The 42,046-nt window shown below is 58.6% G+C and carries 38 protein-coding genes and 1 pseudogene; 20 read left to right on the top strand and 19 right to left on the bottom strand.

What is annotated here, in order from left to right; translation table 11 throughout:
* Positions 1 to 276: 276 nt before the first annotated feature.
* The 6 genes from ABLV04_RS06980 to hutI all read right to left on the bottom strand — a co-directional run bounded on the left by ABLV04_RS06980 (position 277) and on the right by hutI (position 8,116).
* Positions 277 to 1,659, bottom strand: a complete 1,383-nt coding sequence (locus tag ABLV04_RS06980; protein ID WP_023288910.1) for an amino acid permease — start codon at positions 1,657 to 1,659, stop codon at positions 277 to 279.
* 98 nt (positions 1,660 to 1,757) lie between these two features.
* Positions 1,758 to 3,293 (bottom strand): histidine ammonia-lyase, encoded by a 1,536-nt coding sequence (gene hutH, locus ABLV04_RS06975; RefSeq protein WP_023288909.1) that lies wholly within the window; start codon positions 3,291 to 3,293, stop codon positions 1,758 to 1,760.
* Positions 3,290 to 4,978, bottom strand: a complete 1,689-nt coding sequence (gene hutU, locus ABLV04_RS06970) for a urocanate hydratase (protein WP_023288908.1) — start codon at positions 4,976 to 4,978, stop codon at positions 3,290 to 3,292. The genes hutH and hutU overlap by 4 nt, the downstream gene beginning before the upstream one ends.
* A gap of 142 nt (positions 4,979 to 5,120) precedes the next feature.
* Positions 5,121 to 5,846: a histidine utilization repressor gene (locus tag ABLV04_RS06965; protein WP_087826904.1), complete on the bottom strand. Its 726-nt coding sequence runs from the start codon at positions 5,844 to 5,846 to the stop codon at positions 5,121 to 5,123.
* Positions 5,847 to 5,903: 57 nt separating this feature from the next.
* Positions 5,904 to 6,860 carry a formimidoylglutamase gene (hutG, locus tag ABLV04_RS06960; protein WP_048334463.1) on the bottom strand — a complete coding sequence of 319 codons (957 nt, stop codon included), beginning with the start codon at positions 6,858 to 6,860 and terminating at the stop codon, positions 5,904 to 5,906.
* Positions 6,857 to 8,116, bottom strand: a complete 1,260-nt coding sequence (gene hutI, locus ABLV04_RS06955) for an imidazolonepropionase (protein WP_074423100.1) — start codon at positions 8,114 to 8,116, stop codon at positions 6,857 to 6,859. Before hutI ends, hutG begins: the two co-directional genes overlap by 4 nt.
* A gap of 214 nt (positions 8,117 to 8,330) precedes the next feature.
* Here hutI and ABLV04_RS06950 point away from each other — a divergent pair, with 214 nt between their 5' ends.
* Complete coding sequence (locus tag ABLV04_RS06950) at positions 8,331 to 9,614, top strand: putative acyl-CoA thioester hydrolase (protein WP_048334461.1); 1,284 nt, start codon at positions 8,331 to 8,333, stop codon at positions 9,612 to 9,614.
* Positions 9,615 to 9,691: 77 nt separating this feature from the next.
* Here the strand turns inward: ABLV04_RS06950 and ABLV04_RS06945 are convergent, their stop codons facing one another.
* Both ABLV04_RS06945 and ABLV04_RS06940 read right to left on the bottom strand, forming a co-directional pair.
* The gene (locus tag ABLV04_RS06945; protein ID WP_180266177.1) at positions 9,692 to 12,379 is read right to left on the bottom strand and encodes a cation-transporting P-type ATPase; all 2,688 of its coding nucleotides are present in this window, start codon (positions 12,377 to 12,379) and stop codon (positions 9,692 to 9,694) included.
* 51 nt (positions 12,380 to 12,430) lie between these two features.
* The gene (locus ABLV04_RS06940) at positions 12,431 to 12,862 is read right to left on the bottom strand and encodes a universal stress protein (RefSeq protein WP_023288902.1); all 432 of its coding nucleotides are present in this window, start codon (positions 12,860 to 12,862) and stop codon (positions 12,431 to 12,433) included.
* A gap of 534 nt (positions 12,863 to 13,396) precedes the next feature.
* Here ABLV04_RS06940 and ABLV04_RS06935 point away from each other — a divergent pair.
* Genes ABLV04_RS06935 through ABLV04_RS06925 form a run of 3 tightly spaced genes read left to right on the top strand, consistent with a single transcriptional unit; the run spans position 13,397 to position 18,510 of the window.
* Positions 13,397 to 14,482, top strand: a complete 1,086-nt coding sequence (locus tag ABLV04_RS06935) for an efflux RND transporter periplasmic adaptor subunit (protein WP_180266176.1) — start codon at positions 13,397 to 13,399, stop codon at positions 14,480 to 14,482.
* Positions 14,483 to 17,548: an efflux RND transporter permease subunit gene (locus ABLV04_RS06930; RefSeq protein WP_348815527.1), complete on the top strand. Its 3,066-nt coding sequence runs from the start codon at positions 14,483 to 14,485 to the stop codon at positions 17,546 to 17,548.
* Positions 17,549 to 17,586: 38 nt separating this feature from the next.
* A complete protein-coding gene (locus ABLV04_RS06925) occupies positions 17,587 to 18,510 on the top strand; it encodes an acyltransferase family protein (protein WP_072199205.1) in 924 nt (307 codons plus the stop codon).
* Positions 18,511 to 18,526: 16 nt separating this feature from the next.
* Here the strand turns inward: ABLV04_RS06925 and ABLV04_RS06920 are convergent, their stop codons facing one another.
* Positions 18,527 to 19,033, bottom strand: a complete 507-nt coding sequence (locus tag ABLV04_RS06920; protein WP_348815526.1) for a hypothetical protein — start codon at positions 19,031 to 19,033, stop codon at positions 18,527 to 18,529.
* 732 nt (positions 19,034 to 19,765) lie between these two features.
* Between ABLV04_RS06920 and ABLV04_RS06915 the strand changes: the two genes are divergently transcribed.
* A complete protein-coding gene (locus tag ABLV04_RS06915) occupies positions 19,766 to 19,978 on the top strand; it encodes a biofilm development regulator YmgB/AriR family protein (protein WP_023288897.1) in 213 nt (70 codons plus the stop codon).
* Between the two features lie 82 nt (positions 19,979 to 20,060).
* Entirely contained in the window at positions 20,061 to 20,615 is a 555-nt protein-coding gene (locus ABLV04_RS06910) for a helix-turn-helix transcriptional regulator (RefSeq protein ID WP_017899620.1), read from the top strand.
* A 41-nt stretch (positions 20,616 to 20,656) separates the two neighbouring features.
* Here the strand turns inward: ABLV04_RS06910 and ABLV04_RS06905 are convergent, their stop codons facing one another.
* Both ABLV04_RS06905 and ABLV04_RS06900 read right to left on the bottom strand, forming a co-directional pair.
* Entirely contained in the window at positions 20,657 to 21,391 is a 735-nt protein-coding gene (locus ABLV04_RS06905; protein ID WP_023288896.1) for a MerR family transcriptional regulator, read from the bottom strand.
* A 154-nt stretch (positions 21,392 to 21,545) separates the two neighbouring features.
* Positions 21,546 to 22,757 (bottom strand): diguanylate phosphodiesterase, encoded by a 1,212-nt coding sequence (locus ABLV04_RS06900; RefSeq protein ID WP_023288895.1) that lies wholly within the window; start codon positions 22,755 to 22,757, stop codon positions 21,546 to 21,548.
* A gap of 327 nt (positions 22,758 to 23,084) precedes the next feature.
* Here ABLV04_RS06900 and ycgZ point away from each other — a divergent pair, with 327 nt between their 5' ends.
* The 3 genes from ycgZ (at position 23,085) to ABLV04_RS06885 (ending at position 24,078) form a co-directional block, all read left to right on the top strand.
* Positions 23,085 to 23,330, top strand: coding sequence for a regulatory protein YcgZ (gene ycgZ / locus ABLV04_RS06895; RefSeq protein WP_023288894.1), 246 nt, complete (start codon positions 23,085 to 23,087; stop codon positions 23,328 to 23,330).
* A 124-nt stretch (positions 23,331 to 23,454) separates the two neighbouring features.
* The gene (locus tag ABLV04_RS06890; protein WP_023288893.1) at positions 23,455 to 23,760 is read left to right on the top strand and encodes a hypothetical protein; all 306 of its coding nucleotides are present in this window, start codon (positions 23,455 to 23,457) and stop codon (positions 23,758 to 23,760) included.
* Positions 23,761 to 23,811: 51 nt separating this feature from the next.
* Positions 23,812 to 24,078, top strand: coding sequence for a biofilm development regulator YmgB/AriR family protein (locus tag ABLV04_RS06885; protein ID WP_004886050.1), 267 nt, complete (start codon positions 23,812 to 23,814; stop codon positions 24,076 to 24,078).
* Positions 24,079 to 24,186: 108 nt separating this feature from the next.
* Here the strand turns inward: ABLV04_RS06885 and pgl are convergent, their stop codons facing one another.
* Entirely contained in the window at positions 24,187 to 25,182 is a 996-nt protein-coding gene (pgl, locus tag ABLV04_RS06880) for a 6-phosphogluconolactonase (protein WP_348815525.1), read from the bottom strand.
* A gap of 228 nt (positions 25,183 to 25,410) precedes the next feature.
* Between pgl and ABLV04_RS06875 the strand changes: the two genes are divergently transcribed.
* A complete protein-coding gene (locus ABLV04_RS06875; RefSeq protein ID WP_180266174.1) occupies positions 25,411 to 26,229 on the top strand; it encodes a pyridoxal phosphatase in 819 nt (272 codons plus the stop codon).
* Here ABLV04_RS06875 and modC read toward each other — a convergent pair whose 3' ends face one another.
* The 4 genes from modC to ABLV04_RS06855 form a co-directional block, all read right to left on the bottom strand.
* The gene (modC, locus tag ABLV04_RS06870) at positions 26,230 to 27,288 is read right to left on the bottom strand and encodes a molybdenum ABC transporter ATP-binding protein ModC (protein ID WP_348815529.1); all 1,059 of its coding nucleotides are present in this window, start codon (positions 27,286 to 27,288) and stop codon (positions 26,230 to 26,232) included. It lies immediately after the preceding gene.
* Positions 27,288 to 27,980 (bottom strand): molybdate ABC transporter permease subunit, encoded by a 693-nt coding sequence (gene modB, locus ABLV04_RS06865; protein ID WP_023288889.1) that lies wholly within the window; start codon positions 27,978 to 27,980, stop codon positions 27,288 to 27,290. Before modB ends, modC begins: the two co-directional genes overlap by 1 nt.
* Positions 27,980 to 28,753: a molybdate ABC transporter substrate-binding protein gene (gene modA, locus ABLV04_RS06860; RefSeq protein ID WP_348815523.1), complete on the bottom strand. Its 774-nt coding sequence runs from the start codon at positions 28,751 to 28,753 to the stop codon at positions 27,980 to 27,982. Before modA ends, modB begins: the two co-directional genes overlap by 1 nt.
* Before the next feature lie 142 nt (positions 28,754 to 28,895).
* Positions 28,896 to 29,045: an AcrZ family multidrug efflux pump-associated protein gene (locus ABLV04_RS06855; RefSeq protein ID WP_002895156.1), complete on the bottom strand. Its 150-nt coding sequence runs from the start codon at positions 29,043 to 29,045 to the stop codon at positions 28,896 to 28,898.
* Between the two features lie 152 nt (positions 29,046 to 29,197).
* Between ABLV04_RS06855 and modE the strand changes: the two genes are divergently transcribed.
* The 7 genes from modE to gpmA all read left to right on the top strand — a co-directional run bounded on the left by modE (position 29,198) and on the right by gpmA (position 37,040).
* A complete protein-coding gene (gene modE, locus ABLV04_RS06850) occupies positions 29,198 to 29,986 on the top strand; it encodes a molybdenum-dependent transcriptional regulator (protein WP_004886029.1) in 789 nt (262 codons plus the stop codon).
* A 67-nt stretch (positions 29,987 to 30,053) separates the two neighbouring features.
* Positions 30,054 to 31,526 carry a molybdate ABC transporter ATP-binding protein ModF gene (modF, locus tag ABLV04_RS06845; protein ID WP_044521688.1) on the top strand — a complete coding sequence of 491 codons (1,473 nt, stop codon included), beginning with the start codon at positions 30,054 to 30,056 and terminating at the stop codon, positions 31,524 to 31,526.
* 209 nt (positions 31,527 to 31,735) lie between these two features.
* A complete protein-coding gene (galE, locus tag ABLV04_RS06840) occupies positions 31,736 to 32,752 on the top strand; it encodes a UDP-glucose 4-epimerase GalE (RefSeq protein WP_023288886.1) in 1,017 nt (338 codons plus the stop codon).
* 9 nt (positions 32,753 to 32,761) lie between these two features.
* A complete protein-coding gene (gene galT, locus ABLV04_RS06835) occupies positions 32,762 to 33,808 on the top strand; it encodes a galactose-1-phosphate uridylyltransferase (protein WP_044521687.1) in 1,047 nt (348 codons plus the stop codon).
* Positions 33,809 to 33,810: 2 nt separating this feature from the next.
* Positions 33,811 to 34,959, top strand: a complete 1,149-nt coding sequence (gene galK, locus ABLV04_RS06830; RefSeq protein WP_032455171.1) for a galactokinase — start codon at positions 33,811 to 33,813, stop codon at positions 34,957 to 34,959.
* On the top strand, positions 34,953 to 35,996 hold the full coding sequence (galM, locus tag ABLV04_RS06825; protein WP_049013646.1) for a galactose-1-epimerase: 1,044 nt from the start codon (positions 34,953 to 34,955) through the stop codon (positions 35,994 to 35,996). The genes galK and galM overlap by 7 nt, the downstream gene beginning before the upstream one ends.
* Before the next feature lie 291 nt (positions 35,997 to 36,287).
* On the top strand, positions 36,288 to 37,040 hold the full coding sequence (gpmA, locus tag ABLV04_RS06820) for a 2,3-diphosphoglycerate-dependent phosphoglycerate mutase (protein ID WP_002895089.1): 753 nt from the start codon (positions 36,288 to 36,290) through the stop codon (positions 37,038 to 37,040).
* Positions 37,041 to 37,113: 73 nt separating this feature from the next.
* On the opposite strand, the gene aroG is transcribed toward gpmA, so the two are convergent.
* Complete coding sequence (gene aroG / locus ABLV04_RS06815) at positions 37,114 to 38,166, bottom strand: 3-deoxy-7-phosphoheptulonate synthase AroG (RefSeq protein WP_023288882.1); 1,053 nt, start codon at positions 38,164 to 38,166, stop codon at positions 37,114 to 37,116.
* A gap of 315 nt (positions 38,167 to 38,481) precedes the next feature.
* Between aroG and ABLV04_RS06810 the strand changes: the two genes are divergently transcribed.
* Together ABLV04_RS06810 and zitB are read left to right on the top strand one after the other, a co-directional pair.
* Positions 38,482 to 38,865, top strand: a complete 384-nt coding sequence (locus ABLV04_RS06810) for a YbgS-like family protein (RefSeq protein WP_048297075.1) — start codon at positions 38,482 to 38,484, stop codon at positions 38,863 to 38,865.
* 118 nt (positions 38,866 to 38,983) lie between these two features.
* On the top strand, positions 38,984 to 39,928 hold the full coding sequence (zitB, locus tag ABLV04_RS06805) for a CDF family zinc transporter ZitB (protein ID WP_032455168.1): 945 nt from the start codon (positions 38,984 to 38,986) through the stop codon (positions 39,926 to 39,928).
* On the opposite strand, the gene pnuC is transcribed toward zitB, so the two are convergent.
* Together pnuC and nadA are read right to left on the bottom strand one after the other, a co-directional pair.
* Positions 39,925 to 40,644, bottom strand: a complete 720-nt coding sequence (pnuC, locus tag ABLV04_RS06800; protein WP_004151689.1) for a nicotinamide riboside transporter PnuC — start codon at positions 40,642 to 40,644, stop codon at positions 39,925 to 39,927. The genes zitB and pnuC overlap by 4 nt on opposite strands.
* A 35-nt stretch (positions 40,645 to 40,679) precedes the next feature.
* Positions 40,680 to 41,723, bottom strand: a complete 1,044-nt coding sequence (gene nadA / locus ABLV04_RS06795) for a quinolinate synthase NadA (RefSeq protein WP_180266180.1) — start codon at positions 41,721 to 41,723, stop codon at positions 40,680 to 40,682.
* 69 nt (positions 41,724 to 41,792) lie between these two features.
* Here nadA and ABLV04_RS06790 point away from each other — a divergent pair.
* Positions 41,793 to 41,939 (top strand): annotated as a pseudogene (locus tag ABLV04_RS06790) (hypothetical protein); the annotation flags it as partial.
* Positions 41,940 to 42,046: the final 107 nt, after the last annotated feature.

Below are 42,046 nucleotides of genomic sequence, written 5' to 3'. Positions count from 1 at the left end.
CTCGTAGGCCCGGTAAGCGCAGCGCCACCGGGCGATGACAGCAGGCACAGAGCCGTTTTTATGCCGGGTGGCGGCTGCGCCTTACCCGGCCTACGGGGTCCTCTCACTGGCTCATACCTCGTAGGCCCGGTAAGCGCCTCGCCACCGGGCGATGACAGCAGGCACAGAGCCGATTTTGTGCCGGGTGGCGGCTACGCCTGACCCGGCCTACAGGGTCCTCTCACAGGCCAACACCTCGTCGCCCCGGCAAGCGCCGCGCCGCCGGGGAGATCTGATTTACTGCTCAGTGACAACCTGCAGCGCGGTTTTACGCACCCGCGCGTACCACACCACCGTCAGCAGCCCGAGCCAGACCAGGCCGGCGATCAGCGCCATCCGCGTCTCGGCAAACATCCCCAGCACAGCGATGACCAGCCCCATAAACAGCAGCGTTAACAGCGGCGCCACCGGCCAGAACGGAACGGGGAAGGCAATCTGGCTGCGCTCTTCGGCAGACAAACTACGGCGCATGGCGAAATGGGACAGCAGGATCATCAGCCATACCCACACCGTGGCGAATGCCGCCAGCGAAGCAATCAGCACAAATACCTGCTCGGGGATCAGATAGTTCAGCACCACCGCCGCCAGCAGCGCGCCGCCCATGACCACCACCGTCATCCAGGGTACGCCGTTGCTGGCGATGCGCTGGAAGCTTTTCGGCGCCAGCCCCTCCTTCGACATGCCGTACATCATGCGTCCGGCGCCGAAGATATCGCTGTTAATCGCCGAGATGCTGGCGCTGATCACGATGATGTTAAGGATTGTCGCCGCCGCCGGGATCCCCAGACCGTCGAAAATCAGCACAAACGGACTCCCCTGCTCGCCAAAGCTGTTCCACGGGAAAATCGCCATCAGCACCGCCAGGGTGCAGACGTAGAACAGGATAATGCGCAGCGGAATGGTATTGATGGCCTGCGGGATGACCTTCTTCGGATCCTTCGCTTCCGCGGCGGTGACGCCGATAATCTCCACCCCGCCGAAGGCGAACATCACGATGCCAAGCGAAGCGATAACGCCCTGCCAGCCGTTAGGGGCAAAGCCGCCGTGGCTCCAGAGATTTTCCAGCCCGGTGGCCGGGAAGCTATGGCCGAAGCCAAAGAAGATGATCCCCGCCCCCGCCAGCATCATGGCGATAATCGCCACCACCTTCACCAGCGACAGCCAGAACTCCATCTCGCCGAACACCCGCACGTTGCACAGGTTCATGGCGCCGATAAAGAAGATGATGCTGAGGATCCAGATCCAGCGCGGGACATCGGGATACCACAATCCCATATAGATGCCGAAGGCGGTCACGTCGGCCAGGGCGACGATTACCATTTCAAAAGTGTAGGTCCAGCCGGTAATAAACCCGGCCAGCGGGCCGAGATACTGGCGGGCATAGCTGCCGAAGGAGCCGGAAACCGGGTTGCGCACCGCCATCTCGCCCAGCGCGCGCATGACGATAAACACCGCCGCGCCGCCAATCAAATAGGCCAGCAGCACCGCCGGGCCCGCCGCCTTGATGGCGGAAGCCGAGCCATAGAACAGCCCGGTGCCGATCGCGGAGCCGAGCGCAATAAATCGAATGTGTCGGGCATTGAGCCCGCGCAGCAGATGTGGCTTGTGTTGTTGTTGCATATACAGGTGTCCTGGTTTTTTTATTTGACGACAAATATGCGATGTAGGGCGGTCGGGGGAATGATTTCCCCCGACGCGGGTACAGAGAACAACGGTGATTAGTGCAGGCCTGGCAGTACGGCAGGCAGCAGACGCGTCAGGTGACGGGCCGCCAGAAGCGCAATGGCATTATCGATATCCGGGGCGAAGTAGCGATCCTGCGTATAGTGAGGGACGCGTTCGCGCAGCAGATGGCGCGCCTCTTCCAGCAGCGGGCTGGTGGTCAGCCCTTCGCGCATATCCAGCCCCTGCGCCGCCGCCAGCCACTCGACGGCCAGTACGCCGCGGGTATTCTCGGCCATCGCCCACAGGCGGCGACCGGCCGCCGGCGCCATCGAGACGTGATCTTCCTGGTTGGCGGAGGTCGGCAGGCTGTCGACGCTGTGCGGGTGCGACAGCGCTTTGTTTTCACTGGCCAGCGCCGCCGCCGTGACCTGGGCAATCATAAACCCGGAGTTCACCCCGCCGTTTTTGACGAGGAACGGCGGCAGCTGCGACATATGGCTGTCCATCATCAACGCGATGCGACGCTCGGAGAGCGAGCCGATTTCGGCAATCGCCAGCGCGATATTATCCGCCGCCATCGCCACCGGCTCGGCGTGGAAGTTACCGCCGGAGATCACGTCATTCTCGGCGGCGAAGACCAGCGGGTTATCGGACACCGCGTTGGCTTCGGCCAGCAGCACCTCAGCCGCCTGGCGGATCTGGGTCAGGCAGGCGCCCATCACCTGCGGCTGACAGCGCAGGGAATACGGGTCCTGCACCTTGCTGCAGTTATGGTGCGACAGCGAGATCGCGCTGTCGTCGGTCAGCAGATGGCGATACAGCGCCGCCGCGTCAATCTGCCCGCGCTGGCCGCGCACTTCATGGATGCGCGCATCAAACGGACGACGGGAGCCCAGCGCCGCTTCGGTGGTTAACGCCCCGCAGACGACCGCGGAGGCGAACAAATCTTCGGCTTCGAACAGACCGCGCAGGGCAAAAGCGGTCGACGCCTGGGTGCCGTTGAGCAGCGCCAGCCCCTCTTTCGCCGCCAGGGTAATCGGCTCCAGCCCCGCCTGACGCAGCGCTTCGGTGGCCGGCAGCCAGTCGCCGCCGCGTACCCGCGCTTTACCTTCGCCAAGCAGGGTCAGCGACATATGGGCCAGCGGCGCGAGGTCGCCGGAGGCGCCGACGGAGCCTTTCGCCGGGATCCACGGCGTCACGCCGGCATTCACCAGGCCAATCAGCGCCTGGATCACGCTCAGACGGATCCCGGAGAATCCGCGGGACAGACTGTTAATCTTCAGCACCATAATCAGGCGCGCCAGGTCATCGTCCAGCGGCTCGCCTACGCCCGCCGCATGGGACAGCACCAGCGAACGCTGCAGGTTCTCCAGATCTTCCGTCGAGATACGGGTCTGCGCCAGCAGGCCAAAACCGGTGTTGATGCCGTAGGCGGTCCGCCCTTCGGCAAGGATAGCGTTGACGCAGGCCACGCTCTCGTCAATGGCGGCAAACGCGCCGCTGTCGAGGGTAATATTCACCGGGTGGCTGTAGATGTCGCGGAGCTGCGACAGGCTGAGTTGACCCGGGATCAGAGTTAAAGATTTCATTTCGCGTTCCCCTGCGTTGCCGCCACCATCGGAAGATTCAGACCCTGTTCTGCCGCGCATTCAATGGCAATCTCGTACCCCGCGTCGGCATGACGCATCACGCCGGTGGCCGGGTCGTTGTGCAGGACGCGGGCGATACGCGCTGCCGCTTCATCGGTGCCATCGCAGACGATAACCATCCCGGAGTGTTGCGAGAAGCCCATGCCTACCCCGCCGCCGTGGTGCAGCGACACCCAGGTCGCGCCGCTGGCGGTGTTGAGCAGCGCATTCAGCAGCGGCCAGTCAGAGACCGCGTCAGAGCCGTCGCGCATCGCTTCGGTTTCGCGGTTCGGGCTGGCGACGGAGCCGGAGTCAAGATGATCGCGGCCAATCACGATCGGCGCGGAGACTTCGCCACTGCGCACCATTTCGTTAAACGCCAGGCCCAGCTTCTGCCGCCATTCCAGACCGACCCAGCAGATACGCGCCGGCAGTCCCTGGAAGCTGATGCGCTCGCGCGCCATATCCAGCCAATGGTGCAGATGCTTATCATCCTTGATGATCTCTTTCACTTTCGCGTCAGTCTTGTAGATATCCTGCGGATCGCCGGAGAGCGCCACCCAGCGGAACGGACCGATACCGCGGCAGAACAGCGGGCGGATATAGGCCGGCACGAAGCCCGGGAAATCGAAGGCGTTGCTGACGCCCACTTCCTGAGCCATCTGGCGAATGTTGTTACCGTAGTCGAAAGTCGGCACCCCCATCTCATGGAAGGCCAGCATCGCCTGCACGTGGTCGGCCATCGAGCGTTTCGCCGCCAGAATGGTGCCCTGCGGATCGGATTCAGCTTTCTGCTGATACGCTTCCCAGCTCCAGCCTTTCGGCAGATAGCCGTGCAGCGGGTCGTGGGCGCTGGTCTGGTCGGTGACCATATCCGGGCGCACGCCGCGTTTCACCAGCTCCGGCACGATCTCCGCGGCGTTGCCGCACAGCGCGATGGAGATAGCCCGGCCTTCGGCGGTGTATTTCTTGATACGCGCCAGGGCGTCATCCAGAGAAGTGGCCTGTTCGTCCACGTAGCGGGTGCGCAGACGGAAATCGATGCGGCTCTGCTGGCATTCAATATTCAGCGAGCAGGCGCCGGCCAGCGTCGCGGCCAGCGGCTGCGCGCCGCCCATGCCGCCCAGCCCGGCGGTTAGCACCCAGCGGCCTTTCAGGCTGCCCTGATAGTGCTGGCGACCGGCTTCGACGAAGGTTTCGTAAGTGCCCTGGACGATGCCCTGGCTGCCAATGTAGATCCAGCTGCCGGCGGTCATCTGGCCGTACATCGCCAGCCCTTTGGCATCCAGCTCGTTAAAGTGTTCCCAGGTCGCCCAGTGCGGAACCAGGTTGGAGTTAGCGATCAGCACGCGCGGCGAGTGTTCATGGGTTTTGAAAACGCCCACTGGCTTGCCGGACTGGACCAGCAGGGTCTCGTCGCTTTCCAGGTTCTTCAGCGCCTTCACGATAGCGTCATAGCATTCCCAGTTGCGCGCTGCGCGACCAATACCGCCATAGACCACCAGTTCGTGCGGGTTTTCGGCGACATCGGGATCGAGGTTATTCATTAACATACGCAGCGGGGCTTCGGTCAACCAGCTCTTCGCGGTCAGCGTCGTGCCTCTTGGCGCACGGACGTCCAGCTGGCGATATTTGCTTTGCGACATCGGGGTTTCTCCTGACAATGAACGTTGTTTACGTAGATACATATACTTGTCTATACAAGCATGCGCAAGCCAGGATTTAACAGAAATGATACAATTTTGTTATATTGCGTCAGCAATCACGTTTTGCTGACGCCAGCGTGGATCAGGAGCCAAAGCGGCCCTGCAGACGATAGCGGCTACCGGGGAACAGCAGGCGCGCGTGGGAGACGATGTGGGTTGTCGACCAGGTGCGGCGGCGAATCAGCAGGCAGGGATCGTGGGCGTGAATATGCAGCAGCGCGCACTCTTCCGCCGTGGCCTGCACCGCTTCAACAATATGTTCACCTTCTGTTAACGGGGCGATCAGCGACAGATAATCATGGGGCGTGGTGGCGGTATAATCCTGCTGGAGATAGTCCGGCACCACCGCGGCATTGACGCAGCGATCTTCGATTTGCACCGGCACCTCGTTTTCGTAATGCACCATCAGCGAGTGAAAGATGCGGGTGCCTTCCGCTACGCTGAGCGCCGCCGCCTGAATATGATCCGCCCGGGTCTCCTCCAGCAGCAGCACCTCGCAGCGGTGCTGATGGTGACGGGCAATAATTTCTTCGGCAATGCTGCGCACCTCAAACAGCGCCGACTGCCCTTTCGGCTCGGCGACAAAGGTCCCCACCCCTTGCAACCTGACCAGCAGGCCTTCATCCGTTAGCTCGCGCAGCGCGCGGTTGATGGTCATCCGGCTGAAGCCGAACTGGGCCACCAGCTCCGCTTCGGAAGGGATACGGTCATGCGGTCGCCAGACGCCGCTGTGAATTTTTTCACCGATAGCCTGCTTCACCTTCTCATAAAAAGGCGCGGGCGCGGAACGGGATTGCTGTGAAAACATAGCCTGGCTTTCCTTTTGCAAAATGGGCGGCGAAACACCCAGAATATACCGGAATGGCTACTGCCACCAATGGACGATTTGCCATGCCAGACGGGCGGCCGCGCGGGCGCCCTGACCGTCAATGTCAAACTGCGGGTTGAACTCCACCAGATCCACCGCCTGCAGCTTACCGCTGCGGCACAGCGGCTCAACGATGCGCAGCAGGGTCGCCAGCGGCACACCCAGCGCCGCCGGGGCCGACACCGCCGGCATTTCCCGCGCCGGGAGCACGTCGAGATCGATGGTCAGATACAGACGATCGTACTGCGCGATGTTGCGCTCAAGCTCCGCCAGCACCCGGGTTTCGAAGGCCTCCAGCACCTGGAGATCCTCCACGATAGCCACCTCGCGTCGCGCCGCTTCCTCCCAGAGCGCCTGGGTGTTGGCCGCCCGACTGACGCCGATGCAGGTATAGTGAAAAGCGCGCTGCTGCGCGTCACACTCCAGCGCCAGCTGGCGGAACGGCGTCCCGGAGCTGGCGCGCTCGGCAACGCGCAGATCCAGATGCGCATCGAGGTTAATAATGCCCACTTTTTCGCCGGGGAAGGCATCCAGTACCCCCGCGCCATGACCGAAGGCGGTCTCGTGGCCGCCGCCCAGAACCAGCGTGCGTTTCCCGGCGCGCTGGCAGGCGGTCACCGCCTCGCGCAGCGCCTGATGCGCGGCTTCCAGCTGTTCGCCATCGACGCTAATCGTGCCCATATCCACGCAGCGGTCGTGGCCCTGATGGCTGGCCATATTGGCCAGCGCCCGGCGTAGGGTCGCCGGGCCGTCAGCCGCTCCGGTACGCCCTTTGTTGCGCCGGACGCCTTCGTCACAGGCGAAGCCAAGCAGCGCGATATCGCCGGGCAGCGCCTGCGGCGCGAAGCGTTCCGCGCGGGGGATGGTCTGAAACAGGCGCAGCGCATTCGGCGCTTCCGCACTATCATCGCGCCCCTGCCAAAGGTTGGCGGGCGTAGCTTGCCACAGCATCATTGCCATTCTCCTTGTACCACGCGTCCCCAGAGCGGACTGCGCCCCGGCTCATACACCATCTCGACCGGATGCTCGGCATCCCAGATGGCAAAGTTCGCTACAAAGCCCGCCGCCAGCTGACCGTGGCTGTTCTGCCGCCCCAGCGCCCGCGCGGCATGGCGCGTCACGCCGGCCCACGCCTCTTCCGGTGTTAAACCAAACTTGACGCAGGCCATATTCATCGCCAGATGCAGGCTGGCGAAGGGGCTGGTGCCGGGGTTGAAATCGGTCGCCACCGCCATCGGCACCTGGTACTTGCGCAGCAGTTCCACCGGCGGTTTGCGGGTTTCATTGAGGAAGTAAAACGCGCCGGGCAGCAGGGCCGCCACGGTGCCGCTTTCGCGCATCGCCGCCACTCCCTCTTCCGTCAGATATTCAATATGGTCGGCGGACAGTCCGTGATAACGGCTCACCAGCTGGGCGCCGCCCAGCGAGGAGAGCTGCTCAACGTGACCTTTAACCGGAATGCCCAACGCCTGCGCCGCCTGAAACACCCGCTCGGTTTGCTGCGGGCTGAAGCCGACGTTTTCGCAGAAGACGTCAACGCTTTCAAACAGTCCCTCCCGCCACAGCGTCGGCAGGATAGTGTCGCAGACCAGCGTAATATAGCCGTCGGCGTCGCCTTGATATTCCGGCGGCGTGGCGTGGGCGGAGAGCAGCGTCGCCGAGAGTTCCACCGCGTTATCGCGCGCCAGCTGGCGGGCGACCCGCAGCATTTTGCGTTCGTTTTGCAGATCGAGACCGTAGCCGGATTTGATCTCCAGGGTGGTCACCCCTTCACGCAGCAGGCGGGCCAGACGCGGCTGCGCCAGCGCCAGTAATTCAGCTTCGCTGCTGTCGCGGGTGGCGCGCACGGTGGCATTAATCCCCCCGCCGCTGGCGCTGATGGTCTGATAGGAGACGCCGTTCAGCCGCTGCTCCCACTCCTGCGCCCGGCTGCCGCCGAAGATCAGGTGGGTATGGCAGTCGATTAATCCCGGCGTGACCAGCCGGCCTTCGAGATCGATCCTGCGCCCGCTGGGGAGGTCATCTTCGGGGACGATTGCCGCAATGCGACCGTCGCGAACCAGTAGCGCGTGGCGCTCCAGCAGACCGTACGGTTGTGAAGCATCAGGGTTCAGGGTAGCGAGACGGGCGTTTCGCCAGATAACGCGTTCGGAGGTGGCTTCAGTCATAGCGTTCAACTTGTCATGGGTTGTATAGACATTTATTTTCATAACGCCGGGAATGTCAACAAAAGCGCGAGTAAATGTTATTTATTTGTGACTGGAGACCGTCCGGCGACGCGGCGTATTGCGTAAAGAAGGTAAGTTTTTCAGCCCACGTCTTCCCGTTTCGTTCAAGTTAGTATAAAACAGCAGGTTTTAAAGGACTTATACCCTGGCGTCTCAGCCGGGGTATTTCACTACGCTTAATTTTGCCCGGAGCAACATGAACACATATTCCGTTTCCCGTCTGGCGCTGGCGCTGGCCTTCGGCGTGACGCTGTCCGCCTGTAGCTCGACGCCTGCCGATCAACAGCCCTCAACGCAGACTGCACCGGGCACCACCGCGCGTCCCATTCTGAACGCCGATGAAGCGAAAAACTTTACCCCGGCGGCCTATTTCCAGTCGCTGACCCCCAATGCCGCGGCCTGGACGCCGTCCGCCATCAGCCTGCCGGCGCAGCCTGACTTTATCGTCGGCCCGGCGGGAACCCAGGGCGTGACGCATACCACCGTCCAGGCGGCGGTGGATGCGGCGATTGCCCGCCACTCTAACCGTCGTCTGTTTATCGCCATCATGCCGGGCGAATACCCGGGCACCGTCTACGTTCCGGCGGCGCCGGGCGCCCTGACCCTGTATGGTACCGGCGATAAACCGATCGACGTGAAGATCAGCGAAGCCATTGATTCCGAAATGGATCGCAACACCTGGCGTCGTCTGGTCAATCCGGGTGGCAAATACATGCCGGGCAAACCAGCGTGGTATATGTTCGACAGCTGCCAGAGCAAATCCACCGCCACCGTCGGCGTGATGTGCTCCGCGGTCTTCTGGTCGCAGAATAACGGCCTGCAGCTGCAGAACCTGACCATCGCCAACAACCTGGGCGACAGCGTCGATGCCGGCACCCACCAGGCCGTTGCCCTGCGCAGCGATGGTGACCAGGTGCAGATCGATAAAGTGAACATTCTTGGTCGCCAGAACACCTTCTTCGTGACCAACAGCGGCGTGCAGAACCGTCTGCAGGACAACCGTCAGACCCGCACCCTGGTGACGAACAGCTATATTGAAGGCGACGTGGATATCGTTTCTGGCCGCGGCGCCGTGGTGTTTGATAACACCGACTTCCGCGTGGTGAACTCGCGTACTCAGAAAGAAGCCTACGTCTTCGCGCCGGCCACCCTGAAGAGCGTGACCTACGGCTTCCTGGCGACCAACAGCCGCTTCACCGCCTCCGGGGATAACGTCGCGCAGCTCGGCCGCGCGCTGGACGTTGACGGCAACAGCAACGGCCAGGTCGTGATCCGCGACAGCGCCATCAATGAAGGCTTTAACATCGCCCAGCCGTGGGCGGCGGCGGTAGGCTCCGGCCGTCCGTTCAGCGGCAACACCGGCAGCGCGGATGACAAAGGCAATCTGCAGCGCAACCTCAACGACAACGGCTTCAACCGTATGTGGGAATATAACAACCGCGGCGTGGGAAGCAGCGTGGTCGCCGAGCCGAAACAATAAACCGCGATACCGGCACAGCACAATAAAAAGAGGGGGCGATGCCCCCTCTTTCCTTTTTCGTTCAATGCTTCACGCCGTCAGGCGGTCCGCCATTTGCGGGTCAGCGGTTTTTCCAGCTCCACAATCAGGAACATGGCAAAGCCGATGATAAAGGTGATCACCCAGTAGCGGAACGGCAGCCCGGTGGTGCCGAACAGCATCTGCATAAACGGCGCATAGATAATCAGCAGCTGCAGCACCAGCAGCACGCCGCTGACGATCCAGATCCCTTTGTTAGCCAGCAGACCTTTGGTCAACGAGAAACCATCCGACACGCGGCAGTTCAGCATATAGAACCACTGGGCGGTGACCAGAGTCTGCAACAGCACGGTACGGATAAACTCCGGCGAATAGCCGCGCGGCTGCAGCCAGGCTTCGAGAATAAAAGCGCTGACCGCAATCATCGACCCCACAAACGCCACGCGCCAGATGGCAAAGCCGTCCATCACGTGCAGTTTCGGGTCGCGCGGCGGCCGCCGCATAATATTTTTCTCACCGGCTTCAAACGCCAGACCAAACGACAGCGTGGCGGAGGTGGCCATGTTCATCCACAGGATCAGCACCGGCGTCAGCGGCAGTACGTTGCCCGCCAGCAGCGCGATCACGATCAGTAACCCCTGCGCAAGGTTGGTCGGCATGACAAAAAGAATGGTTTTTTTCAGGTTGTCATACACCCGGCGCCCCTCGCGGACCGCGCTGGCGATGGTGGCGAAATTGTCATCGGTCAGCACCATATCGGCGGCTTCCTTGGTCACCTCGGTCCCCTTGATCCCCATCGCCACGCCGACGTCAGCCTGCTTCAGCGCCGGGGCATCGTTCACCCCGTCTCCGGTCATGCCGACAATCTCTTTCTTGCTCTGCAGAGCCTGCACCAGACGGAACTTATCTTCCGGGCTGGTGCGGGCGAAGATATCGAACTGCTGCGCGGCCACGCTCAGCTGCGCGTCGTCCATCACCTCCAGCTCGCGCCCGGTAATGGCGTTCCCCGCATTGCCAATCCCCAGCATTTTGCCGATGCTCATCGCCGTTTGCGGGTGGTCGCCGGTGATCATCTTCACGCGGATCCCGGCCTGCAGGCAGTCGGCAATCGCCGTGATCGCTTCCGGACGCGGCGGATCCATCATCCCGGCAACCCCTAATAAAATGACCCCCTGCTGTAGATCCTGATGGGTCAGCTCGGTCTGGCCTGCGGCAGCCGGCTTCCAGGCCGCGGCCACCATTCGCAGCCCCTCCCGGGCGTACTCTTCAATTTTGCTTTCCCAGTACGGGAGATCCAGCGGCTGCAACCCGCTGTCGCTCTGCTGATACTGGCACAGGCGGAACAGAACATCCGGCGCGCCGGTGACCAGCACCACCTCCTCTTCGCCCAGCCGGTAAAGCGTCGACATGTATTTATATTGCGAATCAAAAGGAATTTTACTGCGCAGCTCGCTGGGCTGCGGCGGCAGGGTTATCTTCGCCGCCAGCACCTTCAATGCCCCCTCGGTGGGGCCGCCGGTGATTTTCCACAGCCCGCTTTCCTCTTTGATAAGCTGGCTGTCGTTACACAGATCGATGGTGCGCAGATAGCGCTCAAGAAGCGATCCTGGCGCCACCGCAACCGGCGACGGGTCGTCGATAGCATGGATTTTACCGACCGGCTCATAGCTGTCCCCTTCCACCCGATAGACGCTGTCCGCGGTGATCACCGCCTTCACCGTCATTTCGTTCATGGTCAGGGTCCCGGTTTTATCCGAACAGATAACGGTCATCGCGCCGAGGGTTTCTACCGTCGGCAGCTTGCGGATAATCGCTTTCTGGCGGGCCATCGCCTGCACGCCGAGCGACAGAATAATCGAGATAATCGCCGGCAACCCTTCCGGGACCGAGGCCACCGCGAGGCTAATCAACGACAGCATCAGTTCGGAGACCGGCATATCACGGAACAGCAGGCTAAAGACGAACAGCGCCGCCATCATCACCAGAATCAGGATGAAGATGGCTTTGCCCAGCTTGTCCATCTGCACCAGCAGCGGCGTGCGGTGCTTCTCAATGCCCGCCATCATTTGGTTGATGTGGCCCAGCTCGGTATCGCCGCCGGTGGCCACCACGATCCCTTTCCCCGCCCCTGAGCTGACGGTGGTCCCGGAAAACAACAGGTTGCTGCGATCGCCGAGCGGTAAATCGCCGCTTAGCGGCTCGGTGGTTTTTTCCACCACCGTCGACTCGCCGGTGAGGATCGCCTCTTCCACCCGCAGGTTGTGCGCCTCAATCACCCGTAAATCGGCGGGGATACGGTCGCCGGCGCGGATCACCACGATATCGCCGGGTACCAGCGAGGTGGTGGGGATGGTTTCATGGTTGCCCTGTCGGATCACCACCGCCTCGCTGGACAGCATATTGCGGATACTCTGCAGCGATTTTTCCGCATTACTCTCCTGAATGAAGCCGATCAGCGCATTGACCACCGCCACCGCGAGGATCACTGACATGTCGATCCAGTGGCCCATTACCGCCTTCAGCAGCGCCGCCGCCAGCAGGACGTAGATCAGCACATCGTTAAAATGCACAATAAAACGCAGCCAGGCGGGTTTACCCGGCTTCTGCGGCAGGGCGTTTTCGCCATACTGCTGCAGGCGCGTGGCCGCCTCTGTTCCGCTAATCCCGTCCGGCGAACTCTGTACGCTGACGAGCGTCTCCTCGACGGAGCGCTGATAATAGGGCGCCCCCGGTTTATCTGTATTCATACTCTCTCCCTCGATTTCTGAAGCGGAAGTCAGGACGACATCCCGCCGTCATCAGCGCACAACGAAAACCGGTACATGGGCATAGCGCACGATATTGGCCGCTTCCGAGCCCAGCAGGTGGGTCTGAATCCCCGGGTTGCGCGAACCGACAATCACCACGTCCGCTTGTAGCTCATCGGCCAGAGCAATCACTTGATCGCGAACATTGCCACTGCGCACATAAAGATGGCTGGCGTCTTCCGCAAGGCCATTTTTTTTGACCAGCTCAGTCAGTTTTTCCTTAGCGGTATTAATCAAATGGTCTTCCATCTTTCGCGCATCAGAGATAAATCCGCGCGTTAACACCGGAGAGAATGCCGGAATGACATGGACAAGATGAATTTGCCCGGAAGAATGCTGGGCGAGGAATTTCGCATGAGAAAGGGCTTTGTCGGCCAGGCCTGCATCAAACACGTCAACGGGAACAACGATATTTTTATACATGAGATAATCCTTTTATTACCAATACAATGCGTAGTGATGAATAACCCCATACTTGGGGAGGAACGAAATCTCAACAACAGAAGCGGCGAGCGGAATAGATGTTATTAAACGTAGCACAGGAAAATTAACATTATAAAATGACGGATTAATAGACTGAAAAATATTATAAAAACCACATATTCCCTGCAGATCTCCTGCGTTTTCCCCAACAGTGCCGCTGCCGCTCGCGGTATGCTCTTTTTTAACACTTCACCTTTTCTCCGACTATGCTGATTACAAGCAGGAGTGCCGCTCCGAATGTCCGGTGGTCACCGTGGGGGCCGAATTAAATGACATTCGCGGTTCGGGTGGGAGTAAAGGGAGAAAATCATGTTTGGTTATAGCCTGTTACGTCTGGGATTATTTGTCGCGCTGGCCATTGTCGCCTGCACGCTGGTGGGACTATTCACCTATCTGGTTGTCGCCGCCCTCGCCGAATAAGCGTGCGCCGCGTAATAAAAATGTAAAATAAATCCTGAATCTGAGGGGAATACTGTGAACCGTTATTTTTCTCTCATCCCGGTTGTTATTTTATTTACAACCGCTTGCGATCAGAAATCGCCGTCCGTCGAGTCCGCCCCGCGCATGGTCAAGGTGGCGCAGGTGACCGCCGTGGGCAATACCCAGCAGCGAACGTTTCCGGCACGTATCGAGTCTGGCGACTCCACCGAGCTGTCGTTTAAGCGGGGGGGCCAGGTGGAATCGCTGGATATTCGCCAGGGGGCGACCATCGCCCAGGGGCAAACGCTGGCGCGCCTGAATGCCCGCGAGGCCCAACAGCGGGTCAATGAGCGACAAACGGCGGCCACCCTCGCCCAGCGTCAGTTTGATCGCTTCCAGACCCTGGCGGGACGTCAGGCGATTTCCCAGGCGGAGATGGACGTGCAGCGCGCCAATCGCGATGCCGCCAACGCGGCCTTAAAAATCGCCCGTGAAGAGCTGGCGCAAATGAGCCTCACCGCGCCCTTCGGCGGGATTGCCGCCGGCGTGCATATCCGCAACCATCAGGTGGTCGTCGCCGGCCAGCCGGTGATCACCCTGACGCGTACCGACCTGCTGGATGTGGTCTTCAGCATTCCCGAAAATCTGTTCACCTCCCTGGATATCCGCAATACCGCCTACCGCCCCGTCGTCAGGATCAATACCCTGCCGGGCCGCGAATTTACGGCGGAATACAAAGAGCATACCGGCAGCAGTGACAACAGCACCCTTACCTGGCAGATCATTTTAACCATGCCGCGGCCGGATGATTTTCCCACCGTCGGCGGGGTCAGCGGCACCGTGACGGTCAATCTCGGCAATTTACCGGCCAGCGCCGGAAGGGAAACGCTCATGGTGCCGGTAGAGGCGGTGTTTAACCCGGATAACCGGCCGAAGAATGAACCGGTCGTCTGGGTGGTAAAAGGCGACAACGCGCATCGGTTTCTTGAGGAGCGCAAGGTCACGGTCGGCGAGGTGACCTCGCAGGGAGTGGCCATCACCGACGGTCTCCGCGCGGGTGAAGAGGTGGTCGCGGCGGGCGTGAGCGAGCTGCATGCCGGGCAGCCGGTGCGGATCTGGACGCGTGAACGAGGATTATAAATGGACATTTCCCGTCAGTTTATTAATAACCCGACCCGCGTCTGGTTAGCCATTCTGCTGCTGGGGGTGGGTGGTCTGTTCGCCCTGCTCAATATCGGCCGTCTGGAAGATCCTGCCTTCACCATCAAAACGGCGGTGATCGTGACCCACTACCCGGGCGCGTCCGCTCAACAGGTGGAGGAGGAGGTGACCCTGCCGCTGGAAAACGCGATTCAGCAGCTTCCCTCACTGGATAACGTCAGCTCCATCTCCTCAAATGGCTTATCGCAAATTACGGTGAATATCGCTTCGCAGTACCATTCCAGCGAGCTGCCGCAAATCTGGGATGAGCTACGTCGCCGCGTCGGTGACGCCAGCCGACTTTTCCCCCCTGGCGTAGTGACCCCCTTCGTCAACGATGACTTTGGCGATGTGTTTGGCTTTTTCTTCGCTATCTCGGGCGACAGTTTTACCAACCCCGAGCTGGTGCGCTATGCCGAACAGCTGCGTCGGGAGCTGGTGCTGGTTCCTGGGGTCGGTAAAGTCGCTATCGGCGGCGTCATTCCGCAACAGATCAATGTTGATATCTCGCTGGCGAAAATGGCGGCGCGCGGGATCACGCTCAACCAGCTCGCCGCTATCCTGACCCGGCTCAACGTGGTGTCCAGCGCCGGAGAGATCCGCGTTGGCAGCGAATCGATCCGCCTACACCCCACCGGGGAGTTTCAGAGCATCGATGAACTGGGGGATCTGCTGGTCAGCCCTCACGGCGCCAGCGCCACCACTCGACTGCGGGATATTGCCACGCTGTCGCGCGGGCTGACTGACTCGCCGTCCAGTATTTATCATGCCAACGGCCGCCAGGCGGTGACCATGGGGGTCTCTTTTATTCCTGGCGTCAACGTCATTGACGTCGGGCACGCCCTTGAAGCCCGCCTCCAGCAGATGGCCGCCGACAAACCGGCGGGTATCGATATCGCCATTTTTTACGATCAGGCGTCTGAGGTCGCCCACTCGGTCAATGGCTTTATTACCAACTTCCTGATGGCCCTGGCGATCGTGGTCGGCGTGCTGCTGGTGTTCATGGGAGTACGCAGCGGGATCATTATCGCCCTGTCGCTGGCGCTCAACGTCCTCGGCACCCTGCTTATCATGTTTGTCTGGGGGATCGAGTTACAGCGGATCTCCCTCGGGGCGCTGATCATCGCCCTGAGTATGCTGGTGGATAATGCCATTGTCATTGTCGAAGGGGTGCTTATCGCCCGCCAGCAAGGATCGCCGCTGCTGGGCGCCATTAACTATGTGATCCGCCGCTCCGCCCTGCCGCTGCTCGGCGCCACGGTCATCGCCATCCTCGCCTTCGCGCCGATTGGCCTCTCGCAGGACTCCACCGGAGAGTATTGCAAATCCCTGTTCCAGGTGCTGCTGATCTCCCTGATGCTCAGCTGGTTCTCCGCCCTGACCATCACTCCGGTGCTCATTAAGTGGTGGTTGTTTAAACACGCCCCGCCGGCCGCCGCGCCGGAGGAGAAAGCCGATCCCTACCGCGGCCGCTTTTACCGTGGCTATCAGCAGACGCTGCGAATACTGCTGCAGCAAAAGACCCTGACCCTGGTGCTGATGGGCGCCCTGCTGGCCGCGGCGATCTGGGGCTTCACCTTCGTGCGGCAGAATTTCTTTCCGTCATCGAATACGCCCATTTTCTTTGTCGACCTGTGGCTGCCCTACGGTACCGATATTAACGCCACCGAGCAGATGACCCGCGATATTGAGCGGTCGATCGCCGGCCAGCCGGGGGTGGTCACCACCGTCGCCACCATTGGCCAGGGCAGTATGCGTTTTATTCTTACCTACAGCGGTCAGCGGCAGTACAGCAACTACGCGCAGATTATGGTGCGGATGGACGACCAGCGCGGCATCGCCCCCGTCACCCGCCACGTCGAAACCTGGATCGCCAGAAACTACCCGCAGGTGAACGCCAGCACCAAACGCATTATGTTCGGCCCCTCCGGGGATAGCGCGATTGAAGTGCGCATTAAGGGCCCTGACCCGGATACGCTGCGCGCGCTGGCCAGTCAGGTGAGCGATATTCTCGCTGAGGATCCGGCGACCGACAGCGTGCGTAACGACTGGCAGAACCGCAGCAAGGTGATCCGCCCGCAGTACTCCCTAGCGCTGGGGCGCGAGCTGGGGGTGGATAAACAGGACATTGATAACGCGCTGGAGATGAATTTCTCCGGCAGTCGCGCCGGGTTATATCGCGAGGGCGCCGATCTGCTGCCGGTGATCGTCCGGCCGCCGGCAGCGGAGCGACAGGATGCCAACCATCTGCATAACGTGCTGGTCTGGAGCCAGAGCCGCCAGCAGTATATCCCGTTGAGTAACGTCATCCATGGCTTCTCCCTGGAGTGGGAAGATCCCTTGATTCTCCGCCGGGATCGCACCCGGGTGCTGACGGTCCAGACCGATCCCAGCCCGCAAAGCGGCCAAACCTCGGGTGATATTCTCGCCCGGGTGAAACCGCGCATTGACGCATTGATGCTGCCGCATGGCTATCGCATCGAATGGGGCGGCGATGCCGAGAACTCCAGTGAAGCACAGCAAGGGCTGTTCACGACCCTGCCGCTTGGCTATCTGGTGATGTTTATCATTACGGTGCTGATGTTCAGTTCGCTGAAAAACGCTGTCGCCATCTGGCTGACCGTCCCGCTGGCGCTGATCGGCGTCACGCCCGGCTTTTTGCTGACCGGCATCCCCTTCGGCTTTATGGCCTTAATCGGCCTTCTCAGCCTCAGCGGCATGCTGATCCGCAACGGCATTGTGCTGGTGGAAGAGATAGAGCAACAAAAACAGGAGAAAGATCAACGACAAGCGATCATTGATGCGGCAACATCTCGTCTGCGGCCGATCCTGCTGACCGCCTTCACCACCGTGCTTGGCCTTGCCCCGCTGCTGCGCGATGTTTTTTTCCAGAGTATGGCAGTGGTGATTATGTTCGGTCTGGCCTTCGCCACCGTGCTGACGTTGCTGGTTCTGCCGGTGATTTACGCCTGCTTTCACCATAAGGATATGACGCCTCAACGATGAACAGTACCGGTCTGAGCATTATTAAGACACTCGGCTGTATGACAGCGGTGACTTTTTTCACCATCTATAACACCTGGGATCGCTTTGATTATGACTATCACTGGATCCTCGGGCTGCTGACCTTTGTCTCGACCATCGCCACGCCGCTGTTTTTTGTGGTTGCCGGCTATCTTGATGCGCAAACGCGACACGACGCCAACTGGCAAATTGGTAAAATTAAAAGCGTGGTGATCGTCTTTCTGTTTTGGGTGACGGTCTATTATGTCTGGGAGCCTTACCAGCGCGGCTATCTGATCCAGCCCTGGTTTATTTTCGCCCTGATTGTCATCTATACCTTCCATCCCCTGATTGCCTGGCTCAGCCAGCGGCGCGGTCTGTTTTTCTCCGTGGTCCTGACGCTACTGTGCTGCTCTTATGGTTACGACCTGCTCTCGGTGCTCTACCCGGAAAGACATCTTTTCAGCCTGGCGCCGCAGTATCGTCTGTGGACGTGGCTACTTTTTTATTTAACCGGGCAGTTATTTAACGATCCGCGGGTCACGGAGTGGATACGCGACCCGCGGGTGATTAAAGCCGCCATTATCGCCCTGCCCTTTGTCTATTTATTTACCTGGTTTTATGAACGCCACTTTTTCTTCGCGCTGTTTAAAGCCGATCGCAATGCGTTCATTCTCACGGGGTCGCAGATTTATATTCTGATCGTCCTGCTGGTGATCGCCGCTAACGCCGTGCAGTTTAAAAAGAACCGCGAACTGAAGGAGGCCGTGCTGGCGACGGTTAGCAAAGCGATGACCGGGGTCTATATTTTGCACTACTCCGTTTTTCACCTGCTGGTGATGCTGATCCCTATTCACTCGTTAGCCACCAAGCTGGGAGTGATTGCCCTAACGTTTGTCCTGTCGGTGCTCATTTCCCTCGCCGCGCTCTCCAGTACGCTGCTCAGGAAGGTGATAACCCTGTAACAAACGACGCGGCAACTTAGCGGAAGCTCCACTGGATGCTGATCACAAACACGCTGGGAATAATAATGCCGCTCTCAAGGGCGAAATAGTCGGTAAAGTTGTACTGGATAGCATGGTAGATATAGGGTGAAAAGCCGATCCCGGTGGCGTCCTTAAAATCTTTATAGGAGCCATGATCGCCGCAATGCTCGAAGGCGTCGAAGAAGAATTCGCCGGTATAGCCGTAAACGCCTTTGAAGGTCCACCCGCTGCCGTTGTGGTACCAGTCTCTTCTCACCCCCAGCGCCAGACAGCGATCGTCGAAACTGTTATTCATGGTGCCAATCAGCAGGCTGTATTTCGAGTCGTCAGAGAATTTCCGCTCCACCGAGAAAAAGTGGTTCTCGAAATTCTCAGTATATTGACCGTGATTATTGGTCAGATGGTAAACATAGGAACCGGTATTCACCGAATAGAGGTTAATCTCTTTCGCCTGCGCGAGAGTCGCTAACCCGGCCAGGAGCATCACGCATTTACCGCGCATTTCCCCTCCTCACACCTCTACGCCTGTCCATAGACAGACTGCCTTTGCCGTATTTACCGGTCGTGACAGGGGTAAAAGACCCGACAGGGAAATGGGGGAAAGATAACGATGCCGAACCATCGCATCGCTAGTAAAAAGCGTAGCACACGCCTTATCCGCCAACAAACCGACCGAAGCGTTAACGAAATGGCCGATGTGTTGCTCTTTACCTGATTGTGCAAAAAACAGACAAAACCTCACCTGATATCCGCTATGATCAGCGTCCGACGCGGAAGAAAGCCACCTGTCGACGACAGAGTTGCTGTGTACCCCTTCCTGCGTCGGCGCGATTTCATCCAACACGCCAGCCAGCACAATACCTTCCCATTGAGCTCACGCCTGTCGTCAGCCTCTTCCCGCTAGTTTTACAGGTGGATCCTGCACAAACCGGCTTTTATGTACAAGTTATGCAAGCAATTAAACCATTTAAAATCAATAACTAAAAATACAAACTAAAAATCAGCCGTTCTGTTGTACATATAGTTCTGAAAAAAGTTGTACATAATGGGATCACCGTCTATAGTTTGGAGTGTTAACTGCTTGTTGCGCAACGAAGCGGGGATGTTTAACGGTGGCGCGGCAAGTCAGGCGGTGGTTCCTGGTTTTGCATTTCCTGTTCGTGACTTGGCGCGTACCAATGGTACGTAGCGACTTTTATTGTCAGTTTGCGTTATACGTGGGAGAGTTCGAGCTATGCATATTAAAAATACCATTCCAGCAGAGTTTGTCTTCAATTCGGCCCTGATGAAGAATATTGAAAATACGCTCATTAAGCAGCACAGAACGATAAATAATGAGCGGATGATTACGGAAATTCAGCATCGCCTGCAAACGGAAAGTAATGAAATACTCTCCGACCTCTATTTGCAGGCGCTGGATATGCTGTACAGCAAACCTCATCATTAATTAAACTCGCGGAGCTGGCAGCAGACTTAAGCCTGCGGTGCCGGCACGCCTGGGTCTCTATCGGCTAACTGAGGCAAATAAAATGTCACACCATAATACCTGCTATCGTACTGAACATTACGATCTGTGGTTTGATAATCGTTTTCTTCTCTATGGGATGTCGCTGATCCTGAATAGTCTGCCGGCATCTTACTTTCGCAAAAAACATGTTTTCTTTACCAGCGACAATTATTTCGCGGTACTGCAGCATAACTATAATCGTCGGGATACGTTATTTATTTTGTTAACCGAAGGCAACGATCTTAATTTTCTTAGTGAACTGCCTATGCTGCGCTTACCGGCCAATTCAACGCCGGAAGAGTTAAAGATATTTCTGCACCAGCCAACCCGCTACTATAAAACCCACCCGGCGCCGGGCGCCTCGGTGCAGTTTACCGAGCGGGAAAAGAAAGTTATTCAACTTATCAGCAATGGCGAAGCGGTCGCCAGCATTGGCCGGTCGCTGAATCTGCATATTAAAACCATTTATCAGATCCGGCTGAATCTGATTAAAAAGCTCGGCTGTAGCGGTAGGACCGATTTTTTTAATATCAGCCGCAGCGAAACCTTTAAATCCTGGAGCCAGATCCACCTGTAACCCGGCGCGTTAGCCCCGGTCTGCTTTGCGGATCGGGGCGATTAATTATTACCGTGAAAATGGATGCTGAAGCCCTGCTCCTGCCAGTGGCTGAGCAGCTCTTCCTGGAGAGGGGTGGCGGCGCGTCCGGTCCAGACGAAGATATGCTGCCCGGGGAACAGCTCGGGCCGCGGCGACTCCAGCGGTTCGGCGAGGACGTTGACGTGCCAGCCGCGCTGGGAAAGACGCCATGCCTCCAGCCACAGACGCGTCCTGTCCTCATTGCTCCAGCCCACCAGCAGCGTCTCCCTGCCGTTCTTTTTACGCGCTTCGGCGAGAAACAGCGCCACGCAGTCAATCAGCAGACCATCCAGCAAACTACTAATCACCAGAGAGGTATTCTGATCGAGCTTCAAACGCTGACGTACCGGCACTAACAGGCTGTCGATGAGCGTGTCGACGGGGTGTTGATGGCTTAGCGCCAGTAATTTGGCACGGATTCTGGCGGGCTGCATATAACGCAGAATGGACATCATCTCTTCCTGAAGATGCGCGGATTCGTCGCGCGCCGCCGGCAGGTTACCCTCCAGCAGCGCTTTGACTTTCCCGACGGATACGCCGCGCTCGATCCAGCGCTTGATCTCTTCAATGCGCAGGATATCTTCTTCATCAAATTGCCGATGCCCGCCTTCGCTACGCTGCGGTTTCAGTAGACCGTAACGACGCTGCCAGGCGCGCAGTGTGACCGGATTGATTCCGCAACGTTCGGCGACTTCACCGATACTGTAAAACGCCATAGCAGCCTCACATCAACCTGATACTTTAATACCTAAACTAACGAATTCAGGCATCCTGTACAACTCTATTTTCTTGTACAGATAAAGATAACAGGTTGTGGCTCACAGCGCTTGGGAAAAAGATGAAAAAATAGTTAGCTGATTTCGCGGTGGATTATTTTTTTTCCGGCCAGGCGACGGCGGGTAAGCCCCCCAGGCGCGCGCTGGCGAACAAATTCCCCTGAAACTGCGAAATACCGGCTGATTCCAGCCACATCCACTCTTCAGCACGCTCAACGCCGACGGCAGAGACCGCAATCTCCAGCGAAAAACAGCATTTGATAATCGCCTGTACAATTGACTGGCGCGGTCCATCCTGGTGGATATTGCGGATCAGCTCATGGTCGATTTTAATTCTGTCGGGCTGGTATTGCGCCAGCAGCGACAGCCCGGCAAACCCGGCGCCGAAGTGATCGATGGCAAGATTGATGCCCGCCCCTTTTAGCTTTCGCACCGCATCGGTAAAATCATCCATCCGCGAAATCACTTCCCGTTCGGTAAACTCGACAATAATCTGTTCAGGAATAAGATCATTACGCTGAATTTGATCGAGCAGGAAACCCACCGCGTTCGGCGCTTTAACCAGCGTCATCGGCAGTAAATTAATACTTAACGCCTTATTGCGTAAGCCTAATTTCCCGGCCAGCGACAGCGCGACGCGTTTACTGTGCAGATCGGCGAGATAAATATCGTCCCCGGAAAGCCCGGCAAAATAGGCGCCAGGCGACTGGCCGTCCGGTGTGCGTAACAGTGCTTCCCACGAAATAATTTCGCAGGCGAAAGGGTCGACGATCGGCTGGAAGGCAAAGGACCAGCTTTCCTTATTGTCAATTATCGGCGTATCAGGATAGAAAGTATTCTGATCGGGGATAAATACCCAGCTGTCAGCGGAAGGAATCTCAAAATAGTTCGCTTTTTCCGTTGATTCGACAAAGGTGCGGAAAAATTGCAGTGCCCGGTCGTCATAGGTGAGCTGATATTTTGTGGTCCCGCGGTCCATCACCGTCTGCAGCACTTCCTCGCGATCATGTTCCCGTAAATCAAACAGTTCCATACCGACCTTACCGAAACGGCGGGACGGCGCATAATCGCACAGAAGCTCTACCAGGTTATAATGGCGGGGATCGCGGCAAATATGCTGATAAATATCCTGAACCTTTTCTTCAGGCCCCTCAATGAGTTGAAAAAAATGCGTCCCGTTAAAAAGTAAAATACCGGTGACGTCCGCCTGCCCATTTCTTTCGTTTGCCCTGGCAACCATGGCCTCGATCGATTTGAATGAGACATTGTCGCAAATATGGCTGCGATAAATGATGGTGGTTAGCATAGTGATTCCAGATGGGAGGGTAAGCATTCACAGTAGCAGTTATCAGGCTAATCGTCTTGTAAAACTACGTTTTGTCTTAACAAAAAAGATACACTAAAAATCCCTTTTTTGTGCAAGGCTTTTTCATTTTTCTTTTCTTGTACAACGTGCACCGTTAAATCCTACCTTTACAAGCCAGAATCGCACAAAACACATAAAAATAAATTATTAAAAATCAATGATTTAACCATACCTGAATCATTATTGTTCAACTTTATGTGTACAGGTTAACAATTATTGTATAAGTTTAATGACAGTTAACAGATGAGTGAAATGTAAGGAGCAGATATGCAGCAGAATGGTTACATTCCAGATACAGCGAACGCAATTGCCCAGTATTTCAACAAAGCATCGTTACCTTCCCAGCAGGAAACGCTGGGTCAGATTGTGATGGATATTCTCAACGAAGGGCGTCATCTCAACCGCAAGGCGCTGTGCACTAAACTGTTGAGCCGCCTCGACCGGGCCCGTGCCCCCGAGGAAGAGAGTCACTATCAGACCTTAATTGGTCTGCTGTTTGCCGATCAGGAATAACGTCATCGATCGTCGCCTGTTGCACCGCAGTAGCAGATGAGGGGCGATCGCTTCCATAAACCTGCTGCTGACCTGAATGCCCGTTCGCAGATTCAGGGAGAGAGTGGCATGCAGTGAGACGGTTATGAATAGCAGTGAAACTGAGGAAATCACCGATGAGATCATCGGCGAGGCGGTACTCGCGCTTCTGAAAACGAATCGCCCTATTACCACCCCGACCCTGCTGGTTCGACTTCGGTTGATGCAGGCGACAGAGTCAGACCGACAGCGAAGAAAGGTCATCGCTGCCGTGATTGAAGAAATTTGCGCGAAGCTTGCCCGTCAGCGGAAGCAAGCGCCTTTGCAGGTAAAGAAAATCAATGGCCGTTGGGAAACCCGAGGATCGCCGGCGCAAAGCGCCATGGCGCCGGAAGGTAAAAAGATCCACTGAGTATCCTAACCGTGGTGAATAACACAGAGTGAGAATGTGATGAGACAGACTATGCATCAGCAACCCGATATTTACGCAGGACTGCAGGACACCGCGCTCTCCGACTATTTCCGTAACGCCGGTGATAAGCTGGTTGATGAGTCCGCCGTGATGTCGCTGGCCATCAACAGTATTCTCCAGTCCGAGGGTCACCTGAACAATAAGGCCATTATTTTATGGCTGATTCAGGCGCTGGAAAGCACCGATGACGTGGTGACCGCTGACGTGATCCGTAAAACGCTGGAGATCGTCGTCGGCTACACCATGGACGATATCTAAGGCCGTCACGCTTCAGGCCCGCCAGGGCAACCCCTTTCCGACAGAGCCTGTCCGCTCTGTTAAAAAAAACCTCGCTGACGCGAGGTTTTTTCTTTTACGCCTGACGGATCAGTGGGCGTTGACTACCACCCACATCGGCCCCTGCCCGACCGCATAGCGACCTTTCTCCTGCAGCAGCCCCTGCTCGCCGGTAATTTCGTATACCGCGATATGGTGCGACTTCTGCCCGGCGGCAATCAGATACTTACCGCTGTGATCGAGATTAAAGCCGCGCGGCTGGGTTTCGGTCGGCTGATAGCCCTCCACCGCCAGCACGCTGCCATCTTCCGACACGCTGAACACCGTGATGATGCTGGCGGTACGATCGCAGGCGTACAGGTGACGCCCGTCCAGAGTGATATGAATATCCGCCGCCCAGCGCACGCCGGTGAAATCAGACGGCATCATATCCAGAGTTTGTACACATTCGATATTGCCATTCGGGTCTTTCAGCTCCCAGACGTCAATTGAGCTGTTCAGCTCATTGACGCAGTAACCATACTGCTGGTTCGGATGGAACACCATGTGGCGCGGACCCGCCCCTTCGACGGTGGTGACTTCCGCTGGCTCCTGGGCGGAGAGGAAACCATCCTCGCTGAGGGTAAACAGGCAGATGCGATCCTGCTTCAGCGCCGGCACCCACAGGGTACGATTGTCCGGGGAGATATTGGCCGAGTGGCAGCCTTCCAGCCCGTCCACCACGGTGATGGTTTCGCCCGGCAGACCATCCTGCAGCGGGGTCACGCTGACGCAGCCCTGATTGTAGGAGGCGCTGAAGACAAAGCGGCCATGATGATCGGTTGAGATGTGGGTCGGGCTGCCCGGCAGCGCCGCTTCCCCTGCGAAGGTCAACGCCCCGTTATCCGGCGTGATGCGATAAGCTAACACGCGAAACTCCGGACGAACGCCAACGTACAGATACTCCTTATTGGGGCTGACCACCATTGGCTGGACCTGTCCCGGGGCATCAACCACCTGCACCAGCGTCAGTTTGCCGTCCGCTTCAAGACTCCAGACGTGGATTTGTTGGCTTTCCGGGCTGGCGGTATAAACGGTTTGTTTCATGACTACTCCTTCCCTCACTGCACGTGGATTTTTCATTTTCAGGATAACGGTACCCTGAAAATTATAAGACATCCGCCCATGATACTCGCATCGCCCGCCGAATTATCGACGGACGGCGGCACAAAGGGCATACAGACATTCACGGCAGATGTGGAAAAATTGGTCCTGACGCCACGGCGGTGTACCATCATGGCCAGGTCACTTTTCAACATCAACCGGAAATAACACATGACAACACGCGTGATTGCCCTGGATTTAGACGGCACCCTGCTCACCAGCAAAAAAACCATACTGCCCGCTTCGCTGGAAGCGCTGGCCCGCGCCAGAGAGGCGGGCTACCAAGTGATCGTCGTTACCGGACGTCATCACGTCGCTATTCATCCTTTTTATCAGGCACTGGCTCTCGATACACCTGCAATTTGTTGTAATGGCACTTATTTGTATGATTATCACGCAAAAAAGGTTTTGGCGGCCGATCCTATGTCGGTGGAACACGCGGTAAGCCTCACCGCCATGCTCGTCGAACAGCAGATCCACGGCCTGGCCTATGTGGATGACGCGATGCTTTACGAACAGCCCACCGGGCATGTGATCCGCACCCGCAACTGGGCGCAGGCGTTACCGGAGGATCAGCGCCCGGTCTTCAGCCAGGTCGACTCGCTGGCGCAGGCGGTCCGCGAGGTCAAGGCGGTATGGAAATTCGCCCTCACCGACGACGACATTCCCCGTCTGCAGCGCTTTGCGCAGGAGGTCGGCGAGAGGCTGGGCCTCGAGTGCGAATGGTCGTGGCACGACCAGGTGGATATCGCTCGCGCCGGCAACAGCAAAGGCAAACGCCTGGCGCAGTGGGTCGCTGACCAGGGGCTGTCGATGCAGAATGTGGTGGCCTTCGGCGATAACTACAACGATCTGAGTATGCTGGAAGCGGCAGGCACCGGGGTGGCGATGGGTAATGCGGTGGACGACGTCAAAGCCCGCGCCAACGTGGTCATCGGCGACAATGAGTCCGCCAGCATCGCCGAGTTTATCTACCGTCAGCTGCTGTGATCAGGCGGCAATCGACACGCTTTTGATCTGGGCAAATACCTGCTGGCCTGGCGCTATCGCCAGGTTATCCCGCGCCCACGGGCTGATTCGAGCCCACAGCGGATGGCCGCTCACCCTGAGCTGAACCTCAATCTGCCCGTTGACCTCCAGACACTGAACCACCTCGGCGCGTAAGATATTGCGGATGCTGGTTGCGGACGGCTGGGCCAGCACCAGCGAGACGTCCGACGCCTGGATGCGGATCCGCGCGCTCTCCCCGGCGGGACGATCGAGCCGGTTGACCCACAGCATTTGATCCCCCAGCGTCAGCGCGGTCATCGCGTACTGCGGATGCTGCGCGGCGACGGTGGCGCTGAGGATCGTACTCTGCTGTTCCGCCGGCAGCCAGGGGTGCATCACGCTGCTGCTCCAGACCTCCTCCAGCGGACCGAAAGCCTTCACCTTACCGGCCTCCAGCACCAGCACGCGATCGGCCAGATGCTGGATCTCGTCCAGCGAGTGGCTGACGTAGAGCATCGGAATATGGATCTCCTGCGCCAGCCGCTGCAGATAGGGCAACAGTTCGCGTTTGCGCGGAATATCCAGCGAGGCCAGCGGCTCGTCCAGCAGCAGCAGCTCCGGCGCGGTCAGCAGGGCGCGGCCGATGGCCACGCGCTGCTTTTCGCCGCCGGATAACCGGCCCGGCAGCCGATCCAGCAAGGGCGCAATTCCCAGCAGTTCCACCAGCTTATCGAACTGGCTGACCATGGATTTCGCCATTCCGTACTGCAGATTGCCGCGCACTTTATAGTGGGGAAACAGGCGCGCATCCTGAAATACATAGCCGATCCGCCGCTGCTCCGGCGCCAGGCAGATACGCTGCGCGGTGTCGTTCAGCACCCTGCCGTTGAGGACGATCCGCCCCACCTGCGGCCGGGTCAGGCCGCTGATAGCGTTGATCAACGACGTTTTCCCGGCGCCTGAGACGCCAAAAATGGCGGTGATCCCGCTGCTGGGCAGCGTTTCACGGATCTGCAGACAGTGGCTGCCGAGGGTCTGGGTAAAGTCCAGCTCGAGCATCATGATCCTCCCATTCGCTGGCGGCTCACGCGGGCCAGCCATTCTGAAATCAAGAGCGAGACCAGCGCCAGGCCGATAGCAATGAGGCAGAGGCGGGCCGCCGCCCCCTCCCCGCCCGGGGTCTGGATCAAGGTGTACATCGCCGAAGGCAGGGTGCGCGTTTCACCGGGAATATTGGAGACGAACGTGATGGTCGCGCCAAACTCCCCTAACGAGCGGGCGAAAGCCAGCACCGTGCCGACAATAATTCCCGGCAGAGTCAGCGGCAGCGTAATGGTGAAAAATACCCGCCAGCGGCTGGCCCCGAGGGTTCTCGCCGCCTGCTCCAGTTTGATGTCCACCCCCTCCAGCGCCAGGCGGATGGCGCGCACCATCAGCGGGAAAGACATCACCGCCGCCGCCAGCACCGCCCCGCGCCAGCTGAAGGCAAAGCTGATGCCGAACCAGTCATACAGCCAGCTGCCAATAAACCCGCGCCGCCCCATGGCCACCAGCAGCAGATACCCCACCACCACCGGCGGCAGCACCAGCGGCAGATGGAGAAGGCTGTCGAGCAGCGCCTTGCCGGGGAAGGTGCGCCGGACCAACAGCCAGGAAAAAAAGATGCCAAAGGGCAGGCTCAGGGCCACCGCCAGGGAGGAGACTTTCAGGCTCAGCAGCACCGCCTGCCATTCGGGTTCGCTCAGAAACATCAGCGGGTGGTAAATCCGTAACGTTGAAAAATCGCCGACGCTTCCGGCCCTTTCAGGTAGTCATAGAAAGCGCTCACGGGCGCGTTGCGGTGGCCATCGACAATCGCCAGCGGGTACTCGACTTTCTGATGCGACGCCTCCGGGAAAGTGCCAACCACTTTCACCCCTTTGCTGGCCACGGCATCCGATCCGTAGACGATGCCCAGCGGCGCTTCGCTACGCTCCACCAGCGCCAGCGCGCCGCGCACATCTTCCGCCGGGGCGAGCTTCGGCGACAGGGTCTCCCAGGCACCCAGTTTCTGCAGCGCTTCTTTGGCGTAGATACCTGCCGGAACGTGCTGCGGATCGCCCACCGCCAGACGGCCCCCTTTCAGCAGGCTGGTCCAGTCGGTTTTCTCATCAATGGTTATCGCCCCCTGCGCGCTGGCTTTCGGCGCCACCACTACCAGGCTGTTGCCAAGCAGGGTGGCGCGGGTCGCCGGATCGATGGCCTTTTTGTCTGCCGCGTAATCCATCCACTTTTGATCGGCGGAGATAAACAGGTCCGCCGGGGCGCCTGCTTCAATCTGCCGCGCCAGCGTCGACGACGAGGCAAACGACGAGACGACCTCGACGTTTTTCGCTTTCTTATACGCCAGGGCGATATCCTGCATCGCGTTGGTTAACGACGCGGCCGCGAAAACGGTCACTTTCCCTTCTGCCGCCAGCGCCTGACCCGCGACGCACAGCGTGAGCGATACCCCGACCACCCCGCGTAACCAAGAACCTGTCATCTGAATCTCCTGTCAATGCGTTATGTACTCGACAATATAACGATATGCGAAGCGTTTTTATAGTGACGCAGGACAATAAAATGAAGGGAAATGATACAGGAGGGAAATAGCACAGCGCCCGGTTAAACCGGGCGCCGGGAAATCAATGATTTTGCTGGCTGCGATCTTTGTGGCCGACGCCGGAGAAGAGGTTGAACACTTCGCCAAGACCGTAAATCAATCCCAGGATGACCGCCATCACCACCGGTACCATGATGACCGCAAAAACCAGACTTTTCAAAAGCTCTAACATGGTTCACTCCAGATAGTATGATTCCCTGATTGTAACGGTTTCAGCCGAAAAAACACGCCCCATTTGTGCGGTGGTTAATGACAAACCGCGCAGAGAGGTTTTGCAACGGGGTGACTATCGGTCACAATACGCTTTTTTGTCAGGAAACGATTATGCAGGCCGAAATTCTTCTCACCCTTAAGCTTCAGCAGCGCCTGTTTGCCGACCCCCGGCGGATCGCCCTGCTCAAACAGATTGACCAGACCGGTTCGATAAGCCAGGGGGCGAAGCACGCGGGTATCAGCTATAAAAGCGCGTGGGATGCCATCAACGAGATGAACCAGCTCAGCGAACAGCCGCTGGTGGATCGCGCCACCGGCGGCAAAGGCGGCGGCGGCGCGGTGCTGACCCGCTACGGGCAGCGTCTGATCCAACTGTACGATCTGCTGGCGCAGATCCAGCAGAAAGCGTTTGATGTGCTCAGCGATGACGACGCCCTGCCGCTGGACAGCCTGCTGGCGGCCATCTCGCGCTTTTCCCTGCAAACCAGCGCCCGCAACCAGTGGTTCGGCACTATCACCGGCCGCGATCGCCAGCAGGTGCAGCAGCACGTCGAGGTGCTGCTGGCCGACGGGCAGACCCGCCTGAACGTCGCCATTACCGCCCAAAGCGCTGAAAAGCTAGGGCTCGATGAGGGCCAGGAGGTGCTGGTCCTGTTGAAAGCGCCCTGGGTTGGCATCACCCTCGACCCGGCGGTGGCCCGCCAGGCCGAGAACCAGCTGTCGGGTCGCATCAGCCATATCGAATGCGGCTCCGGGCAGTGCGAAGTGCTGATGACCCTTGCGGACGGCCAGACCCTGTGCGCCACCCTGCCGCAGGCCCAGACCTCTGGCCTGACGGAAGGGACGGAGGCGATCGCTTACTTCAACGCCGATCGCATCATTCTCGCTACGTTATGCTGACCCCATTGACATTGCGCGCCTGAAGTCGTATCCCTGATGCACATCGCTGCAAAAAATGGGATACATCATGTCATCATTGCAAATTTCGCAAGGCACGTTTCGCCTGAGCGATACAAAAACCTTAAAAATAGACCACCTGAGCGTGGCGGCGGGTGAAAGCTGGGCGTTCGTCGGCAGCAACGGCAGCGGCAAGTCCGCCCTCGCGCGGGCCCTGGCCGGCGACCTGACCCTGCTCAGCGGCCAGCGCGACAGCCTCTTCTCCCGCGTAACCCGCCTCTCCTTCGAACAGCTGCAGAAGCTGGTCAGCGACGAGTGGCAGCGCAATAACACCGACCTGCTCAGCCCCGGAGAAGAAGATACCGGACGCACTACCGCGGAGATTATTCAGGATGAGGTGAAAGATCCGGCCCGCTGCGCGCAGCTTGCCGAACAGTTTGCCATCAGCGCCCTGTTGGACCGCCGCTTTAAGTATCTGTCCACTGGCGAAACGCGTAAGACCCTGCTGTGCCAGGCCCTGATGAGCGATCCGCAACTGCTGATCCTCGACGAGCCGTTCGACGGCCTCGACGTCAACTCCCGCCAGCAGCTGGCCGCCCTGCTGGCCGACCTGCATCGCGCCGGCATCACCCTGGTGCTGGTGCTCAACCGTTTCGATGAGATCCCGGACTTTGTGCAATACGCCGGCGTGCTGGCTGACTGCCTCCTCAGCGAGACCGGCGAGAAGCACGCTCTGCTGCAGCAGGCGCTGGTCGCCCAGCTGGCGCACAGTGAAAAACTGGACGGTATCACCCTGCCGGAGCCGGATGCCCCACCGGCCCGCCATACGCTGACGGAGACGGCGCCGCGTATCGTCCTCAATGACGGGGTGGTCTCCTACAACGATCGCCCGGTCATCAACCACCTCTCCTGGACCGTGAACCCCGGCGAACACTGGCAGATCGTCGGCCCCAACGGCGCGGGTAAATCCACCCTCTTAAGCCTTATCACCGGCGATCACCCCCAGGGCTACAGCAACGATCTCACCCTCTTTGGCCGTCGGCGCGGCAGCGGCGAGACCATCTGGGATATTAAAAAGCATATCGGCTACGTCAGCAGCAGCCTGCATCTGGACTACCGGGTCAGCACCAACGTCCGCAACGTGATTCTGTCGGGCTATTTTGACTCGATCGGCATTTATCAGGCGGTGTCCGATAAACAGCATAAGCTGGTGCAGCAATGGCTGGATATTCTCGGCATCGATAAGCGCACCGCCGACGCGCCGTTTCACAGCCTGTCGTGGGGCCAGCAGCGGCTGGCGCTTATCGTCCGCGCGCTGGTGAAGCATCCAACCCTGCTGATCCTTGATGAACCGCTGCAGGGGCTGGATCCCCTCAATCGCCAGCTGGTGCGCCGCTTCGTCGACGTCCTGATTGGCGAAGGCGCTACGCAGCTGCTGTTTGTCTCGCACCATGCGGAAGATGCCCCGGACTGTATTACCCATCGCCTGGCGTTCGTTCCCAGTGGAGACGGTTACACTTATCAGCTCGGCCCCGTGGCCTGACGCCCCCTGCCGGGGATCGCAAGATCCCTGGTATTTTTCAGAAAAATAGCGCCTTACTCACCTAACAATATGTATTTTAAACAAAATATATTAAACGATGCCGTTTCACCCCCGAGTGTAAACGATTCCACTAACTTGTTCTGTGTCACACTTTTCACTTCTTTGATATGCTATCTTCCTCATACACGATAAGCCGAATGGAGCGAATCATGAAAGTTCTGGTTACAGGTGGTAGCGGTTACATTGGAAGTCATACCTGCGTTCAACTGCTGCTGCAGGGGCATGAGGTGGTGATCCTCGACAATCTCTGCAACAGCAAGCGCAGCGTACTGCCGGTGATTGAGCGTCTCGGCGGCAAAGAAGCCACCTTTATTGAAGGCGATATTCGTAACGAAGCGCTGATGACCGAGATCCTCCACGATCACGCCATTGAAGCGGTGATCCACTTCGCCGGGCTGAAAGCCGTCGGGGAGTCCGTCGCCAAGCCGCTGGAATATTACGACAATAACGTCACCGGCACACTGAAATTAGTCTCCGCCATGCGCGCCGCGGGCGTGAAGAACTTCATCTTTAGCTCCTCCGCCACCGTTTACGGTGACCAGCCGAAAATCCCGTATGTCGAAAGCTTCCCGACCGGCACCCCGCAAAGCCCCTACGGTAAAAGCAAACTGATGGTGGAGCAGATCCTGACCGACCTGCAAAAAGCGCAGCCGGAGTGGAGCATTGCCCTGCTGCGCTACTTCAACCCGGTCGGCGCCCACCCGTCGGGCGACATGGGCGAAGACCCGCAGGGGATCCCGAATAACCTGATGCCGTATATCGCCCAGGTCGCCGTTGGCCGTCGCGAATCGCTGGCCGTGTTTGGTAACGACTACCCGACCGAAGATGGCACCGGCGTGCGCGATTATATCCACGTGATGGACCTTGCCGACGGCCACGTCGCGGCCATGGAAAAACTGGCTGACAAAGCCGGGGTCCATATCTACAACCTTGGCGCCGGCGTCGGCAGCAGCGTGCTCGACGTGGTCAATGCTTTCAGCAAGGCCTGCGGCAAACCGATTAACTACCATTTCGCGCCGCGCCGCGATGGCGACCTCCCGGCCTACTGGGCGGATGCCGCCAAGGCCGACCGCGAGCTGAACTGGCGCGTGACGCGCAACCTGGACGAAATGGCGCAGGACACCTGGAACTGGCAGTCCCGCCATCCGCAGGGTTATCCAGACTAAGGAACCTTCATGAGCGTATTTAACCCCGTTGACCATCCGCATCGTCGTTATAACCCGTTAACCGGGCAGTGGATTCTGGTTTCTCCGCATCGCGCCAAGCGCCCCTGGCAGGGAGCGCAGGAGACGCCGGCGAAACAGACCTTGCCGGCCCACGATCCGGACTGTTTCCTGTGCCCGGGCAACACCCGGGTCACCGGCGACACGAATCCGAATTACACCGGCACCTACGTGTTTACCAACGACTTTGCGGCCCTGATGACCGACACCCCGGATGCCCCGGAGAGTGACGATCCGCTGATGCGCTGCCAAAGCGCGCGCGGCACCAGTCGGGTGATCTGCTTCTCGCCAGACCACAGCAAAACGCTGCCGGAACTGAGCCTTGAAGCGCTGGAAGGCGTGGTTAAAGCGTGGCAGGAACAGACCGCGGACCTCGGGAAAAGCTACCCGTGGGTGCAGGTCTTTGAAAACAAAGGAGCAGCGATGGGCTGCTCCAACCCACACCCGCATGGTCAGGTATGGGCCAACAGCTTCCTGCCTAATGAAGCGGAACGGGAAGACCGTCTGCAGAAAGCGTATTATGCCAGCCAGGGCCAGCCGATGCTGCTGGACTATGCCCGGCGCGAACTGGCCGACGGCAGCCGCACGGTGGTCGACACCGATCACTGGCTGGCGGTCGTGCCCTACTGGGCCGCGTGGCCGTTCGAAACGCTGCTGCTGCCGAAAGCGCCCGTGCAGCGTATTACCGATTTAACCGACGCCCAGCGCAGCGATCTGGCGCTGGCGTTGAAAAAGCTGACCAGCCGTTACGACAACCTGTTCCAGTGCTCATTCCCCTACTCCATGGGCTGGCACGGCGCGCCGTTTAACGATGAAGACCATAACCACTGGCAGCTTCACGCCCACTTTTATCCGCCGCTGCTGCGCTCCGCGACGGTCCGCAAGTTTATGGTTGGCTACGAAATGCTGGCCGAAACGCAGCGCGATCTCACCGCCGAGCAAGCTGCCGAACGACTGCGCGCCGTCAGCGACGTCCATTTTCGTGAATCCGGAGTGTAATGATGAGTCTGAAAGAGAAAACCCAAACCCTGTTTGCTGAGGCCTTCGGCTACCCGGCCAGCCATGTCATTCAGGCGCCAGGCCGTGTCAACCTGATCGGCGAGCATACCGATTACAACGACGGCTTTGTGCTGCCCTGCGCCATCGACTACCAGACGGTGATCAGCTGTGCGCCGCGCGACGATCGTACCGTGCGGGTGATTGCCGCCGATTACGACAATCAGACCGACGAATTCTCTCTCGACGCGCCGATTCTCAGCCACGACACCCAGCAGTGGTCGAACTATGTCCGCGGCGTGGTGAAGCATCTGCAACAGCGGAACAGCCACTTCGGCGGCGCGGATCTGGTGATCAGCGGCAATGTGCCGCAGGGCGCGGGCTTAAGCTCCTCAGCCTCGCTGGAGGTCGCCGTCGGCACGGTGTTCCAGCAGCTCTACCATCTGCCGCTGGACGGCGCGCAAATCGCCCTCAACGGCCAGGAGGCGGAAAATCAGTTCGTCGGCTGCAACTGCGGGATCATGGATCAGCTGATTTCGGCGCTGGGCAAAAAAGACCATGCGCTGCTGATCGACTGCCGCTCGCTGGGCACCAAAGCCGTCTCGATGCCGAAAGGCGTGGCGGTGGTGATCATCAACAGCAACTTTAAGCGCACCCTCGTCGGCAGCGAGTACAACACCCGTCGTGAACAGTGCGAGACCGGCGCGCGCTTCTTCCAGCAGCCCGCTCTGCGCGATGTCACCCTTGAGCAATTCAACGCTGTCGCCCATGAGCTGGATCCGGTGGTGGCGAAGCGGGTACGTCATGTGCTGACGGAGAATGCCCGCACCGTGGAAGCCGCCAGCGCCCTTGAAAAAGGCGACCTGAAGCGGATGGGCGAGCTGATGGCCGAATCCCACGCCTCGATGCGCGATGATTTCGAGATCACCGTCCCGCAGATCGACACCCTGGTGGAGATCGTCAAGGCGACAATCGGCGATAAGGGCGGCGTGCGCATGACCGGCGGCGGTTTTGGCGGCTGTGTGGTAGCGCTGGTCCCGGAAGATCTGGTCGATACCGTTCAGCAGGCCGTTGCCAACGAGTATGAAGCGAAAACCGGAATTAAAGAGACGTTTTATGTCTGCAAACCGTCACAGGGGGCTGGTCAATGGTAACGCAAACTACCGCGCTGGCGCCGGACGGCCAGCCATGGCAGCAGGTAACCCTGCGCAATAAGGCGGGGATGACCGTCACCGTGGCGGACTGGGGCGCGACGCTGCTCAGCGCCGAGGTGCCGCTGGCCGATGGCAGCGTGCGCCATCCGCTGCTGGGCTGCGCAAAGCTGGAAGACTATGCCCGCCAGGCCGCGTTTCTTGGCGCCTCGGTAGGCCGCTACGCCAACCGTATCGGCAATAGCCGCTTCCCGCTTGACGGCCAGCTCGTCACCGTCACGCCGTCAAACGACGCGGGCCACCAGCTTCACGGCGGCCCGGAAGGGTTTGATAAACGCCGCTGGCGCATCGTCCGCGCTGACGAGCAGGAAGCGCTGTTCGCCCTGACCTCGCCCGATGGCGATCAAGGCTTTCCGGGCACTCTGCAGGCCACCGCGCACTATCGTCTGACCGACGATAACCGCATCGCGATTACCTATCGCGCCACCGTGGACCAACCCTGCCCGGTGAACATGACCAATCACGTCTATTTCAACCTCGACGGTGACCAGGGCGACGTGCGCCAGCACCAGCTGCAGATCCTCGCCCATCGCTATTTGCCGGTGGAAAGCGATGGTATCCCGGGCGGCGGACTCAAAGACGTCGCCGGCACCAGCTTTGATTTCCGCCAGCCGAAAACCATCGCCGCCGACTTCCTCGCGGATGCCGATCAGCAAAAGGTGAAGGGTTATGACCATGCCTTCCTGCTGGACGCCAGAGGCGACGCCAGTCAACCTGCGGCGCAGGTCTGGTCGCAGGACGGCAAGCTGCAGATGACGGTCTATACCTCCGCTCCGGCGCTACAGTTTTATTCCGGCAACTATCTCGGCGGCACCCCGTCGCAGACGACGGAACCCTACGCCGACTGGCAGGGGCTGGCGCTGGAGAGCGAATTCCTGCCGGATTCGCCGAATCATCCAGAATGGCCGCAGCCGGACTGTGTGTTACGTCCAGGCCAGGAGTACGTCAGCCTGACGGAATATCAGTTTATCGCCCGCTAATCGCCAGCGCCCTCCGCCGGGGGGCGCTGAGTTTCGTCCCCGCCCTCCTCTCCGCCGCCTCTTTTTTCAGCAACCTGCTCTATTTTCCGTCATCAAAGGACAAAAAAATAACCTGTGTTTTACAAGCACCTTACACTGAGCCACTATTTTCGCTATGGTTAGGGATAAGCATTGCCGTGAGCCAAATCACGGCAATATAATGAGAATAGTTATCAATCAATAACACATACACCAACATATTCAGCGCACCGTTCGCGGCGCGAGGGATGGCGTGTAGAGAGGAGTAAGAGAATGGCTGTAACTAAGCTGGTACTGGTTCGTCATGGCGAAAGCCAGTGGAACAACGAAAACCGCTTCACCGGTTGGTACGACGTTGATCTGTCCGAGAAAGGCGTTAGCGAAGCGAAAGCAGCAGGTAAACTGCTGAAGGCTGAAGGCTTCAGCTTTGATTTTGCTTATACCTCCGTGCTGAAACGTGCCATCCACACCCTGTGGAACGTGCTGGACGAACTGGATCAGGCCTGGCTGCCGGTTGAGAAATCCTGGAAGCTGAACGAGCGTCATTACGGCGCGCTGCAGGGCCTGAACAAAGCGGAAACTGCTGAGAAATACGGTGACGAGCAGGTTAAACAGTGGCGTCGCGGCTTCGCCGTTACTCCGCCGGAGCTGACCAAAGACGACGAGCGCTACCCGGGCCACGATCCGCGCTATGCAAAACTGACCGACGCGGAACTGCCGACCACTGAAAGCCTGGCGCTGACCATCGACCGCGTCGTGCCTTACTGGAACGAAACCATTCTGCCGCGCCTGAAAAGCGGTGAGCGCGTGATCATCGCCGCTCACGGTAACTCCCTGCGCGCGCTGGTTAAATACCTCGACAACATGGGCGAAGACGAGATCCTCGAACTGAACATCCCGACCGGCGTACCGCTGGTGTATGAGTTCGATGAAAACTTCAAGCCGATCAAACATTACTATCTGGGCAATGCGGAAGAGATCGCGGCGAAAGCGGCTGCCGTCGCCAACCAGGGTAAAGCGAAGTAATTTCCCCCGGTGAAAATAAAAAAGCGTGGAAATCTCCACGCTTTTTTTATGACCTGCGCGAGCGCAACGTAGCTTAGCCGCGGCGGGTTTTCACCGCTTCCGCCAGCTGACGCAGGATCGCTTCGGTATCCTCCCAGCCGATGCAGGCGTCGGTGACGCTCTTGCCGTAGGTCAGCGGTTCACCGCTCTCGAGGCTCTGGTTGCCTTCCACCAGATGGCTTTCAATCATCACGCCCATAATGGCGCGCTCGCCGCCGGCAATCTGCTGGCATACGTCGGCGCCTACTTCCATCTGCTTCTTGAACTGCTTGCTGGAGTTGGCGTGGCTGAAGTCGATCATCACCTGGGCCGGCAGGCCCGCTTTCGCCAGACCGATTTTCACCTCCGCCACGTGCTTCGCGCTGTAGTTCGGCTCTTTGCCGCCGCGCAGAATAATATGGCAGTCGCCGTTGCCGCTGGTATTGACGATAGCGGAGTGGCCCCACTTGGTGACCGACAGGAAACAGTGCGGCGCGCCGGCGGCGTTAATCGCGTCGATAGCCACCTTGATGGTGCCATCGGTACCGTTTTTAAAGCCCACCGGGCAGGAGAGCCCCGAGGCGAGCTCGCGGTGCACCTGGGATTCGGTGGTGCGCGCCCCGATGGCGCCCCAGCTCATCAGATCGGCGACATACTGCGGGGTGATCATATCGAGGAATTCCCCCGCCGCCGGCAGGCCGCTGTCGTTAATATCCAGCAGCAGTTTGCGCGCAATGCGCAACCCGTCGTTGATGCGGAAGCTGTTATCCATATGGGGATCGTTGATAAGCCCTTTCCAGCCGACGGTGGTGCGCGGTTTCTCAAAATAGACGCGCATGACGATCTCGAGCTCGCCCTTCAGCGCCTCGCGCAGGGTCAGCAGACGGGAAGCGTACTCTTTCGCCGCCGCCGGGTCGTGAATAGAACAGGGCCCAATCACCACCAGCAGGCGGTCATCATCACCTTTGAGGATCTGGTGGATCGCTTTGCGAGCATGTGCAACGGTGTTTGCAGCATTTTCGGTAGCAGGGAATTTTTCCAGGAGCGCAACGGGAGGTAATAATTCGTTGATCTCTTTAATGCGTAAATCGTCGTTCTGATAATTCATCTTCTTTCCAGCGTTGCCATACTTATTCAATGAAATGCAATCCCTCCAATCTATCTCTTCGCTGAAATAGTGTAAACGTGATTTTACAGTAGTGATGGAATAATCCTGGAAATAGGCAAAAATACGCCATAAAGTAGCGAAACCAGACTCATGAACTACAATATTTAACTGTTAAAGCTAATTAAGTCTTACGTTTCAGGATTATATAGTGACACTGCGATCGTCTGCGGAGTCTTTAACCATAGCGAGTCAGATCCCTGGCACACTTACCGCTGGAGGCGTAGTTACCGCTTCCCGACCCAACAGGAGTATCCGATGAACATGAAAAAACTGACGACCCTTTTGCTCACCGCCACCTTAGGTCTTGCCAGCGGCGCGGCCCTGGCGGCAGACGCCGGCGCCCAGTCCAACAATGGCCAGGCCAACTCTTCCGCTGATGCCGGTCAGGTGGCGCCGGACGCCCGTGAAAACGTGGCGCCGAATAACGTCGATAATAGCCAAATCAATTCTGGCTCTGGCACTGGCGGCACCATGCTTCATCCTGACGGCTCGACGATGAGCCAGGACAATATGTCGAGCGATGAGGTCCATAAAAACTCGATGTGTAAAGACGGCCGCTGTCCGGACACCGGTAAGAAGCTGGACAACGGCGACAGCATGAACCATGACAACAGCAAAACCGACGGCACCACCCAATAATTGATGCGGTGAGTGCAAACAGAGAAAAGGCGAGCCGGGCTCGCCTTTTCTCTGTTTGTTATCGTTCTCTGTTTATGATGTCATAGCGTGATAATGATAACTATCAAGGGACGACACTATGGCGCACTCGCATTCGCACTCCCCTGCCCAGGCTCCGGATAACGGCAACGCCCGCCGGCTGCTCTGGGCGTTCATCGTCACCGCCGGTTTTATGCTGGTAGAAGCCATCGGCGGCGCGATCTCCGGCTCGTTGGCCCTGCTGGCGGATGCCGGCCATATGCTCACCGACTCCGCCGCCCTGCTGTTTGCGCTGCTGGCGGTTCGCTTCGCCAGCCGTCCCCCGAATGCCCGCCATACCTTTGGCTGGCTGCGTTTGACCACCCTGGCGGCGTTTCTCAATGCCATTGCTCTGGTGGTGATCACCATGCTGATTGTCTGGGAGGCCATTCAGCGCTTCCAGCACCCGCAGCCGGTTGCCGGCGTGACGATGATGGTGATTGCGGTCGCTGGCCTGCTGGCCAACGTGCTGGCTTTCTGGATCCTGCATCGTGGCAGCGAAGAGCGGAACCTCAACGTGCGCGCCGCGGCGCTACACGTGCTCGGCGATCTGCTGGGCTCGGTTGGCGCGATTGTGGCCGCCGTGGTGATCCTCACCACCGGCTGGACGCCTGTCGACCCGATCCTTTCCGTGCTGGTTTCCTGCCTGGTGTTACGTAGCGCCTGGCGTCTGCTGAAGGAGAGTCTGAATGAGCTGCTGGAAGGCGCGCCGCGTTCGCTGGATGTGACGGCCCTGCAGCGGGATATCCGCCGCTCTATCCCGGAGGTGCGCGATGTTCACCACGTCCACGTCTGGCTGGTGGGGGAAAAACCGGTGATGACGCTGCATGTGCAGGTTGTGCCGCCGCACGATCATGATGCGTTACTCAACCGTATCCTGCATTTCCTGGAACATAAATATGAAATTGAGCATGCCACGGTACAGATGGAGTACCAGCCCTGCAGCGGCCCGGAGTGCCATCTCAACACGATGCACGCCGGGCACGATCATCACCACCACCATTAGCCAGAAAACGCGTGAGAACCTCGCTCACGCGCGCTGTTTATCCACATCCGGCTGCCGTTCAGCGCAATGAACGTCAGCAAGAGATATTCCAGCGACATCGCATAGACGCCCTGACGGGCAAAAATCACCACGCTGATGACGTTGACGATGACCCACAGCAGCCAGTTCTCAACGTATTTGCGGGTCATTAAGATCATCGCCACTACCGACAGCACCGTCATACAGGAGTCCCAGAACGGGAAGGCGTCAGGCTGCAGTTCCGGCATAGTGACCTGCAAACCGAGCGCTTGCATCAGGCTGACCGCGATCCGCGTCAGGAAAGCAAAAAACGGATTGATAAACAGGGTCAGCAAGCCGATCGCCACCACGCAGGCCGCCAGCCAGCCCAGGGCTTTACTGCGCGGTAGCCAGCGGATCTGCAGCTCAGCCTCATGGTTGCTGCTTTGCCGCGACCAGGCATACCAGCCGTAAACGTTAGCGGCAAAGAAGAACAGCTGCAGCAACAGGCTGGCGTACAGCTGGATCTGAAAGAAGATGATGGCGAACAGCGTGACGTTGACCAGACCGAAGGCATAGTTACTGATCTTCTCCAGGCTCGCCAGCCAGATGCACAACAGCCCGGCGATGGTCCCCACGGCCTCTATCCAGGAGAGATCGTACCCCCCGGCGCCGATGGGTATATGTACTAAAATATTCTGCGTGCTAAAAAAATCCATTTTATCCTCTCAGCGCCAGATGACGCGGCAATAGGTTATCCCCGTAGTGTAGCCGCAAAATCCAGCATCCGGTTAAGGGGAATTAATGCGCCGGTCCGCAGCGCTTCGTCGACGTGGATTTCATGTACAGCGCCGCCCTGCTCGAGACCCTCGGCAATGGCTTTCAGGCCGTTCATCGCCATCCACGGACAATGCGCGCAGCTGCGGCAGGTCGCCCCTTCACCGGCGGTGGGCGCTTCCAGCAGCGTTTTCTCCGGCACCGCCTGCTGCATTTTATAAAAGATACCGCGATCGGTCGCCACGATCAGCTGGCGCTGGGGCAGGCTTTTCGCCGCCGCGATCAGCTGGCTGGTGGAGCCTACGGCATCGGCCATCTCGACGATCGCCTGCGGCGACTCGGGATGGACCAGCACAGCGGCTTCGGGATGCAGAGCCTTCATCCGCATCAACGCCTGGGTTTTAAACTCGTCGTGCACGATGCACGCCCCCTGCCAGGAGAGCACATCTGCGCCGGTCTGACGCTGAACGTAACGGCCAAGATGGCGGTCCGGCGCCCAGAGGATTTTTTGACCAAGGCTATCCAGGTGGTCAATGAGTTCCACGGCGATGCTGGAGGTCACCACCCAGTCGGCGCGAGCCTTCACCGCGGCAGACGTATTGGCATAGACCACCACGGTGCGGTCAGGATGAGCGTCGCAAAAGGCGTTGAACTCCTCAATCGGACAGCCCAGATCCAGGGAACACTCGGCGTTCAGAGTCGGCATCAGAATGGTCTTTTCCGGGCTGAGGATTTTGGCGGTTTCCCCCATAAAACGCACCCCGGCGACCAGCAGCGTGGAGGCCGAATGGCGGGCGCCAAAGCGCGCCATCTCCAGCGAGTCGGCAATACAGCCGCCGGTCTCTTCAGCCAGCTGCTGAATTTCAGGATCGGTGTAGTAATGCGCCACCATCACGGCATCGCGCTCGCGCAGCAGACGCTTGATTTTTTCGCGGTAAAACTGCTTTTCATCGACGGTCAGCGGCTGCGGTTTCGGTGGGAAGGGATAAATCGCCGTTTCAGGATCAAACATTACGCTCATCATGCAATCTCGTTTTACTGGCTTAACTCTAAGACCGTTAGTATGGCCTGCCCGCGCCATGATACGGTCATGGTGTTTTATATGCTAAACAAGATAGCCGATTACGCGCCAAAAGTCGTGATGAATTTTGTACATCAGCGCCTGTTCCAGGGGACGATGCTGCGTCGCTGTCCGGGCTACCGGTTCGCGCCCTGTGCAGGCGTGGTAAGCGCAGCGCGAGCGTGGGAAAGCGCTGCATACAATATTGTGGAAATTGATGGGCGGGCAGATAGCAAAAAGGCGCCTTTAGGGCGCCTTTTTACATTGGTGGGTCGTGCAGGATG

It is taken from the genome of Klebsiella sp. JN_Kp127 (genome assembly GCF_040062505.1).
Taxonomy (GTDB): Bacteria; Pseudomonadota; Gammaproteobacteria; order Enterobacterales; family Enterobacteriaceae; genus Klebsiella; species Klebsiella quasipneumoniae.
The sequence above is the reverse complement of the archived record's forward strand: the minus strand, read 5'-3'. Positions and strand labels throughout refer to the sequence as shown.

What these genes read in the sequence shown, in the direction of transcription:
- hutU (WP_023288908.1), bottom strand. Translation starts at nt 4,978, where the DNA reads ATGTCGCAAAGCAAATATCGCCAGCTGGACGTCCGTGCGCCAAGAGGC.
- ABLV04_RS06965 (WP_087826904.1), bottom strand. Translation starts at nt 5,846, where the DNA reads ATGTTTTCACAGCAATCCCGTTCCGCGCCCGCGCCTTTTTATGAGAAG.
- ABLV04_RS06980 (WP_023288910.1), bottom strand. Translation starts at nt 1,659, where the DNA reads ATGCAACAACAACACAAGCCACATCTGCTGCGCGGGCTCAATGCCCGA.
- hutI (WP_074423100.1), bottom strand. Translation starts at nt 8,116, where the DNA reads ATGAAAATAAATGTCTATACAACCCATGACAAGTTGAACGCTATGACT.
- gpmA (WP_002895089.1), top strand. Translation starts at nt 36,288, where the DNA reads ATGGCTGTAACTAAGCTGGTACTGGTTCGTCATGGCGAAAGCCAGTGG.
- galE (WP_023288886.1), top strand. Translation starts at nt 31,736, where the DNA reads ATGAAAGTTCTGGTTACAGGTGGTAGCGGTTACATTGGAAGTCATACC.
- ycgZ (WP_023288894.1), top strand. Translation starts at nt 23,085, where the DNA reads ATGCAGCAGAATGGTTACATTCCAGATACAGCGAACGCAATTGCCCAG.
- ABLV04_RS06940 (WP_023288902.1), bottom strand. Translation starts at nt 12,862, where the DNA reads ATGTATAAAAATATCGTTGTTCCCGTTGACGTGTTTGATGCAGGCCTG.
- modF (WP_044521688.1), top strand. Translation starts at nt 30,054, where the DNA reads ATGTCATCATTGCAAATTTCGCAAGGCACGTTTCGCCTGAGCGATACA.
- ABLV04_RS06945 (WP_180266177.1), bottom strand. Translation starts at nt 12,379, where the DNA reads ATGAATACAGATAAACCGGGGGCGCCCTATTATCAGCGCTCCGTCGAG.
- ABLV04_RS06890 (WP_023288893.1), top strand. Translation starts at nt 23,455, where the DNA reads ATGAATAGCAGTGAAACTGAGGAAATCACCGATGAGATCATCGGCGAG.
- ABLV04_RS06920 (WP_348815526.1), bottom strand. Translation starts at nt 19,033, where the DNA reads ATGCGCGGTAAATGCGTGATGCTCCTGGCCGGGTTAGCGACTCTCGCG.
- ABLV04_RS06950 (WP_048334461.1), top strand. Translation starts at nt 8,331, where the DNA reads ATGAACACATATTCCGTTTCCCGTCTGGCGCTGGCGCTGGCCTTCGGC.
- modA (WP_348815523.1), bottom strand. Translation starts at nt 28,753, where the DNA reads ATGACAGGTTCTTGGTTACGCGGGGTGGTCGGGGTATCGCTCACGCTG.
- ABLV04_RS06900 (WP_023288895.1), bottom strand. Translation starts at nt 22,757, where the DNA reads ATGCTAACCACCATCATTTATCGCAGCCATATTTGCGACAATGTCTCA.
- pnuC (WP_004151689.1), bottom strand. Translation starts at nt 40,644, where the DNA reads ATGGATTTTTTTAGCACGCAGAATATTTTAGTACATATACCCATCGGC.
- modC (WP_348815529.1), bottom strand. Translation starts at nt 27,288, where the DNA reads ATGCTCGAGCTGGACTTTACCCAGACCCTCGGCAGCCACTGTCTGCAG.
- modB (WP_023288889.1), bottom strand. Translation starts at nt 27,980, where the DNA reads ATGTTTCTGAGCGAACCCGAATGGCAGGCGGTGCTGCTGAGCCTGAAA.
- ABLV04_RS06875 (WP_180266174.1), top strand. Translation starts at nt 25,411, where the DNA reads ATGACAACACGCGTGATTGCCCTGGATTTAGACGGCACCCTGCTCACC.
- aroG (WP_023288882.1), bottom strand. Translation starts at nt 38,166, where the DNA reads ATGAATTATCAGAACGACGATTTACGCATTAAAGAGATCAACGAATTA.
- nadA (WP_180266180.1), bottom strand. Translation starts at nt 41,723, where the DNA reads ATGAGCGTAATGTTTGATCCTGAAACGGCGATTTATCCCTTCCCACCG.
- zitB (WP_032455168.1), top strand. Translation starts at nt 38,984, where the DNA reads ATGGCGCACTCGCATTCGCACTCCCCTGCCCAGGCTCCGGATAACGGC.
- pgl (WP_348815525.1), bottom strand. Translation starts at nt 25,182, where the DNA reads ATGAAACAAACCGTTTATACCGCCAGCCCGGAAAGCCAACAAATCCAC.
- ABLV04_RS06915 (WP_023288897.1), top strand. Translation starts at nt 19,766, where the DNA reads ATGCATATTAAAAATACCATTCCAGCAGAGTTTGTCTTCAATTCGGCC.
- ABLV04_RS06925 (WP_072199205.1), top strand. Translation starts at nt 17,587, where the DNA reads ATGACAGCGGTGACTTTTTTCACCATCTATAACACCTGGGATCGCTTT.
- ABLV04_RS06930 (WP_348815527.1), top strand. Translation starts at nt 14,483, where the DNA reads ATGGACATTTCCCGTCAGTTTATTAATAACCCGACCCGCGTCTGGTTA.
- ABLV04_RS06910 (WP_017899620.1), top strand. Translation starts at nt 20,061, where the DNA reads ATGTCACACCATAATACCTGCTATCGTACTGAACATTACGATCTGTGG.
- galK (WP_032455171.1), top strand. Translation starts at nt 33,811, where the DNA reads ATGAGTCTGAAAGAGAAAACCCAAACCCTGTTTGCTGAGGCCTTCGGC.
- hutG (WP_048334463.1), bottom strand. Translation starts at nt 6,860, where the DNA reads ATGATGCTGTGGCAAGCTACGCCCGCCAACCTTTGGCAGGGGCGCGAT.
- galT (WP_044521687.1), top strand. Translation starts at nt 32,762, where the DNA reads ATGAGCGTATTTAACCCCGTTGACCATCCGCATCGTCGTTATAACCCG.
- ABLV04_RS06810 (WP_048297075.1), top strand. Translation starts at nt 38,482, where the DNA reads ATGAACATGAAAAAACTGACGACCCTTTTGCTCACCGCCACCTTAGGT.
- hutH (WP_023288909.1), bottom strand. Translation starts at nt 3,293, where the DNA reads ATGAAATCTTTAACTCTGATCCCGGGTCAACTCAGCCTGTCGCAGCTC.
- ABLV04_RS06885 (WP_004886050.1), top strand. Translation starts at nt 23,812, where the DNA reads ATGCATCAGCAACCCGATATTTACGCAGGACTGCAGGACACCGCGCTC.
- ABLV04_RS06905 (WP_023288896.1), bottom strand. Translation starts at nt 21,391, where the DNA reads ATGGCGTTTTACAGTATCGGTGAAGTCGCCGAACGTTGCGGAATCAAT.
- modE (WP_004886029.1), top strand. Translation starts at nt 29,198, where the DNA reads ATGCAGGCCGAAATTCTTCTCACCCTTAAGCTTCAGCAGCGCCTGTTT.
- galM (WP_049013646.1), top strand. Translation starts at nt 34,953, where the DNA reads ATGGTAACGCAAACTACCGCGCTGGCGCCGGACGGCCAGCCATGGCAG.
- ABLV04_RS06855 (WP_002895156.1), bottom strand. Translation starts at nt 29,045, where the DNA reads ATGTTAGAGCTTTTGAAAAGTCTGGTTTTTGCGGTCATCATGGTACCG.